The sequence below is a fragment of the Streptomyces sp. NPDC001515 genome, from assembly GCF_053597115.1.
Map to the genome: position 1 here is coordinate 57,672 of NZ_JBSFHN010000031.1, position 47,626 is coordinate 105,297.

Consider the following 47,626-nt stretch of genomic DNA (forward strand, 5'->3'; position numbering starts at 1 on the left):
GCCTGCTTGGCGGCGTTGTTCGCGGAGTCGGCCTGGACCTCGGTGAGCGAACGGGCACCGGTGATCTCGGCGACCTCCGGCTCGAAGACGCCCGCGCCCTGGACGATGTGGCGCGAGGCGTCGACGCCCGCGTCCTCCATCAGCCGGAAGATCTGGCGGCGCTGGTGCGGAAGCGCCAGCGAGACGACGACACCGGACTTGCCGGCCCGCGCGGTACGGCCCGAGCGGTGCAGGTAGTCCTTGTGGTCACCGGCCGGGTCCACGTTCAGCACCAGGTCGATGCCGTCGACGTGGATGCCGCGCGCGGCGACGTCGGTGGCGACCAGGGCGTTGACGTAGCCCTTCTTGAAGTCCTCCAGGACGCGGGTGCGCGCGCCCTGTGTCATGCCGCCGTGCAGCGCGTCGGCCTTCACGCCGGACTCGATGAGCTGCTCGGCGATGCGGTCGGCGCCCAGCTGGGTGCGGACGAAGATGATGGTGCGGCCCTTGCGGGCGGCGATGGCGGCGGTGACCGGGGCCTTGTCCTTCGGCTTCACGACCAGGACGTGGTGCGACATCGTCGACACGTTGCCCTGGGCGGAGTCGACCTCGTGGGTGACCGGGTCGGTCAGGTAGCGCTTGACCAGAGTGCTGATCTCGTTCTCCATGGTGGCGGAGAAGAGCATGCGCTGGCCGCCGCCCGGGATCTGGTCGAGCAGCTCGGTGACCTCGGGCAGGAAGCCCAGGTCCGACATCTGGTCGGCCTCGTCGAGCACCGCGACCTGGACGTCCTCCAGGGAGCAGGCGCCTCGGTTGATGATGTCGCGCAGCCGGCCCGGGGTGGCGACGAGGATGTCGACACCGCGCTCCAGGGCGTAGATCTGGTTGCCCATCGACGTACCGCCGCAGACGACCTTCATCTTCAGGCCGAGCACGTCGCCGTACGGCTGGAGCGCGTCCGCGACCTGCATCGCGAGCTCACGGGTCGGGGTGAGGATGATGGCGCGGGGCTTCTTCTTCTCGGTGCGTCCGCCCGCCAGCGCGGACAGGGTCGGCAGACCGAAGGAGAGGGTCTTGCCGGAGCCGGTGCGGCCGCGGCCCAGGATGTCCTTGCCGGACAGGGCGTCCGGGATGGTCGCCGCCTGGATCGGGAACGGGGCGGTGACCCCGTTCTGCGCGAGCTTGCGGACGATGCCCTCGGGCAGGCCCAGGTCCGCGAAGGTGATGGTCGGCTCGGCGTCCGCCGTCTCGGCGGACGCGGCCTGCTCGGCCTCGGAGGCGTCGGCCTCGATCACGTCGGACTGCTCGGCGACGACGGCCTCGGCGGCCTTCGCCACCTCGGCGAGCTCGTCGTTCTCGACGTGCTCGGGCATGACGGTGCGGTCAGAGCTGGAAATTGACATGCGAAATGCGAAACCTTCCGGAGTCTCGGCACGCGCCCGTAACTCCGTGATTCGCAATTTCGACCGCCTCAATGCGGTCCAGCCACGGCAAGGGAGAGTACGCGCCACACGGCGCTCTTCTGTGTCGGCGCCGGGCAATGGGATCAAACGATCTACCACCATACGCACTCTCACCCACATTGCGCAAACCGCCCTGGCGAGGAACCCGCTCAGACCGGCCCCACCTGCGGTGATGCCTGCGGAGTCGGCAGCGCGTAGACGCCCCCGGAGGCCCGCGAGGAGTCGGTACGCAGCTGGGCGGCGGGCGAGGCCGAGGGCGCGGGCGGCTCGGAGTGCTCCGGCTCGGGCTCCGGCGGTACGGACGGCTCGGGGCTCTCCGAGGCCCCCGGGCCGGGATTGGACGGGGCCGGCGGCTCCGAGTGCTCCGGGGCACCCGGCCCCTTTCCGGGTCCCCTCCCCGGCTCCGGGGGCGTCGGCGCCGGATGCCCGCCGGCCCGGCCCGCACCACGCGGCTCCGGTGTCGCCCCGGGGCTGTCCGAGGGGGCGGCCGAGGCGCTGGGGTCGGCGGACCGGCCGGCCTCCTGCCCGGAGTGCGCCCCCGCGCCCCCGGTGCGCGCCCGCCCCGTCCCGGCCGCGGTGGCTCCGGCGGGCTCCCCCACCGACCCCTTCGGCACGGCGGACCGCGAGGGCTCGGGGCTCCGGCCGCCGGATCCGACGCTCATGCAGCCGGTGGACGCGACGGCCGTCACCAGCGTGACGGCGGCCCAGCGGACGGGAACGGAGAACTGGCGCACGGGGGCACCTCCGGGGCGCGAAGAAGGTCGAGGCCCCGCGAGAACGAGCCGGGGAGCGCTCTGCCCAACTCCCGCCGCCCCGCCGGGGACACGCCCCGGGCGCCGACTCCCGCGTCGACGGCGCCCCTACGCCCGGCGGGACCGGCGCGCCTCACCCGTAACCGAGCGCGTGCAGCCTCTCGTCGTCGATGCCGAAGTGGTGGGCGATCTCGTGGACGACCGTGATCTCCGTCTCGGCCACCACGTCCTCACGCGTCTCGCACATGCGCAGCGTCGGCCCCCGGTAGATGGTGATGCGGTCCGGGAGCACGCCCGCGTACCACTCCCCCCGCTCGGTCAGGGGCGTGCCCTCGTACAGACCGAGCAGGTCCGGATCGTCCGCCTCCGGTTCGTCCTCGACGAACACCGCGACGTTGTCCATCAGCCGGGTGAGCTCCGGCGGGATCCGGTCCAGCGCCTCGCCGACCAGTTCCTCGAACGCTTCCCGCGTCATCTCCAGCACCCGGTCATTGTCCCGTACCTCCCCCGGACGTGTCCCCCGTGCCGCACAGGCGCATATCCCCGTCCTTCCTGGGGCATACGCGCCCAATGGCCCGCGACCCGTTCCGTGCCGCAGCAGTCCGCGTACGGCACCTCATCCGCCCCCGCCCCCGCCGCCGTCATCGGACCGGCGGCCTGCCCGGTGCCGCACCGCACCCCTTCGCCCGCGCGCTGGGGCTGGTCGCCGTCGTCCTGATCGGGGCCTGGCTCGGACTGCTCGTCGTCGGCAGCGTCCGCACCCCGGTCGGCCCGATGGACACGACCATGACGCTCCGCCCCTCCCTCAGCGGCGGTACCAAGATCAACGTGTCCCCGCTGGGCGCCCTGGAACTGGACTCGCACCACGCCCCGGTCCGGCTCGACGTCGACGTCGACCGCCTCGACCCGGTCCGCTCCGAGGCCCTGGTCGAGCACCCCGAACGGCTCGCCGGGCTGGAGGACGAGGTCACCGGCGACGTCAGCGGCGGGGCGCGGGAACTCGCCGTGCGCTCCTGCGTCGCGGTCGTGTCCGGGGCCACCGCGCTCGGCCTCGCCGTGTACCGCAGGCCCCGCCGCGCGCTCGCGGCCGGCGGGCTGGCGCTGGCCCTGCTGGCCGCCTCGGGGGCCGGCGCGTACGCCACCTGGAACCCGAAGTCCGTCCTGGAGCCGAAGTTCTCCGGGCTGCTCTCCAGCGCCCCGTCGGTCGTCGGCGACGCCCGCTCGATCGTCAGCGACTTCGACGTCTACCAGCAGGAACTGGCCCGGCTCGTCACCAATGTGACCAAGCTCTACGACACCACCTCGACCCTGCCCGTCTACCGCCCGGACCCCGCCACGCTCCGGGTCCTGCACGTCTCCGACATCCACCTCAACCCGGCCGCCTGGCACATCATCGGCTCGCTCGTCGAGCAGTACGACATCGACCTGATCATCGACTCCGGCGACACGATGGACCACGGGGCGGCCGTCGAGAACGGCTTCCTCGACCCCATCGCGGATCTCGGCGCGCCCTATGTCTGGGTCCGGGGCAACCACGACTCGGCCGTGACGCAGACCTATCTGGAGAACCGGAAGCGGTTCCCGAACGTGCGGGTGCTGGACGAGGGGCGCGCCGTGACCGTCGGCGGGGTGCGCGTCGCGGGCATCGGGGACCCGCAGTTCACCCCCGACCGCACCGGCCCCGAACAGACCGGCGAGGTCCAGCGGACGGCCGGACTCCGGCTGGCCGCCGGTCTCGGCGCCCAGCGCCGGGCGGGCACCCCGGCCGACATCGCCGTCGCCCACGAACCCGAGGCCGCCCGGCAGGCCGACGGAGAGGTCCCCCTGGTGCTGGCCGGTCATGTGCACCACCGGCAGAACGAGGTCCTCAAGGCCGGCACCAGGCTCATGGTCGAGGGGTCCACGGGCGGCGGCGGGCTGCGCGCCGTACAGAACAAGAAGCCCGAACAGGTCCTCGCCTCGGTCCTCTATCTGGACCGTTCAACCCGCACGCTCCAGGCCTGGGACGAGATCACCCTGGGCGGCCTCGGCCTCACGACAGCCGAGGTCAGCCGCCATCTGCCCGAGGACGCCCCGGCCCGGCCGACCCCGTCCGCGCCCTCCCCGTAAACCGTTTTGGCGATACCCCCCGGCATCCCATATGCTTCTCACGTCCCCGACGCGCTGGAAAGCGCGCAGGTGGGCCCTTAGCCCTCATCGTCTAGTGGCCCAGGACGCCGCCCTTTCAAGGCGGTAGCACGGGTTCGAATCCCGTTGGGGGCACGCTTTACCGTGTGCGAGACTTGTTCTCGCACATTGCTTGGTCCTGTGGAGCAGTTTGGAGTGCTCGCCACCCTGTCAAGGTGGAGGCCGCGGGTTCAAATCCCGTCAGGACCGCTGCAGCTTGTACGAGCTGCGTGGCTGGGTAGCTCAGTTGGTACGAGCGATCGCCTGAAAAGCGATAGGTCGCCGGTTCGATCCCGGCCCCAGCCACCCTCCGGAGGCCCCGTCCACAGGACGGGGCCTCCGTCGTTTCCGGCCCGACTCCCCCGAACCCCCGTGCTCCCGTACGCCCCGCGCACACGCCGTCGCACGCCCCGCGGGTGACCGGGGCCGCACGAAATACGCTCGCCGTTCCTCGGGCCCGGGTGAGATCCTGGGGTCCGTATGTCTACTTCCTTCGCCGATCTCCAGTCCCAGCTCGGACAGCTCTCGCTCCGCGACGCGCACCGGCTCGGCCGCCGCCTCGAAGGCGCCCGCCGCATCCGCAAGCCCGAGGCCCGGCAGGCCGTGCTGGACGAGATCGCCGCCCAGGCCGGCAAGGGCGCCGAACGGCTCGCGCTGCGCGCGGGACGGGTGCCCGCCGTTTCGTACCCCCCGCAGCTTCCGGTCAGCCAGAAGAAGGACGAGATCCTGGAGGCGATACGCGACCACCAGGTCGTGATCGTCGCGGGTGAGACCGGCTCCGGCAAGACCACCCAGATCCCCAAGATCTGCATGGAGCTGGGCCGGGGCGTGCGCGGCATGATCGGGCACACCCAGCCGCGCCGGATCGCCGCGCGCACGGTGGCCGAACGCGTCGCCGAGGAGCTGGACACCCCGCTGGGCGAGGCGGTCGGCTGGAAGGTGCGCTTCACCGACCAGGTCGACCAGGACGCGACCTTCGTCAAGCTGATGACCGACGGCATCCTGCTCGCCGAGATCCAGACGGACCGCGAGCTGCTCGCGTACGACACGATCATCATCGACGAGGCCCACGAGCGGTCGCTGAACATCGACTTCCTGCTCGGCTATCTGGCCCGGCTGCTGCCCAAGCGCCCCGATCTGAAGGTCGTCGTCACCTCCGCGACCATCGACCCGGAACGCTTCTCGCGCCACTTCGGCGACGCCCCGATCATCGAGGTCAGCGGGCGGACGTATCCGGTCGAGGTGCGCTACCGGCCGCTCCTGGAAGAGGACGGCGACGACGCCGACCGCGACCAGATCACCGCGATCTGCGACGCCGTCGACGAGCTGCAGTCCGAGGGCCCCGGCGACATCCTGGTCTTCCTCTCCGGCGAGCGGGAGATCCGCGACACCGCCGACGCCCTCGGCAAACGCCATCTGCGGAACACCGAGGTCCTCCCGCTCTACGCGCGCCTCTCGCACGCCGAGCAGCACCGGGTCTTCCAGCGCCACACCGGGCGCAGGATCGTTCTGGCGACCAACGTCGCCGAGACCTCGCTGACCGTCCCCGGCATCAAGTACGTGATCGACCCGGGCACCGCCCGCATCTCCCGTTACAGCCACCGCACCAAGGTCCAGCGGCTGCCGATCGAGCGGATCTCGCAGGCCAGCGCCAACCAGCGCAAGGGCCGCTGCGGCCGTACGTCGGACGGTGTCTGCATCCGGCTGTACTCCGAGGACGACTTCCTGACCCGCCCGGAGTTCACCGACGCGGAGATCCTGCGGACCAACCTCGCCTCCGTCATCCTCCAGATGACCGCGGCCGGGCTCGGCGACATCGAGAAGTTCCCCTTCATCGACCCGCCGGACCACCGCAACATCCGCGACGGCGTGCAGCTGCTCCAAGAGCTGGGCGCGCTGGACCCCGCGGAGAAGGACCCCAAGAAGAGGCTCACCCCGCTCGGCCGCAAGCTCTCCCAGCTGCCCGTCGACCCCCGGCTCGCCCGCATGGTCGTCGAAGCGGACCGGAACGGCTGCGTCCGCGAGGTCATGGTCATCGCCGCCGCGCTCTCCATCCAGGACCCGCGCGAGCGTCCGGCCGAGAAGCAGACCCAGGCCGACCAGCAGCACGCCCGGTTCAAGGACGAGACCTCGGACTTCCTGGCCTACCTCAATCTGTGGCGCTACCTCCGCGAACAGCAGAAGGAGCGCGGCTCCTCCAGCTTCCGCCGGATGTGCAAGCAGGAGTACCTGAACTTCCTGCGCATCCGCGAATGGCAGGACATCTACGCGCAGTTGCGTACGGTGGCGAAGCAGATGGGCATGGAGCTCAAGGAGTCCTCGACGGATGCTGACGCGCCCGAGCAGTCGGTGCACACCTCGCTGCTGGCCGGTCTGCTCTCGCACATCGGGCTGAAGGACACCGAGAAGAACGAGTATCTGGGCGCCCGCAGCGCCAAGTTCGCGATCTTCCCCGGCTCGGCGCTGTTCAAGAAGCAGCCCCGGTTCGTGATGTCGGCCGAGCTGGTGGAGACCTCGCGGCTCTGGGCCCGGGTCAACGCCCGGGTCGAGCCCGAGTGGATCGAGCCGCTGGCCCAGCACCTGCTGAAGCGCACCTACAGCGAACCGCACTGGGAGAAGGACCAGGCGGCGGTCATGGCGTACGAGCGGGTCACGCTCTACGGCGTACCGATCGTGGCCCAGCGCAAGATCAATTTCGGCCGGATCGACCCGGCGGCCTCGCGGGACCTCTTCATCCGCAACGCCCTGGTCGAGGGCGACTGGCGCACCCACCACCAGTTCTTCCACGACAACCGCAAGCTGCTCGGCGAGGTCGAGGAGCTGGAGCACCGCGCCCGGCGCCGCGACATCCTCGTGGACGACGAGACGCTCTTCGACTTCTACGACCAGCGCATCCCCGACCACGTCGTCTCCGGCGCGCACTTCGACTCCTGGTGGAAGCACAAGCGCCGCGAGGAGCCGGACGCCCTCGACTTCGAGCGCTCCATGCTCATCAACGAGAAGGCCGGGGAGGTCACCAAGGACGACTACCCGGACTCCTGGCGGCAGGGGAAGCTGAAGTTCCGGGTGACCTACCAGTTCGAGCCCGGCGCGGACGCGGACGGCGTCACCGTCCACATTCCGCTCCAGGTGCTCAACCAGGTCACCGCCGAGGGCTTCGACTGGCAGATCCCGGGCCTGCGCGAGGAGGTCGTCACCGAGCTGATCCGCTCGCTGCCCAAGCCGATCCGCCGGCACTACGTCCCCGCGCCGAACTACGCGGAGAAGTTCCTGGACCGGGCCGTGCCCCTCCAGGAGCCGCTGCCCGCCACCCTGGCCCGGGAGCTCCAGCGGATGGTCGGGGTGCCGGTCACCGCGGACGACTTCGATCTCAGCCGCGTCCCCGACCACCTCAAGATCACCTTCCGGATCGTCGACGAGCGGCGGCGCAAGGTCGCCGAGGACAAGGACCTGGAAGCGCTGCGGATCCGGCTGCGCCCGAAGGCCCGGCAGGCGCTCTCCAAGGCCGCCGCGGCGACCGCGGGCCCCTCGGGGACGTCCATCGAGCGTTCGGGCCTCACGGACTGGACGATCGGCACGCTGGACAAGGTCTTCGAGACCCGGCGCGCGGGCCAGCCCGTGAAGGCGTACCCGGCCCTCGTCGACCAGGGCGCGACCGTGGCCGTCCGGCTCTTCGACACCGAGGCCGAACAGCAGCAGGCCATGTGGCGGGGCACCCGGAAGCTGATCATGCTGAACATCCCGGTGAATCCGGCGAAGTTCGCCTCGGACACCCTGACGAACCAGCAGAAGCTGGCGCTCTCCCGCAATCCGCACGGCTCCGTCCAGGCGCTCTTCGAGGACTGCGCGACCGCCGCCGCCGACCGGCTCATCGCGGCCCACGGCGGGCCGGTCTGGGACGAGGCGTCGTTCCGGGCGCTGTTCGACAAGGTCCGCGCCGACCTGGTCGACCTGACCGTCCGCACGATCGGCCAGGTGCAGCAGATCCTGGCCGCCTGGCAGGCCTGCGAGCGCCGGCTGAAGTCGACCAACAGCCTGGTCCTGATCAACAACGTCACGGACGTGCGGGACCATCTGGCCCGGCTGATGCCGCCCGGCTTCGTCACCGCGACCGGCCTGCGCCGACTGCCCGACCTGATGCGCTATCTGGTCGCCGAGGACCGCCGGCTCCAGCAGATGCCGACGAACGTCCAGCGCGACACCACGCGCATGGAGAAGGTCCACGAGATGCAGGACGAGTACGCCTGGCTGCTGGAGCAGCTGCCGAAGGGCCGGCCCGTCCCGCAGGAGGTCCTGGACATCCGCTGGATGATCGAGGAGCTGCGGGTCAGCTATTTCGCCCATGCGCTGGGCACCGCGTTCCCGGTCTCCGACAAGCGGATCGTGAAGGCGATCGACGCGGCGGTGCCGTAACGGCCGTCCGGCGGGTGTGTGACGGGCTCACCACCAGGAGTGAGTTCGACCGCACCCGCCGACCTCCTGTACAGTCTGTCTTCGCAGGCAGCCGCGAGGCCGCCGCGAAAACCTGGTCCTGTGGAGCAGTTTGGAGTGCTCGCCACCCTGTCAAGGTGGAGGCCGCGGGTTCAAATCCCGTCAGGACCGCAGTAACGGAAGCCCGGATCCTCTGGATCCGGGCTTCCGTGCGTCTTGACCGCGGCGGCGGGCGACGAGTACTCAGAAACCAGGGCTGCTCCCGGTTTCCCGGGCGGGGCGGCACGCATCCACCGGGAGGTGGCGCGGATGGCGGCATCCACGGGCGCGGAGTTCCCGACGGCCGGACCGGGCACCGAGGAGCCGTCCCCGGGGCGGCGGCCCCGGCACGAGACGGGCGCCCTGCTGCGCGCCCATCTGGCGGCGGCCGCGGGCCTGCGTCATCTGACCCGGCACTGCGCGGTGTGCGCGCGGCTGCTGCGGCTGGCCATGGAGCCCGTGACGGCTGCGGACGCCCCGGGGGCCGCCCCGGGTGCGGGAACAGCCGCAGGGGCGCCCTCACGGGCCGTGGAGGCCGTCAGGGACCCGCGCGGCACGGTCGAGCCGTCCGGGACGCCGGGGCGCACGCCGGGCAGCCGCCCTCCGTCTCCGCGGACCCGGGACGAAAGTCCTCCCGCCACGTGACCAATGGCGTGGCTTTCCACGGGTACACAGTGGCAGGCTCGTAGTTGGCAAGAGCCATGCGATGTGACGGGTGTCACTCGATCAGTTTTGAGAAGGGTCGACTTTACGCCCTTCCTACAAGTGGCGAATTTAATATGTGCAATTGCACCACTCGGTGAGGGTCCGCCCGGGAAGCCCCCGAAGGCGCCCCGAAGGCCCTCGGAGCCAACCGGACGCCCGGTTTTCCCCGCCGGCCCGACCGGGCTTCCGCGGCCTCCGGACGACCGACCCGGCATACCCCCGACGCACCCCGGCAGCCCCCGCGCGCACAAAAAAGATCGCGCTGGACCCGGCGGAGTCCAGCGCGATCTGATGACGAGGCCCGTGAGACACAGGTACGGCGCCCGTTGGGGCGGGCGCCCGTCATATGGAGCTATGGGTGGGTCAATCGGGTTGGGGGACCCAAAAAGCCCAGGGGTGAAGCGGCGCGACAGGGGTGGATCAGGCCTCGCTGCGCTGCTGCGGAATACCCGCAAGCAGTGCGCGGACCTCTGCCTCGCGGTACCGGCGGTGTCCACCGAGCGTGCGGATGGACGTGAGCTTGCCTGCCTTGGCCCAACGGGTCACCGTCTTCGGGTCCACGCGGAACATCGTGGCAACCTCAGCCGGGGTCAGCAGCGGCTCGGCATCAGGGGTGCGAGCGGTCATGAGCGGCCTCCTCGGGAGAACCGAACCATCTCGGTTCTTTCCTCTAAATTCTGCACCTTGACCCGCGTTGCCCGAAATGGCGGACGCGGGCCGAGTCGGTTATAGGACGAACGGCTTGTCCTCGGCACTACAACTACACCATCCGTCCAGCCACGTCGGCCAAACCGATGGAATTGCCCTCCCAGGTGTTCATCAGCGACGGAAGCCGATGGACCATGCCATAGCGGACAGTCACACCACCGTGACGATCAGTCACAGAGCGATCAGGAGTCGTCAGACCCCCCATAGCGTGCAATGCAGAGCAATCCGCCCATACTTGGACGGATGGAGCCCTCCCCGGACTCCTTGTCCTATTTTGGCACGAGGAGTAGGGAAGGGCGCAAGGGCCCCGTAAGTGCTATCCATCACGGTTGAGGCAAAGGCCCGGTTCGGGACGTAGGTCCCGGACCACTCCCGTACGCTCCCGCACCTTCACCCACACGTGTCACACGCGTCACCGGTTCAGCGGACGTCAGTTCGCGAACTGACGGTCCCTCACGGCCCGCCAGCGCTCCGCGAGACGCGCGTACGCCTCGCCGGCCAGCTCCGCGTCCCCGGCGCCGAGCGCCGCGATGCCCTCGGCCACGTCCGCCGCGCTCCGGTCCGCCAGGAGCTCCTTCGCCGGCAGCGCGTGCACCAGCCCGCCGTAGTCCAGCTCCACCAGGGCCCGGGGATGGAACTCCTCCAGCCAGCGGCCCACGTCCACCAGCCCCTCGGTCAGCGGGCCCTCGTCCATGGACTCGCGCAGCGTCCGCAGCGCCCGCGCCAGCCGGCGCCGCGCCTGGACCATCGGCGTCCGGTAGCGCAGCACGGCCGGCTCGCCGCCCCCGTCCGCCTCCCGGTAGTCCCGCTCCTCGTCCGCGAACAGCACGAACCAGCGCACCGGCACCTGCCACACCGCGGTCCTGATCCACGGCCGGGCGTCCGGATTGCGCGCCGACCACCGCTCGTGATCGGCGGCGGCCTGCCCGCGCACCACCGGGGGCAGCACCGCGTCGAGCACCGGCCCGGGGAACAGCTCCGCCAGCCCCTCCAGCGCCAGCCAGCCCCGTAGCCGGGTCCGCCACGGGCAGACGCACACCACACCGTCCACCTCGGCGACGAACGCGTCCCCGCTCTCGTGCGCCGGCACGCCCACGGGCGGGGTCGCCGCCAAGTCCGCGAGCGACCGCCGCAGTTCGTCCTGGGCGGTGGGAATCCGCCCCCCGCTCGCGTAGCGGGTCCAGTGCGCGCGCTCGGCCTCCGGGAAGGCGGCCAGCGGCTCGTAGACCCGGAGGTAGGACGCGTACGGGACCCGCACCGAAGACACCACCGACATGCAGCGATCGTGTCACGCCCGTACTCCCGTAGGGGGTGATCCACGGCACTCGCGCCGATCCGCGCCCCGGGAGGACTTACCCTCGTGCCCATCGGACCGTCCGTGCCGGCCGGTCCGGGGCCCTCCCCACCTTCAGGAGGGCCTTCCGCCGCTTCGTACTTGGGAGTCACCACAGTGACCGATGTAACCGGCGCGCCTGTAGATGCACTGCACACCCTGTTCCACTCGGACCAGGGCGGCCACGAACAGGTCGTTCTCTGCCAGGACCGCGCCAGCGGTCTCAAGGCGGTCATCGCCATCCACTCCACCGCCCTGGGCCCGGCCCTCGGCGGCACCCGCTTCTATCCGTACGCCACCGAGCAGGAGGCCGTCGCGGACGCGCTGAACCTGGCGCGCGGCATGTCCTACAAGAACGCCATGGCCGGGCTCGGCCACGGCGGCGGCAAGGCGGTCATCATCGGTGACCCCGAGCAGATCAAGACCGAGGAACTGCTCCTGGCCTACGGCCGCTTCGTCGCCTCGCTCGGCGGGCGCTACGTGACGGCCTGTGACGTCGGCACCTACGTCGCCGACATGGACGTCGTCGCCCGCGAGTGCCGCTGGACCACCGGCCGCTCCCCCGAGAACGGCGGCGCCGGCGACTCCTCGGTGCTCACCGCGTACGGCGTCTTCCAGGGCATGCGCGCCTCGGCCCAGCACCTGTGGGGCGACCCGACGCTGCGTGGCCGGAAAGTGGGGGTCGCCGGCGTCGGCAAGGTGGGGCACCACCTCGTCGAGCACCTGCTCGCGGACGGTGCCGAGGTCGTCATCACCGATGTGCGCGAGGAGTCCGTCCGCCGGATCACCGACCGGCACCCGGAGGTGGCCGTCGCGGCGGACACCGAGGCGCTGATCCGGACCGAGGGCCTGGACGTCTACGCCCCGTGCGCGCTCGGCGGCGCGCTCAACGACGCGACCGTCCCGGTGCTCACCGCCTCCGTGGTCTGCGGCGCGGCCAACAACCAGCTGGCACACCCGGGCGTCGAGAAGGACCTGGCGGAGCGCTCGATCCTGTACGCCCCCGACTACGTGGTGAACGCCGGCGGCGTCATCCAGGTCGCCGACGAGCTGAACGGGTTCGACTTCGACCGCTGCAAGGCGAAGGCGTCGAAGATCTTCGACACCACGCTCGCGATCTTTGCGCGAGCGAAGGAAGACGGCATTCCGCCGGCCGCCGCGGCCGACCGGCTCGCCGAGCAGCGGATGGCCGAAGCCCGCCGCGGCTGATCGCACGGACGCCGCACGAGCGGCGTCGCACCCCGCGTACGGACGGCGGCCCGCTGGCCGGCGAGAGAAGACTCACGCCGGTCGGCGGGTCGCCTGCCCGGAAGAGGTTAAAATCGCAGTTGACCAGCGAGGACATAGCTCTTCGCGGGTCCTCTTCCGGGGCACGTGATGCGGGCGGCGTACCGTAGGGCCGCGGAAGCAGGTACCGTTAAAGCACTACAGGCACGGTCTCTCTGCCGAGAGTCCGTCCTGAAACATGAACGCGTGTCAAGACTCTGGGGCCGTCGAGCCCCGTCACCGAGGGGGTCGAGCCATGGGGCGCGGCCGGGCAAAGGCCAAGCAGACAAAGGTCGCCCGCCAGCTGAAGTACAGCAGCGGCGGGACGGACCTGTCGCGTCTGGCCAGTGAGCTGGGCGCATCGACTTCGAGTCAACCACCGAACGCGGAGCCGTTCGAGGATGACGACGAGGAAGATGACCCGTACGCACAGTACGCGGATCTGTACAACGACGACGATGACGAGGACCAGGACGACCAGTCCGGTCCGTCGTCCAAGCGCCGCGGCGCTTGACCTCGCGCTGACACAACGACCCGGTCCGGGCCCGTCCCGGACCGGGTTTTGTGCTGTCCCGATCCGGACGGCCACAGGGCTATCGTCGACCGTGCGCCCGGCTTGGTGATCCTGCCGCCCCGGCGTGCGGACGGACCGGTCGTCCGGCCCGTCCGCCGCCCGACGGCATCCCGCGCGCCCGTGCTCAGCGCGCGTACCCGCCCACGAGCTCCGCGCCCGTCGTACGGTCGCCGCGGTCGGTGATCTCACCGGCGACCCAGGACTCGACGCCGCGGTCGGCCAGGGTCGTCAGCGCCGCGTCCACGGACTCCTCCGGGACGATCGCGATCATGCCGACGCCCATGTTGAGCGTCTTCTCCAGCTCCAGCTGCTCGACCTGTCCGGTCTTGCCGATCAGGTCGAAGACCGCGCCGGGCGTCCAGGTGGAGCGGTCCACCGAAGCGTGCAGGTGGTCGGGGACGACCCGGGCCAGGTTGTTGGCCAGACCGCCGCCGGTGACGTGACTGAAGCCGTGCACCTCGGTCGTACGGGTCAGCGCCAGGCAGTCCAGGGAGTAGATCCTGGTCGGCTCCAGCAGCTCCTCGCCGAGCGTCCGGCCGAACTCCTCGACCTGGCGGTCCAGCGTCCAGCCGGCCCGGTCGAAGACGACGTGGCGCACGAGCGAGTACCCGTTGGAGTGAAGACCGGAGGACGCCATGGCGATGACGGCGTCGCCCTTGCGGATGCGGTCCGGGCCGAGCAGGCGGTCGGCCTCGACGACCCCCGTACCGGCACCGGCGACGTCGAAGTCGTCCGCGCCGAGCAGTCCGGGGTGCTCGGCGGTCTCGCCGCCGACCAGGGCGCAGCCGGCCAGCACACAGCCCTCGGCGATGCCCTTGACGATGGCCGCGACCCGCTCGGGGTGCACCTTGCCGACGCAGATGTAGTCGGTCATGAAGAGCGGTTCGGCACCGCAGACGACGAGGTCGTCCACGACCATGCCGACCAGGTCGTGACCGATCGTGTCGTACACGCCCATCTGGCGGGCGAGGTCGACCTTGGTGCCGACGCCGTCGGTGGCGGAGGCGAGCAGCGGACGCTCGTAGCGCTTGAGCGCCGAGGCGTCGAAGAGTCCGGCGAAGCCACCCAGGCCGCCGAGGCCGGCGACCTCGGGGCGCTGGGTCTTCTTGACCCACTCCTTCATCAGCTCTACGGCGCGGTCGCCGGCCTCGATGTCGACGCCCGCTGCCGCGTAGGAAGCACCTGTTGTCTCAGACATTGCCCGGGATCTTTCGTGTGGAAGTACGGGGCCGGTGGGAGGACTGCCGAGCGGTCCGGGTCACGGACGGCGCAGGGCGTCGGCCGCCGCGGTCGCCGCGGGGCCTGCCGCCAGCTCGGTCTCCAGCAGCTGCTTGCCGAGCAGCTCCGGGTCCGGGAGCTCCATCGGGTACTCGCCGTCGAAGCAGGCGCGGCACAGGTTCGGCTTGTCGATCGTCGTCGCCTCGATCATCGAGTCGATCGAGATGTACGCGAGCGAGTCGGCGCCCATGGACGTGCCGATCTCCTCGACGGACATGCCGTTGGCGATCAGCTCGGCGCGGGTCGCGAAGTCGATGCCGAAGAAGCAGGGCCACTTCACCGGGGGCGAGGAGATCCGGATGTGGATCTCGGCGGCGCCGGCCTCGCGGAGCATCCGGACGAGCGCGCGCTGGGTGTTGCCGCGGACGATCGAGTCGTCGACGACCACCAGGCGCTTGCCCTTGATGACTTCCTTGAGCGGGTTCAGCTTGAGGCGGATGCCCAGCTGCCGGATGGTCTGGGACGGCTGGATGAAGGTCCGGCCGACATAGGCGTTCTTGACCAGTCCGGCGCCGAACGGGATGCCGCTCGCCTCCGCGTAGCCGATGGCCGCGGGGGTGCCGGATTCCGGCGTCGCTATGACCAGATCGGCCTCGACGGGGGCCTCGGCCGCCAGCCTGCGGCCCATCTCCACGCGGGAGAGGTAGACGTTGCGTCCGGCGATGTCGGTGTCGGGGCGCGCCAGGTAGACGTACTCGAAGACACAGCCCTTGGGCTTCGCTTCCGCGAATCGAGAGGTCCGCAGACCGTTCTCGTCGATGGCGACCATCTCGCCCGGCTCGATCTCGCGGACGAAGCTGGCACCGCAGATGTCCAGGGCGGCGGACTCGGAGGCCACCACCCAGCCGCGCTCCAGCCGGCCGAGGACCAGCGGGCGGATGCCCTGCGGGTCACGGGCGGCGTAGAGGGTGTGCTCGTCCATGAAGACGAGCGAGAAGGCGCCCCGCACCTCGGGAAGCACCTTGGCGGCGGCCTCCTCGATCGTGAGCGGCTTGCCGTCGTCGTCGGTCTGGCCGGCGAGCAGCGCGGTCACCAGATCGGTGTCGTTCGTCGCGGCGACCTGGGTGGCGCGGCCGTCCTTGCGCGGAAGGTCGGCGACCATCTCCGCGAGCTGGGCCGTATTGACCAGGTTGCCGTTGTGACCCAGGGCGATCGAGCCGTGCGCGGTCGCACGGAACGTCGGCTGCGCGTTCTCCCACACCGAGGCACCGGTGGTGGAGTAGCGGGCATGACCGACCGCGATATGGCCCTGGAGCGATCCCAGAGACGTTTCGTCGAAGACCTGCGAGACCAGTCCCATGTCCTTGAAGACCAGGATCTGGGACCCGTTGCTCACTGCGATGCCCGCGGACTCCTGTCCACGGTGCTGCAGGGCATACAGTCCGAAATAGGTGAGCTTGGCGACCTCTTCGCCCGGAGCCCAGACACCGAAGACGCCGCAAGCGTCCTGGGGGCCCTTCTCTCCGGGGAGCAGGTCGTGGTTGAGTCGTCCATCACCACGAGGCACGCCACCGAGTGTAGGCGAGATCGACCACTGGTCCGAATTGGGGACACCGCGCCGGAGCACGGACGGAACGCCCCGCGACCCCCCTTTCGGGCCACATCGACCAGTGACGTTGAGTGATCATCGCTTCGGTCCGGACCAAGGCCCCCAACGGCCCCCGAGCCCGCGCCGCCCGGACGAATTCCGGGTTACCGACAGGTTCCGGCCATCGATTCCCCCGCTTCCCGGCCGCTTCCCGGCCCCCTTCGTGGCACTCCGTGAAGCCGCGGACCGCCCCGCCGCACACCCTGGCCGAACGCCTGTTTCGTGGCGAGCCTCACATCGGGGCGGGGGGCGGGGAGGGCGGTATGGGGCTTCTGGGGCGGGTGGGGAATTCCGGATGGTTCGCGGGGCTCGCGGGGGCCGGGGTGCTTCGCGGGGGCGCGTGGGGGCGCCGGGCTCCGCGTGGTCCGGGGGCGCGGTGGGGGTGCCCGAGGAGCGGACGAAGTGTCCGAAGGGCGAGACCGTCGTTGACACGGGCATGCCTCGTTGGCAGGCTCCTCCCCCATGCAGCCCCTCGGTGACCGCACGGTCACGCTCGTGGAGCGCCGCCACGTCGATCTGGGACGTGTGTCGAGCGCCCTCTGTCGCCGCGCCTGACGCGACCGGCGCGCCTGAGGGGTGTGTCGTGCGGCTCGGAGCCGCAATCGGTGGTCATTCGCAGCCCGTAACCCGCGTGGTCCGTGGGCGTCCGTGGTCGTCCGTGGTCAGCGGCCCGTGGTGGTCGGTGGTCCGTGGTCGGTGGTACTCCGGGTGCATACCCGGCCGGCCGCTCGGCTGCCGTGCTCTGCTGTCCGCGCTCGGCTGCCCGTGCTCGGCTGCCCGCCGTTCTCCCGGCAGACCGGCCCCGTGGGCCGGGCCCTCGCGGTGCGTCCTGCCGACCGGCCCCCGCACCGGCCCCGCTCTCGCCCGTCGCGTCCCTCTCTGATCTGAGCCTTTCTGCCCTGCCGTTCCGGGTGCGTACCCCGGACCGGCCCCTCCGGCCTGCGCCGCCCTCGACGGCGGCGGGCCCCGCACTGCCTCGGAGCAGACATGCCTACCTCGGAACCGGACAACGCCCCTTCCCGCCAGCCCCTGACGCGGCGCGCCTTCGGAACGGCCGTCGGCGCGACGGCCGCCACGGCGGCGGTCGGCCTCTCCGCCGCCCCCGCCACCGCCGCACCGGCCGGGCAGCACGGGCCGAACGCCCACGAGAAGCCCTTCCGCGCGGCCCGGGGCAGGCACGCCCGGCGGCCCAACATCCTGTTCATCCTCGGTGACGACCTCGGCTGGGCCGACCTCTCCTCGTACGGTGCGCCGGACATCCGCACCCCGAACCTGGACCGCCTCGGCCGTCAGGGAGTCCGGTTCACGGACGCGTACGCCGGGTCCGCCACCTGCTCGCCGACCCGGTTCAGCCTCTACACCGGCCGCTATCCGGGGCGTACGAAGGGCGGTCTCGCCGAACCCATCGCGGACCGGTCCGTCGGCCTCGAACCCACCCATCCCACGCTCGCCTCGCTGCTGCGCGGTGCCGGGTACGCGACCGCGCTGATCGGCAAGTGGCACTGCGGCTACCTGCCGGACTACAGCCCCACCAAGTCGGGCTGGGACGAGTTCTTCGGCAACTTCGGCGGGGCGCTGGAGTACTACTCGAAGCTCGGACTGGGCGGTGAGTACGACCTGTACGAGGGCGACGCCGAGTACAAGGACCTGCGGTACTACACGCGCATCCTCACCGAGCGCGCCAGCGAGTACGTCCAGCGCGACCACTCCACGCCCTGGCTCCTCAACCTCAACTTCACCACCCCGCACTGGCCCTGGATAGCCGAGGGCGACACCGCAGAGAGCGCCGAGATCGTCCGGAAGATCAAGCAGGGCGGCCTCGGCGGGCTGTTCCACGCGGACGGCGGCTCGCTCGCCAAGTACAAGGAGATGGTCGAGGACCTGGACCGGTCGGTCGGTGAGGTCCTCAAGGCGCTGAAGCGGTCCGGCCAGGAGGAGGACACCCTCGTCTTCTTCGCCAGCGACAACGGCGGCGAGCGCTTCTCGTACCAGTGGCCGCTCTCCGGCAACAAGAGCTCCCTCCAGGAGGGCGGCATCCGCGTCCCGGCCGTCCTGCGCTGGCCCGCCCGCATCGACCCGAACCAGGTGAGCGACCTGCCCCTGTTCTCGCCCGACTGGACGGCCACCCTGCTGGAACTCGGCGGAGCCCGCCCCGATCCCGCCTACCCGCTCGACGGCATCAGCCTCGCCGGCTATCTGCTGCGCGGTGAGCGCCCAAAGGAGCGCGACCTCTTCTGGCGCGTACGCGGGGAGCGCGCGCTGCGGCGCGGCGACTGGAAGTACTACCGGGGCAAGGGCGGCAGCGACCAGCTCTTCAACCTGGCCCAGGACCAGCGCGAACAGGCCGACCGCGCCGCCGCCGAACCGGAACTGCTCGCCTCCCTCCGCACCGCCTGGGAATCCACGAACGCACAACTCCTCCCGTACCCGAAGACGGCCTGATCGTCAGCGGACCTGGGGGCTGGGGAGCGCGGGGGCCGGGAAGCTCGGGATCCGGGCAGCTCGGGGCCGGGAAGCTCGGGGGACCCGGACCTTCGGGGCCCCCGAGGCGTCCGGGCCCCAGCCCTCCGGGGGCCCGGCCCTCCGGGGGCCCGGCCCTCCGGAGCCCCTGCCCCGGGCCCCCGGCCCCCGTTGTCCCCCGGGATCACCCCATCAACGGCAGCAACGCGTCCAGGTCGGCGCGCTCGCCGCTCGCGCTGACCTTGGCGGCGTCCCGTTCCGTCGCCCAGCGGGCCCGGCCGGTGGCGAGGCGGATCCAGGTGAGCGGATCGGTCTCGACCACGTTGGGTGGTGTCCCCCGCGTGTGCCGGGGGCCCTGGACGCACTGGACGACCGCGAAGGGCGGGATCCGCACCTCGACGGATGCGCCCGGCGCCTTCTCCGCCAGGGCGTCGGCCAGCAACCGGGTGCACGCGGCGAGCGCCTGGCGGTCGTAGGGGATGCCGAGCCCCGCCGCCTCGTTGAGGTCGTAGGTGTGGACGACCAGTTCCACGGTGCGGGTGACGAGGAAGTCCCCGAACCGCATGGCGCCGACCCGGGTGGCCAGCAGCCGGTCATCCGGCACTCCGGAGATCGCGGCCTCGAAGCGCCGCGCCACCTCCGCGTACAGCGCGTCCAGGTCCGGATGGTCCGCCGCGATCGCTACGGTGTCGTCGGCGATCGCGTCCGCCCGCGCCGCCGTGGAGAACGGCCACTCCACCAGGGTCACGTCCGGTTTCCCCACCGCCGGCTCCGGCAGCTCCAGGGTCCGGCAGACGTGCGAGAGGGCCATGGTCAGATGGACGGCCAGCTCACGCACCGTCCAGTCACCGAGCCCGCTCGGCCCGTCCAACTGCCGGGGCGTCAACGCCCCTACAGCGGTCCGGACATGGGCGAACTGCGCCAGAACCGCCGTGCGGGTCCTGGCAGGGTCGTAGCGGCGGGCGCGCTTCTGGGACGGCGGCATGCACCGGAGCCTACGGCCTTCCCGCCCACCGGCTCCCGCTCAGTCGGCCCCGCAGGCCGCTCCCGCTGTCACGCCCGCGCCCCGAAGTCGCCCAGGCCCCGCTCCAGCAGGTCGAATCCGCGCTCCGCGAGCGCCGTCGCGTCGGCGGCCATCGCGTCGGCCGACTCCCCCGCCAGCAGCCGCCGGTGGTTCTCGGTGATCAGCGCGTTGCGCGTGCCGATCACCTGGGTCGCCACGATCCGGGCGACGGCCGGGTCCTCCCCCTCCTCGACCAGGACCTCGGTGAGCAGCTCGAAGGTCCGCACGAACACGGCGTGTCCCCTGGCCATCAGCGACGGCGTCTGCTGGATCAGCCGGACGAGCCCCAGTGCCACCGGCGCATCGCTCATCCCCACCGCCGGATCGCGCTCCGCGATGGAGGCCATGAACTGGCGCCGGACCGCCACCACCACCGACTCACCGGGCGCCCGGCGGCGTACGACATCCGCGACGTCCCCGATGTGCGTCTCCATCGGCGCGAAGACCAAGTCCTCCTTGCTGCCGAAGTAATTGAAGACGGTCATCTTCGACACCTCGGCGGCCTCGGCGATCTCCGCGACCGAGACCTCGTCGAATCCGCGCTCACCGAACAGCCGTGTGGCCTCGGAGAGCAGGCGTCGCCGTGTCTGGATCTTCTTGCGTTCGCGCAGGCCCATCACCTCGGTCATGGCATCACTGTACCAGGATGAAATTTAATCTCAGATGAAACATTGACCCGGTATAGATTCATTGGGAGAGTGGAACCCGACCACAGCGGCACCCGCCGCCCCTGAGGGGAGCCCCGCCATGCCCGCATCCACACCCGACGCCGACGCCACCACCGCGAGCACCACCGCCAGAACCGCGCCCCCCACCCCGCCCCCGGCCCGGTCCACGTACCCGGCCTCGTCCCACGGCCCCCAAGGCCCCGGCCCCCGGACCGGTTCCGCCCGCCGGCGGACCGTCGCGCTGGTGCTCTGCGTCGTCACGATCCTGCTGGCCGTGCTGGACTCGAACATCGTGTCCTCGGCGACCGTGCCGATCGTCCACGACCTCGACCCCGTCCACGGTGTCGACCGGATCCCCTGGCTCATCGCCGCCTACCAACTCGCCGCGACCGCCGCGCTCCCCCTCTACGGAAAGCTCTGCGACACCCTCGGCTCGAAGCGCGTCCTCATCGGGGCGCTCGCCACCTTCCTGACCGGCTCCGCCCTCTGCGGGGCGGCCGGATCCATGGGCGAACTCATCGCCGCCCGCGCCTTCCAGGGCATCGGCGGCGGCGGGCTGATGAGCATCACCATGGTGGTGCTGCACCAGATCGGCACGGAGGACGCGGCGAGCGGGAAGGGCCCGGGACGGGGCGGCAACCTCGGCGGAGTCATCGCCGGCGCGGGCATGGCGATCGGCCCCTGGCTCGGCGGTGTCCTCGCCGACCACGCCGGATGGCGATGGATCTTCTTGGTCAATCTGCCGGTCGGTCTGGCGGTCCTGGTCACCGCCGCCGTGGTCCTGAATCCCCCCACCGCCACCTCCCGTCACCGGATCGACTTCCTGGGCGCCGGGCTCGCCGCCTCCTTCTCCACCGCGCTGCTCCTGGTCGCCCAGTGGGGCGGCCAGCACTACGCCTGGTCCTCGCCGCAGATCATCGGGCTGCTGGCCGCCGCCGTCGCCACCCTCGTCCTCTTCCTGCGCCGCCAGTCCACCGCGGCCGAGCCGATCCTGCCGCTCGGACTGTTCTCCATCCGCCCGGTCCGCTACGGCTTCGCCATCCAGGGGCTGGCCGGCGTCGCGATGATGGGGTCCATCGTCTACGTCATGATCTACCTCCAGGTCGTCCGCGGTGTGGCCGCGACGTCGGCCGGGCTCTTCCTCGTCCCCATGGCGATCGGCATGACCGTCATCGGCCTCGCCTCGGGACGCCTCGTCGCCATGGGCTGGTCGCAGAAGACCTTCGTCGTCAGCGGTGCCGCCTTCGCCTCGGCCGCCCTCGCCCTGCTGGCCACCCTCGGCACCGACACCGGCCCGTGGACGGTCCGCGCCACGATGCTCCTGCTGGGGCTCGGCTTCGGCCAGCTCGTCGGCCAGCTCATCCAGCTGATCCAGCACACGGTCCCCGCCGGCCGACTGGGCGTCGCCACCACGGGACTCCGCTTCTTCCAGGCCCTCGGCACCGCCCTCGGCGCCTCCGTCTTCGGCACCCTCCTCAGCAGGATGTACGCGTCCCTGGGGCCGGGCGGCACGACCAGCGACATCGTCGGACTCACCGGATCCGCCCACCGCCGGGCGCTGGAGGCGTTCACCACCTCCACCCATCTGGTCTTCGGATGCGCCGCCGCCGTGATGGCCGTGGCCTTCCTCCTGGCCGTCCGGCTCCCCGGTGCCACCCGGGGTCAGCCCGCCTGAGCCGGTCCCGCCTCCCGCGACGACTCCCCCGCCGGCTCCCGTCCGAGGGCCGGCGCAAGGGCCCCCTCGGGGTCCGTGCCCCGATCGACACCGGCGGCCTCCCGGGGGCCGGCCCCCGGGTCCCGGCCCCCGTCCACGTTCGTCGCCCTCCCGGCGGTGAACGTCCGGCCGTTGGCCGGCACGCCTATTCCGCGCCAGGTGAACGGAATTCCTATCGCCACATCGGGGTCGGGATGGTCCATCAACTGGAAATGGACATGCGGTTCGGTGGAATTCCCCGAGTTCCCGCACTCGGCCAGCTGCTGTCCCGCCCGCACGGTGTCGCCCACCCGGACCCGGAGCGAGCCGTGCCGCACATGCGCGTACAGCGCGTACGTACCGTCGCCGAGATCCAGCACCACGTGGTTCCCCACCACGGCCCCGGGTCCGACCACATCCCGTAGCGAAGCCTCGACCACCATCAGATAGAGCAGCCCCAGCAGCGAGTTCCGGCTGAGGTGGTCGCGCCGGACGTGCGAGGCGCGGACCACCGTGCCGTCCGCCACCGCGAGCAGCGGGGCGCCGAAGGCCGGGAAGTCGCGGTTGCGCTGGGCGAGGGGCCACAGCACGTGGAACTTCGGACGCGTCCCACCCGCTCCCCCGTCCGCGCTCCCCGCCTCTCGGCCGTCCTTCCGGAGCGGCAGGAGGGGCTCCTCCCGTCGCTCCGCCACGATGTCGATCGCGTAGGTCTGCCCATAGGTGTGGATGCCGTGGCTGGGCACCCGGCTCGCCGGGCTGTTCAGCGCGGTCCACAGCCCGGACACCGGAGCCTCGACCTCGACGGCCGGGGGCGGGTCCGCCTTCGCCGCCCGCGCCCCGCGGCCCGCCGCCAGGACGAGCAGCACCGAGGCGGCCATCGGCGTCCAGGTCAGCCAGGACGGATACGACGGGTGGACGATGAACCGGAGCAGCACCATGGCGAAGAAGATCAGCACGCAGGCGCGGTACAGCACCATGACGGTTTTGCGGACAGACATGACATCCCCCTGACAGTCGGTCTGGTCATCGCTCCGGTCCTCGGTCGGCCCCCGGTCGCGACCCTGATTCAGCGTGCTCGCGCGCTCCTCACGGCTTGGCCGCCGTGAGGACCACCAGCAGGGGCACCACACGGGCCCCCGGAACCTCGTACTTCCCCCGCCCCTTCGTCCGGAGCCAGCCCGCGCCCGTCAGCTGGCGCAGATGGTGGTAGATCTGGCCCGTGGTCCCGGTCTCGTCCAGCGCGGCCAGCTCCGCCGCCGTACGCCGGCCGCCGAGGATCTCCCGGAGCAGCCGCAGCCGCACCGGGTGCCCGAGCGCGGCGAACGACTCGGCCGCGTCGGCCCAGTCGGACCCCCCGCCCTCCGCCTCCCCCTCGGGCCCGGAGGCCAGCAACTGCGTGGTCAGCGCGCCGTACTGCCATTCGTAGCGCTCGCCCGTCGGCAGGCGCACCGCGCCCGTGTACAACACCCCGCCGTCCGCCGCCCCGGCCTCCGACAGCTCCTCCTTCAGCCCCTCCAGCGCCCAGAAATCGGCATCCACCGGCTTCCGGGCCGCTTCGGGCCGCTCCCCCACCAAGGCCTCAAGCCGTCGCTCCAGCTCCGAGACGCGTTCTTCCAGCTCCATTCCTCAAGAGTTACGTAATTACGTAATGTCCGTCAAGGGGTTCCGCAAAACGACATGCCGAAGCCCCCGCCGGATCGGGCCCGGCGGGGGCTTCGGTGAGGGGTGACGGGGCTCGTCCCCGTCGGCGTCCTAGGCGAGCAGTGCGGGGATCGTCCCCTCGTGCGCCGTACGCAGCTCGCTCAGCGGGATGCTGAACTCGCCCTGGATCTCGACGGCGTCACCGTCCACGACACCGATCCGGGTCACGGGCAGTCCCCGCGCCCCGCACATGTCGGTGAAGCGGAGCTCCTCGCTGCGCGGAACCGAGACGACCGCGCGCCCCGCCGACTCGGAGAACAGGAACGTGAAGGCGTCCAGTCCGTCCGGCACGACCAGCCGGGCACCCTTCCCGCCGCGCAGGCAGGACTCGGTGACCGCCTGGACCAGACCGCCGTCGGACAGGTCGTGCGCCGCGTCGATCATGCCGTCGCGGGACGCCGAGATCAGGATCTCGCCGAGCAGCTTCTCGCGGCCCAGGTCGACCTTGGGCGGCAGGCCGCCGAGGTGGTTGTGGACGACCTCGGACCAGGCCGAGCCGCCGAACTCCTCGTGCGTCTCGCCCAGCAGGTAGAGGAGCTGCCCCTCTTCCGCGAAGGCGACCGGCGTGCGCCGGGTCACATCGTCGATCACGCCGAGCACGGCCACGACCGGCGTCGGGTGGATCGCCGTCTCGCCGGTCTGGTTGTACAGCGACACATTGCCGCCGGTGACCGGGGTGCCCAGCTCCAGGCAGCCGTCCGCGAGACCACGGGTGGCCTCCGCGAACTGCCACATGACGTCCGGGTCCTCGGGCGAACCGAAGTTCAGGCAGTCCGAGATCGCCAGCGGCTTGGCACCGGAGGCCGCGACGTTGCGGTACGACTCGGCCAGCGCGAGCTGGGCGCCGGTGTACGGGTCGAGCTTCGCGTACCGGCCGTTGCCGTCGGTCGCCATGGCCACGCCGAGGTTGGACTCCTCGTCGATGCGGACCATGCCCGCGTCCTCGGGCATCGCGAGCACGGTGTTGCCCTGCACGAACCGGTCGTACTGGTCCGTGATCCAGGACTTCGAGGCCTGGTTCGGCGAACCGACCAGCTTGAGGACCTGCTCGCGCAGCTCGGCGCCGTTCGCCGGGCGGGCCAGCTTGCCGGCGTCGTCGGCCTGGAGCGCGTCCTGCCAGGACGGCCGGGCGAACGGCCGGTGGTAGGTCGGGCCCTCGTGGGCGACGGACCGCGGCGGAACGTCCACGATCTGCTCGCCGTGCCAGAAGATCTCCAGCTGGGAGCCCTCGGTCACCTCACCGATGACAGTGGCGATGACGTCCCACTTCTCGCAGATCTCCAGGAAGCGGTCCACGTGCTGCGGCTCGACGATCGCGCACATGCGCTCCTGCGACTCGCTCATGAGGATCTCCTCCGGCGAGAGGGAGGAGTCGCGCAGCGGCACGGTGTCCAGCTCGACGCGCATGCCGCCGGAGCCCGCGGAGGCCAGCTCGGACGTGGCGCAGGAGAGCCCGGCACCGCCGAGGTCCTGGATGCCCGCGACGAGCTTCTCCTTGAAGATCTCCAGGGTGCACTCGATGAGGAGCTTCTCCTGGAACGGGTCACCGACCTGGACGGCCGGGCGCTTGGCCGGACCGGTCGACTCGAAGGTCTCGGAGGCCAGCACCGAGACGCCGCCGATACCGTCGCCGCCCGTGCGGGCGCCGTACAGGATGACCTTGTTGCCCGGCCCGGATGCCTTCGCGAGGTGGATGTCCTCGTGCTTCATCACGCCGATGCAGCCGGCGTTGACCAGCGGGTTGCCCTGGTAGCAGGCGTCGAAGACGACCTCGCCGCCGATGTTCGGCAGGCCCAGGCAGTTGCCGTAGCCGCCGATGCCCGCGACGACGCCCGGCAGGACGCGCTTGGTGTCGGGGTGGTCGGCCGCGCCGAAGCGCAACGGGTCCACGACCGCGATCGGGCGGGCACCCATGGCGAGGATGTCGCGGACGATGCCGCCGACGCCGGTGGCCGCGCCCTGGTAGGGCTCGATGTACGAGGGGTGGTTGTGCGACTCGACCTTGAAGGTGACCGCGTACCCCTGGCCGACGTCGACCACACCGGCGTTCTCGCCGATGCCGACGAGCATGGCGTCGTTGGCGGGGGCCTTCTCGCCGAACTGCTTGAGGTGGACCTTGCTGCTCTTGTAGGAGCAGTGCTCGGACCACATCACCGAGTACATGGCGAGCTCGGCGCCGGTGGGACGGCGGCCCAGGATCTCGCGGATCCGGGCGTACTCGTCCTCCTTGAGGCCGAGCTCCTTCCAGGGCTGCGCGGTGTCCGGGGTTTCGGCCGCGTGCTTGACCGTGTCCAGGCTCATGCGTTGACCAGCTTCTTGATGATCGAGGTGAAGAAACCGAGACCGTCGGTACGACCGGTGCCGATCAGCGGCTCCACGGCGTGCTCCGGGTGCGGCATCAGACCGACGACGTTGCCCGCGGCATTGGTGATGCCGGCGATGTCGCGCAGCGAGCCGTTGGGGTTCACGTCCAGGTAGCGGAAGGCGACGCGGCCCTCCGCCTCCAGCTCGTCGAGCGTGCGCTCGTCGGCGGTGTACCGGCCGTCCATGTTCTTGAGCGGTACGGAGATCTCCTGGCCGGCGGCGTAGTCCGAGGTCCAGGCGGTCTCCGCGTTCTCCACGCGCAGCTTCTGGTCGCGGCAGATGAAGTGGAGGTGGTTGTTGCGCAGCATCGCGCCGGGCAGCAGGTGCGCCTCGGTGAGGACCTGGAAGCCGTTGCAGATGCCGAGGACCGGCATGCCCGCCTTCGCCTGCTCGATCACGGTCTCCATGACCGGCGAGAAGCGGGAGATCGCTCCGGCCCGCAGATAGTCGCCGTAGGAGAATCCGCCCGCCAGGATGACCGCGTCGACCTGGTGCAGGTCCTTGTCGCGGTGCCACAGCGATACGGGTTCGGCGCCGGCGACCCGTACGGCCCGGAGGCTGTCCTGGTCGTCCAGCGTGCCCGGAAAGGTGACGACTCCGATACGAGCGGTCACTTCGACTCCTCGGCGCTCTCCACCTTCACGGTGAAGTCCTCGATCACGGTGTTGGCGAGGAACGTCTCGGCCATCTCGTGAATACGGGCGAGGGCGGCGTCGTCGACCGGCCCCTCGACCTCCAGCTCGAAACGCTTTCCCTGACGTACGTCCGCGATTCCCTCGAAGCCGAGGCGCGGCAGTGCACGCTGCACAGCCTGCCCCTGCGGGTCGAGGATCTCGGGCTTGAGCATGACGTCGACTACGACGCGTGCCACTGGCACTCCCGGTGTGGTGGTGTGGTGCGGCTGTTTCTCCGGGGGGTTCCCCAGACCCCCGCGGCTCCACTCAGCGTACCTGGCCAGAAATTCTACGCGGGTAGATATCCACAGGCCAAGATCACGCGGAGATATCGGACACAACAACGGCCACGGAAAATCTTGGGAGGAAAATCCTCAGCAGCACCACACAAAGCACCTTGACACGCGCATCGAATTGCGCGGGCTTCACAATGCGGCATCCATCGCTGTACAAATGATTACCGGGGAAAGCGGCATTGCCCCTAAACGGCCGGCACCGGTCGGCCGTATCCGCGCTCACAGCCGGAAGGCCGGTATCCGCGCATGTCAGGCACGGATGCCGTAGGAAAGGACCGATATCCGTGGCTCAGCGCGTAGTGGTCACCCTCTCCGACGACATCGACGGGGGAGCAGCGGCGGAAACGGTCACCTTCGCCCTGGACGGCACGTCGTACGAGATCGACCTGAATCCGTCCAATGCGAAGAAACTGCGCAAGGCGCTCGCGCCGTACGTCGCCGCCGGCCGCAAGCAGACGAAGGCGGCCCGGCACGGCAAGGCCCCCGCCGCGTACCGGCACACCTCGCTCGCGCCCGATCCCGCGGCGGTCCGCGCCTGGGCCCGCTCGCACCGGATGGAGGTGCCGGCCCGCGGCCGGATCCCGAAGAAGGTCTACGAGGCGTTCCAGCAAGCCGGTTGAGCCGGCCGAGGCCGCGCCCGATCCGCCGGCGCGCGCGCCGGACCCTCCGTCAGCGGCCCCCGGGGCGACACCCCTCGGGGGCCGACTTGCGCGACACCCCCGCAGGTCGGCTAGAGTCTGGAGCACGCCGAAGGGCAAGGCCGAAAAGCCGAGTCCGACGCAGCGTGCGGGTGTAGTTCAGTAGCAGAACATCCCCCTTCCAGGGGGAAGGCGCAGTGTGCAATTCCTGTCACCCGCTCTGCATCGCTCTTCACGACCACTCCGGTGGATCAGGTAGAGTAGTGCTCGCTCCACCGGTGAAAGCCGAGTGGTTGCTCTGCGGACGTAGCTCAGTTGGTAGAGCGCAACCTTGCCAAGGTTGAGGTCGCCAGTTCGAACCTGGTCGTCCGCTCAGTTCAAAGGCCCCGGTCATTTCGACCGGGGCCTTTGTCGTGCCCCCGTTTTCGATCTCCGAATGCTGTGAGGGCGGCCACATGCGGGCCCGTACCGGGGAAGTGTGTTTCTCCCGCCCGCGAGAATGGGTATAGTAGGCATCGCGCTTCGGCGCTTGCGGACGTAGCTCAGTTGGTAGAGCGCAACCTTGCCAAGGTTGAGGTCGCCAGTTCGAACCTGGTCGTCCGCTCGGTTCAGCAAGAAGCCCCCGGCCTTTCGGCCGGGGGCTTCTTCGTGGTGCGGCGCCTACTTCCAGGGCGTACCGGTGAGGAGTTCGTACGCTTCCAGGTACTTGGCGCGGGTGGCGTCCACGATCTCCTGGGGCAGCGCCGGCGGCGGCTGCTCGCTCCTGCGGTCCCAGCCGGAGGCCGGCGAGGTCAGCCAGTCGCGGACGAACTGCTTGTCGTAGGACGGCTGGGCGCGGCCCGGCTCCCAGGACGCGGCCGGCCAGAAGCGGGAGGAGTCCGGGGTGAGGACCTCGTCCGCGATGATCAGCTCCTCGCCGCCGTCGGCGGTGGGCGCGAAGCCGAACTCGAACTTGGTGTCCGCGAGGACGATCCCGCGCTCGCGGGCGATGTCACGGGCCCGGCCGTACACGGCGAGCGTGGTGGCGCGCAGTGCGGCGGCGGTCTCCTCGCCGACCTGGCGGGCGACTTCCTCGTAACTGACGTTCTCGTCGTGGTCACCGACGGCCGCCTTGGTGGCCGGGGTGAAGATCGGCTCCGGCAGTTCGGAGCCGTCGGACAGCCCCTCGGGGAGGGCGAGGCCGCAAACGGTGCGGGAGACCTGGTACTCCGCCAGTCCGGAGCCCGTCAGATAGCCGCGGGCCACGCACTCGACGGGGACCATCCGCAGCGAGCGGCAGACCGTGATGCGGCCGGCCCAGTCCGCCGGGGCGCCGGGGGGCAGCTCCGTGGACAGGACGTGGTTCGGAACGAGGTCGGCGAGCTGGTCGAACCACCACAGGGAGAGCTGGGTGAGGACCCGGCCCTTGTCGGGGATCTCGGTGGGCAGGACCCAGTCGTACGCGGAGATCCGGTCGCTGGCGACCATGACGAGGTCACCCGCCTCGTTCCGGTACAGGTCGCGCACCTTGCCCGTGTGCAGGTGGGTGAGCCCCGGCACCTGCACGGGCTCGGGCTTTTCTACAAATCCGGACACGCTGCCTCCGCGTAGGTTGATCCAGGAGCTGCTCCGATTGTCCCGTATCCGGGCGGGGGCGGCTGCGGAGGGGGTACGCGTCCGGGACCGGCCGTCCGCTTCCTCAGGCGCGCTTGCAGATGCGGTCGAGGAGGTTGGCCGTGGCGCGCTGGATGCGGGGATCGACATGGCCGGGCCGGTCGAGCGCCGGGGACCAGGCGAAGGTGCCGGAGGCGAAGACCAGCGCGCCGGACGGGGCCCGGTAGAGCGAGGTCTCCTGGTGGCGGGTGACTCCCTCGCCGTCCTGGTACGGCGAGTGCGCGAGGAGGATGCGGTTGTCGTGCTCGGGGAGCGAGGTGCGCGGGAAGTAGCGGTCGGCCTCCCCGGCGACCAGGCCCTCTATCGCGTCGCCCTCCACGGCACCGGTCGCGTCCCAGAGCCAGTGCTCCGCGTTCCGCACGACGAGCGGATGGGGGTCGGGGACCCGGCCCGCGTACTGGATGCCGAGCAGTTGCTGCTCCGGGCGGTCGATCTCCCGCCAGAGCGCGGGCTTTCCGGGGCCCCGGCGCTTGCGGCAGGTGAGCAGCCGGTCGGGGACTCCGGACGCGGACGGCGCCAGACTGACCTGCCAGTACATGGTGTTGGCGGAGAGGAAGACGAGGGACGTGCCGTGGTCGCGGGCGCGTTCGGCGGTACGGCGCATGGGCACCGACCAGTACTCGTCGTGGCCGGGGAAGACCAGCCCCCGGTAGCGGGTGGGGTCGACGCGGCCGGCGTGCAGATCCCGGGTGTCGGCGTAGGCGAGGTCGTAGCCGTAGCGCTCGGCCCAGCGGATGAAGTCGTAGGCGTGGCCGACGTGGAGCGGCAGGCCGGCTCCCGCGTACGGGCGGTCGAAGGAGACGGTGACCGCCGCGTCCTCCTCGCCGAGCAGCAGGCCCTGCTCGTCCCAGGCGTGGTACAGGCTGGCACCGGTCCGGCCGTCCTCCGGGTAGAGGTTGTACGCCTGCCAGGTGATGTCCGGGAGCACCAGCAGCAGATCGGCCGGGTGGTCGTCGCGGACCGTGAACGGAATGTGGGAACGGTGCCCGTCGGCCGTGGTGAGGACCGCGACGTACGCGCCGATCGACCAGTACGAGGGGATCTGGAGGCGCCAGGACTGCCACCAGTGGTGGCAGGAGACGGTGCGGTCGGCCGTGAGCGGGGGCGGCTGGACGATGCCGGAGAGCCGCGGGCTCGTGGTGATCTTGGCGGCGCCGTCGCCGCCGTAGTGGCCGATCCGGTAGATGTCCACGGAGAACTGCTGGGGCGGGTCCACGGTGATGTGGAAGTCGATCGCCTCGCCGGGGGCCGCGGCTCCGGTCGAGATGAAGCCCTTGATCTGGCGCCGGACGTCGTCGGCGGTCCGGGTGCCGCCGCGCGGGAGCGTGGGGTCGGCGTACCAGGGGACGACCTGCCCGGTGTCGTCGAAGTAGTTCTCACTGCCGCGCAGCCAGGGGAGCGGTCCTTGGCCGAAAGGATCGCTTACGGCGTGCGCGAGGGCGCCGGATTCCCAACGGCGAATGTTCTCCGCCCCCATGACGCATCCCTCCCTGTGGCCCCCGGAACAACACTGGTGCGCCGACTGTCAGCGCCGGTCCCCAGCACATCACATAACGCACGCACTCCGTCACCGTTCGTCGCGAATTGACGTGAACGGAAGCTGTTATTCCGGATATTCGGGTCCATAGACGCCAACAACCGTCCATCCAGCGGTGTTTCAGACGAGACGCACGGGCTTGTCGGTACGCACACCGACCGAAGTCAGCCAGGACCGCAGCGGTCCCGCGTCGCCGTCCTCGACGAGGCTGAGCACCGGGCTGCCGAGATCCGACCGGCGCTCGCCGTCCACGAGCAGCGCGGGCCCGTCCAGCCAGTCCAGCCCCGGCCGCGCGCCCGCCGTGTCGACCGCCGCGCAGCAGACCATCGCCGCGACGTGGTCGGCCAGCAGCTCCGTGCCCGTACGGGGCGGCTGGAGCGGCAGAAGCGGAAGCGGATCCGGACCCCAGGGGTCCAGCGCCCCGGCGCCCCCGCCCGGTCCCGCACCGGCGGCGGGACGGGGCGCACGGGCCTCGTCCCGGGCCACGGCCGCGCTGATTCCGGCCGCGAGCTCCTCACCGCTGCCACCGCCGGACAGATGCTCCACCACGCGCGCCAGCGTCGGCACACCCGCGCAGACCGGGTCGGAACCGGAACCGGCCGCCGGAGGCACGCCCATGGCGTCCAGGACCCGGTGCAGCCGGGCGGCCTCGCTGCGCCACTTCCGGTCCACGACCTCGTCCGGATACGCCTGCCAGTCCACCGGGGACCAGTCGGGCCCGCTCTCCGCCGGGCCGCCGTGGAACAGCCGGGCGGCCAGCAGCGAGGCCGCCTCGTCGGCCGCGCCGGGCTCCTCCAGGAGGTCGCAGGCGGGGCGCTCGCCGAGCCGGGAGGCGAACCCCTCGGCCAGCCGGTCGCGCCGGGACAGCTCCGTGAGCGCCGAGACCACGCCCACGTCCAGCCGCGAGGGCCAGCGCCCCATCCGCCAGGCGGGAAGGGCGACACGGGTGAGGAGCCGGTCCCAGCCTGCGTAGGCCAGACCGACCTGCTCCTGCGCGACGATCCGCAGCCCGTAGTCCACGGCCTGGGCGCGCGTCGACGCGGCGGCGGCGACCCCGCGCTCCATCTCCGCCGCATGGCTCCGGCAGCTGCGCAGCAGCAGCCGGGCGATCCGGCCGATCAGCAGGCGCGGAAGGCGCAGAAGGGCGCCCAGCGGCCCCTGGGAGGGCATGGCGGCGTCGGCCACGGCACCGTCGAGACCGCGCACGAAGCGGCGGGCCGCGGCTATGTCGGGGTGGGCGGAGGGGCCGGTGCCCGCGACGACCGGCGCGAGCACCGCCCGCAGCTCGGCGACCCGCATCCACCACAGGAACGGCGATCCGATGACCAGCACGGGCGCGGCCTGCGTCCTGCGCCGGAGCCCCGTCCGCCGGTCCGCACCGGACGCACCGGACGCACCTGACGAGCTGGCCACACCGGACGCACCGGACGAGCTGGCCACACCGGACGAGCTGGCCGCACCGGCCCCGGAGGCTCCGGAGGCGTCCCGTACGGTCTGCCCGGCCGCCGGGTGGGTGCGGTCTTCCAGCCAACTGTCGCAGTCGGGCGTGAGGGCTATCGCCGAGGGCGCGGGCACCCCCAGCCGCTCCGCCAGATCGCGGACCAGCCGGTAGAGATCGGGGGCGGCCGCCTCGCTGAGCGGGACCGTGGGGCTGATGGCGGGTTTCGCGCGGACGACCGCGAACACGACGGCCGCGGCGACCAGCAGGACGACGACGGCGCAGGCCGCCACCGCCCAGCGGGCCGCGTCCCAGCCGCCGCCCTCCGCGAAGCCCTGCGCGCCGGCGGCGAACAGCACCACGGCGCACGCGGCCGGCAGCAGAGCCGCTGCCGTCGCCCTGCTGCGGATGCGCAGCAGGGCGAGCGCACGGGTGCGCGCTGCCTGCGCACCCAGCTCCTCACCTGTACCGGTACCGGACACGGCCGGACGTCACCCCCTCTGCCCCCACGGCGGTGTTGCTCACTCCCCCACTGTGGCACCCGTCACTGACATCGCAATGCCGGTGGGCCAAGTGCCGGAACGCTTGCGCCGCACCCTAGTTGGGGCTTCGGCGACCGTCATCCGGATGGCTCAGCCGTCACTCGATGGAATGGCTTTGGGCAAAGGTGCTGACGCGCCGCCGCCCATGGGGCAGCAGCGCGTCAGTGGTGGTCAGGGGGTCGGGAGCGGGTCCCGGCACGGAGCGGATCAGGCCTCCGCGGCCTTCTTCGCGATGTCGGTACGGAACTGGGAACCGTCGAGCCGGATCCGGGCCACGGCGGCGTACGCGCGCTCACGGGCGCCCGCCAGGTCCTTGGCGGTCGCGGTCACGGACAGCACCCGCCCGCCCGCGCTGACGACCGTCCCGCCGTCGAGCCGGGTCCCGGCGTGCAGGACGTACGCGTGCGGGGCATCCTGCGCCGCGACCTCGTCGAGCCCGTCGATCGGATCACCCGTGCGCGGCGTACCCGGGTAGTTGTGCGAGGCGATGACCACGGTGACGGCGGCCTCGTCGCGCCACTTCAGCGCGGGCAGCTCGTCCAGGGTGCCGTTCGCGGACCCCAGCAGGACAGCGGCCAGCGGAGTCTTCAGCCGGGCCAGGACCACCTGGGTCTCCGGGTCCCCGAAACGGGCGTTGAACTCGATGACCCGCACACCGCGCGAGGTGATCGCCAGACCCGCGTACAGCAGACCCGAGAACGGCGTGCCCCGGCGGCGCAGCTCGTCGACCGTGGGCTGGAGCACCGTCTCCATGACCTCGTCGACCAGCTTCGGGTCGGCCCAGGGCAGCGGGGAGTAGGCACCCATGCCGCCGGTGTTCGGACCCTCGTCGCCGTCGAGGGCGCGCTTGAAGTCCTGGGCGGGCTGGAGCGGCAGCACGGTGGTGCCGTCGGTGATCGCGAAGAGGCTCACCTCGGGGCCGTCGAGGTACTCCTCGATGACCACGCGGTCGCAGGCCAGCGCGTGGGCGCGGGCGGCCTCGATGTCGTCCGTGACGACGACGCCCTTCCCGGCGGCGAGGCCGTCGTCCTTCACCACGTACGGGGCGCCGAAGGCGTCCAGCGCGGTGTCGATCTCCGCGGGCGTCGTGCAGACGTAGCTCCGGGCGGTCGGAACGCCGGCACCGGCCATGACGTCCTTCGCGAACGCCTTGGACCCTTCCAGCCGGGCCGCCTTGCCGGACGGGCCGAAGCACGGGATGCCGGCCGCGCGCACGGCGTCGGCGACCCCGGCGACCAGCGGCGCCTCCGGGCCGACGACCACCAGTCCGGCGCCCAGCTTCATCGCGAGGCTCGCGACGGCGGCGCCGTCGAGGGCGTCGACCGGGTGCAGTTCGGCCACCTCCGCGATGCCGGCGTTGCCGGGAGCGCAGTACAGAGCGGTGACCTCGGGGTCGAGGGACAGAGAGCGGCACAGGGCGTGTTCGCGGGCGCCGCCGCCGATGACGAGGACCTTCACGGGGTGCAGCCTAGCCGCCGGGCGGCGGGGGCCTTGACGGGTGCCGGTCCGTGGACAGGGGGTGGGGGTCACGCGGCCCGCCCTGAACGGGGAGGTGGGGGGACGTGGCCACCTTGGGTAGGGGACGTGGCCACCTTGGGTAGGGGACGTGGCCACCTTGGGTAGGAGATGGGGGTCACGCGGCCCGCCCTGAATGGGAGGTGGGGGGACGGGGCCACCCTGGGTGGGGGACGTGGCCGCCTTGGGTAGGGGTGGGGGTCACGCGGCCCGCCCTGGGCAGGGACGGGGGTCACGCGGACCGCCCTGAACGGGGGGTGGGGGACGGGGCCGCCCTGGACAGGGGGTGGGGTCACATGGCCACCTGAGCGGCCGGGGGCCCGCGGCCACCCTGAACGGCGGCCGGGGTCACGGGGGCCGCCCGGGAGGTCGGGCGGTGTCCGGGGCCGGCCGGCGCCCTCTGCGGGCGCGGGGGCCGTCCGCAGGCGGCCGTAACGTCGTGCCGTGCGGCACGGCGCCCTCTGCGGGCGCGGGCGCCCTACTCGTTCGTGTACTCCTCGACGACCGTGGCGCCCAGTTCGCGGACGATCAGGTCGTGGCCGGAGAGGGCGGAGTCGACGAGGTCCGGGTCGTCGGCCTCGGGGGTGTCGTCCTCGGGGGCGACCGCGCGGGGCGGTTCGGGGGCGGAGGAGTACGCCGGAGGGCCGGGCTCCGGGGCGGGGCCGCCCGCGGTGGGCCTGGGGCCTTCGGGGGCGGACGGGCGGGGCTCGTAGGACTGCTGGGGCGGCGGGGGCGCCTGGCGCTGGGGCGCGGCGGCGGGCGGCGGCTGCGGGGGCGCGGAGGGCCGGCCGCCTCCGGTCTGCGGGGGCTGTCCGGCGCCGCCGGACGGGTCGACGATCGCCTCGATCTTCCACTGGGCGTTGAACCGCTCGGCGAGGGCCTGCTTCAGGACCTCCTCGCTGCCGCTGCTCGCGAAGTTGTCCCGGGCTCCCGCGTTGAGGAAGCCGATCTGCAGGGTGGTGCCGTCGAAGCCGGTGACCTGCGCGTTCTGGCTGAGGAGGATCCACGTGAAACGGCGGCGGCCCTTGACCGCCTCCAGGATGTCCGGCCACATGGCGCGCACCTGTCCGGCGCCCTGGGTCATCCCGGGAGCGGGCGCGGCTGCGGGAGCGGGGGCGGACGCCGTGGGCGCGGGGGCCGCCGGGGCGGGAGCGGCCTGGGGCGCGGGGGCCTGCCCCGGGGCGGCGGCGGTCGGCCAGCCTCCGGGCCTGCGGCCCTGCTCGGGTGCGGCGGCAGCGGTGGGCCAGGCCCCGGGCCGCTGCGCGGCGGGCGCCTGGGCGGGCGGCGGCTGCACGGGGGCGGTGGCCGGGGGCGGCGGGGTCGCCTGGGCCGGGGCGGCCTGTGCCGGGGCGGGGGCGTCGCCGCGGGCTGCGGCGCGTGCGGCGGCGGGGCCGGATCCGGGGTCCGGGTGCCCCATGGGGGCGGAGCCGGGGGCGGCGGCAGCGTGGTGCTGCGGTGCGGCCGGGGCGGGTGCGTGGGCCAGGGCCTCGGGTCCGGGGACGTACCCCATCGCGGGCCCGGGGCCGGTGGTGGCGAAGGAGGCACCCCGCTCCAGGCGGTCGAGCCTGGCCTGCAGGGAACGCTCGTCGTCGAAGGCGGCCGGGAGCAGCACCCGGGCGCAGATCAGCTCGACCTGGAGACGCGGCGAGGTCGCCCCGCGCATCTCCGTCAGCCCTTCGTTGACCAGGTCGGCGGCGCGGCTCAGCTCGGCGGCGCCGAAGACGGACGCCTGGGCCGTCATCCGCTCGACCACGTCGGCCGGTGCGTCGATGAGGCCCTTCTCCCCGGCGTCGGGCACGGCGGCGAGGATCACGAGGTCGCGCAGCCGCTCCAGGAGGTCGGCCACGAAGCGGCGGGGGTCGTTGCCGCCCTCGATCACCCGGTCCACGACCTCGAAGGCCGCGGCCCCGTCGCCCGCCGCGAACGCGTCCACGATCGAGTCGAGCAGGGAGCCGTCCGTATAACCGAGCAGAGACGTCGCCATGGCGTACGTCACACCCTCGTCGCCCGCGCCGGCCAGCAGCTGGTCCATGACCGACATCGAGTCACGTACGGAGCCGGCGCCGGCCCGCACGACCAGCGGGAGGACCCCGTCCTCGACGGGGCTGTTCTCCCGGTCGCAGACGTCCGCGAGGTACTCGCGCAGCGTGCCCGGAGGCACGAGGCGGAACGGGTAGTGATGGGTGCGCGACCGGATCGTGCCGATGACCTTCTCCGGCTCGGTGGTCGCGAAAATGAACTTGAGGTGCTCCGGAGGCTCCTCGACCACCTTCAGCAGGGCGTTGAACCCCGCCGACGTGACCATGTGCGCCTCGTCGATGATGTAGATCTTGTAACGACTGGAGGCGGGTCCGAAGAACGCCTTCTCCCGCAGATCACGGGCGTCGTCCACACCACCGTGCGACGCGGCGTCGATCTCGATCACATCGATCGACCCCGGCCCGTTGCGCGCGAGGTCCCGGCAGGACTGGCACTCCCCGCAGGGGGTCGGCGTCGGCCCCTGCTCGCAGTTCAGACAGCGGGCGAGGATGCGCGCACTGGTCGTCTTGCCACAGCCGCGCGGCCCGCTGAACAGGTACGCGTGATTGACCCGGTTGTTCCGCAGGGCCTGCTGGAGCGGGTCAGTGACATGCTCCTGACCGATGACCTCGGCGAACGACTCGGGGCGGTAGCGGCGGTACAGCGCAAGGGACGACACACCTACGAGGTTATCGGGACCGACTGACAACGGGCCCCGGACCGCACGCCGGGCCTCGGAGGCCGGCGCGGCACCGGGCCACGGACCCCGGGAAACACAAGGGCCCCCCACGCACCCGCCAGAGCCAACCTACCCTTGCTGCCTTCCGGCCCTGGGGGAGTTCAGTCAGATAGCGCCACGTGAGGGGCTGACGCCCACCTTAGCCGATCCCCACCCCCGCAAGTCCACCTCCCCCCACCCCCGAGACCCCCTCCCGAGGCCCACGGACCCCTCCCCCCGGGAACGGGTTCGCGAGCACTCCTCAACGTCTTGTATTGTTTGCGGCGGAGGATTCGCCTAGTGGCCTAGGGCGCACGCTTGGAAAGCGTGTTGGGGGCAACCCCTCACGAGTTCGAATCTCGTATCCTCCGCCATTGCTCTCACCGGGCAATACGTCGAAGGGCCCCACCGTTCGCGGTGGGGCCCTTCGACGTTGTCTCAGCCCTCGTTGTCCTGGTCTTTGTCCACAGTGGCGCTCGGTGCTGCCCCCCAGATGGCGTCCGCGAGCTTCTGGGCCACCTCCTTCAGCATGGCGTCGGGCACGTGCAGGTACCGCGCGCGCATCCGTGAGGACGTACCGGCCTCCCAGCCCATGATCTGGTCGATGACGCGGTCCGGGATGCTCAGCAGCATGAGAACAGTGGCAGCGGTGTGACGGGCGTCATGCAGACGTCCGTCCCTTACGCCGGCGTCACCGAGCAGCTTCTTCCAGTCGTGGTAGTCCGTGTTCGGGCTGAGCGGCCCACCGAGCGGCTTGGTGAACACGTAGTCGGACTCGGTCCACAGGTTGCCGGCGGTCTCCCTCTCGCGGGCCTGTGCCTCCCTGTGCTTCCGCAGCATCACGACCAGGGGGCCCGGCAGGGGCACTGCTCGGCGGCCGGCGCGCGACTTGGTGTTCTTCGTCTCGCGCCGTACCTGCTTGCGGTCCGGGCAGTACCCGGCCTTCCGTCCGCAGGGAACTTCCGCTTTGCACCCGTGCTCGTACTTCGGGCGCAGCCGGTTCCGGCGCAGCTTCAGGTACTCGTGGTCCAGGTCCACGTCGATCCAGCGAAGCCCCAGCGTCTCCCCCTGACGCAGGCCGAGGGCCAGTGCCAGCATCCAACGAGCGCTGTTGCGCCGCTTGTTCACCTGGATCAGTAGGCTCTGCACCTCCTCGACCGAGTAGGGCTCGATCTCATCCTCCGGCTCCTCCACCCGTGGTGGCTTGGCCAGGGCTGCGGCGTTCTTCCCGGCGTGGCCACGGCGGACAGCTTCTCCGAGTGCCGTACGGGCGGTGCGGTGGGCCTGGTGGGCGGTGGCCGCCTTGCTGCCGTTCTTCTGCATCCGGCGGTACAGGCTCTCCAGGTGCTCCGGCTCCAGGCGGTCGATGCGGTGCTTGCCGATACCGGGCACGAGGTGCACGCGAACTGCTACTTCGTACCCGTCGTAGGTGTTCTCGCTGACGGCGTCCTTGGCGATGTTCTCGACCCAGTGCCACAGCCATTTCTCGACCGTCCACAGCTTGCCGGGCTGCTGTGCAGTTCCCTGGTCGCGCTGCTTCTCCAGTCGCTTGACCTCTTCGGTCAAGGCGACCTCGGTCGGGCGGGTGATGTGCCGACGGTAGGGCTCGCCGTTGTCCTTGTAGCCCATGGGCACCCGGGCGTGCCAACGGCCGTCCTTGCCGAAGTAGACGGCTGTCTCGCCGTTGGCTCGACGGGTGCGCTTCTTCTCCGCCATGGGCGGGCTCCTTCGAGTGCAGGTGTGAGCACGGGACGCCGCCCGGCGAGGGTGGCGCCCCGTGCGTGAGGGGTGCTCAGGCGGCGTGCTGCTCCGCGCGGCGGCGGGCGAGATAGGCGGCCGGGGCGTCGGCGGGGACGCGGCGCAGGGTGCCGATCGTCAGCGACTCCAGAGCGCCCGAGCGGATCAGGGCGAAACAGGTGGTGCGGCCGATGCGGAGTCGGCGGGCGGCCTCCTCCACGGTGAGCAGGATTAGCGTCGAGTCGTCTGCCGCAGGGGACGCGGTGGCGTGGATCTGATGCACGGGCTCGCTCCTTGGCGGTGAGGTAATGCGAGATGTGTCCGAGGCTGGGATTTCTGCGTCATCGCGTCATCCGCGTCACTCTTGGCCCTTGAACTGCGGTTATGTGATGACGCAGGCCGCCGGGGGTGCGTCATCGGTGACGCAGGCGTGCGTCATGGGGTGACGCAGGTGACGCGGGGTGACGCAGGCGAAGCCGTCCTGCGTCACCTTGATCGCCGCAGCTCACGGGTGGTGCCGGGCCTTGTGGTGACGCGGGTGACGCAGCCTTCCCTTTCTTAAGAAAAGAAAGGGGGGTGTCTGTTGTGGTGTGGTGCCGCTCAGGGCGTGAATGGGGAGCCGCTGCGCGGCGCGTTCATCGGGCGGCGTTCCGCCGAACAGCAAGAGGAGCACCCGTCGCCATGGCCGGTGGTGCTCCTCTTGCTTGTCCGTGCCGGGCGCCGAGCGGGTCAGAACGTCTGCTGCTCGTGGGTCGGCAGGGCCGGGCGGCGGGTCATCTCGACGTACCGGCCTTCCTTGGTGCGGCCCCAGTCGACGAGGACGGACCGGGCGGCGAGGGTGGGCTGAAGGCGCTTGAGGCGGTCCGAGAGGACTTTCCCGGTCGTGGGCCACCCTTTAGGCAGGGGGCGGAAGTCCTCGCCGCTGTAGAGGCCGCTGAGGAGGTGCAGCCACTCCGAGGACGTCATCCGCGTCCCGGCCCCGGGGTCGAGGGTGGAGGCGTGCTTGAGGACGGTCTGCGCGAGCAGGTCCCCTTCGATGACGTCGTCGTTCAGCTCGTCCAGGCTGTTGCGGTAGGCGGGGAGCGTGCCGAAGCCGGTCGCGGCGTCGATCTGCGCGCACAGGTGCGCGAAGTCCGCCATCCGCAGATCGCTGGGGATGTCCGCCTCGGTCGCCCGGACCTTGACCGTCAGGTCCAGGAGGGAGCCGAGGATGACGGGCAGGGCTGCTTCGAACTCCCGCCACAGTTCCGCCTCGGTCCGCCGCACCGTGGGGCGTTCCAGCCGCAGCGGCAGGAGGCGTTCGGCGAGGTCGGGGCGGATGACGCCGACGTCGATCCCGGTCAGGAGCAGGGGGCGGCGGTAGCGGGAGCGGTAGACGTCGCCGTCGCTGAACAGCGCGCGCTTGATGGACTCCGCTCCGGTGACGATGCAGCACATCAGGTCGGACAGGTCCGGGGCCAGGTGGGAGAGGTTGTCCAGGGCGGTGACCCATCCGGCGGCGACGGCCGTGATCAGGCTCTCCTCGTCCTTCGGGGCCCGTCGCAGGTCCCCGGTCATGCCCTCGATGATCCGCACCAGCATCCGGCCGGCCGTCGACTTCCCCGCGCCCTGGGGGCCGGTGAGGAACGGGGCGGGGACCGGGACACCCGGCTCAAGGCAGCCGACGAGCCAGGCCAGGGCCAGCGCCTCGGTCTCGGCGTTCGCGAAGTTCGTCAGCCGCAACAGCAGGTCGATGCCCTTGCCGTTGGTGTCCCGGGCGGGCATGGGGAGTTCCCCGGTGAGCTGGGTGCGCCGCCAGCACACCTCGCGCGGGTCGGGCACCTTGATCTCCCACCCGTTGGGGTGGATGCGGACGGACTGCCCGTCGTCGCGGCCCAGGTCCAGCCATGTCGCCCCGTCGACCCCGGGGGCCACCCGGATGTGGGTGGGCTGCACGTCCTGACTCAGTGCGAGTGCTTCGATCAAGTCCAACGCCTCCTTGAGCGATGTCCCGTTGAAGACGCCGACCCCGTCGTTGAAGAGGTCGACCATGAGTTCCTGCCGGTGGCTGCCCGTGGTGCCCTGGGAGCGGATCGGGCGGGCCACGGGGTGCCCGATCCGCTGGGCGTAGACGGTGCCCTCGGTTGTGCGGAAGTACCTGAAGTGCGCCTGCGCGTACTCGGTGATGACCTCGCGCGCCGGGGTCTTCTCGTCCTCGGACATGACTCACATCCCCAATGCCGTGAGTGCGTTGGACCACGCGTCCGCGCAGTGGCGCGGGCTCTCGCCCTTGGTCTGCGCGGCGGTGAACAGCCGCTGCAAGTGGGTGTCGGTCAGGCACCCGCACCGGCCGTGCGTGGACAGCACGGCCAGGAACACCCGGTAGACCGTGGCGTGGACGGCGGCGGTGGCGGCGGTGATGCGCTGCTCGGCCATCGCGATGCCGCGCTCCAGGTAGACCGGGGTGCGGTGCGGGCACGCCCCGCCCCCGGCCGGCGCGGCCACCACAACCGGCCGAGGAACGGTCGGCTTCTGGGCGACGAGGGCCCGCACGGTGTCGGGGAGGGCGGTGGTGGTGCCGGTGCCGGGGCCGAGCCACCGGGCGTAGGACATGGAGGACTTGATGTCCACGCCGGGCCGGACCGCGTTCGCGGACTGCATCGCGCCCTGGTAGATCCAGTGCTCGCCCCGCGTGGTGGGCACCGTGCGGGTGGCGGGCAGGGCCTGTCGGGCCCATGCGATGGCGGCTTCGTTGTCGAGGTCGACGACGGTGACCCCGGCCCCGCCGGGGTGGTAGGCCACGGCACCGGCCTGCCGCCACGCCGACGCCCACCCGGGACCGGACACGGTGGCGGGGTCGGTCGTCGCGGCGGCCCAGGCGTGGCACGGACGGGCGCAGTCGCAGGGGCCGGGCGTCTTCATGCTAGGCCGGCCACCGCAGGCGTTGTCGGCGCAGCGGGGGCAGTTCCCGAACGGGACTTTCCCGACCCGCAGCGGCAGTACCGGGACGCCGCGTGCGGCCAGGTCGAGGGCGGTGGTCAGGTGGGTGCTCATGCCGCCACCTCCGGCCGTGTGGCCAGGAAAGCGGTGGCGATCCAGTGGGTGTAGGCGGGCGGGAGCGCTTCGCGCAGGTTGAAGTGATCGGTCGACCAGTCGATGTGCTTGGCCTGCTGGATCTCCTCGGTGGTGGCCTTCCCGCCGCCCTTGCCGTACGCGGCGACGTAGGGGCCGTCGAAGTACTGGCCGTGTCGCCAGCCGCGCACCCTGCCCCGGTGGGCGGGGTGCGCGGGCTGCACGGTGGTCCAGGCGCCGAGTTCGAAGTAGCGGTGCATCAGCACGCCGAGCCCGAACTGTTCCCCGCACAGCCGCAGGTCCTTGCGGAGGTCGGCCCCCGCGACGTTCTCGATCACGTAGGGGCGGCCGACGGAGTTCAGAGCGGCCCGGGTGGGGGCGATGAGTCGGGGGTGGGTGTGCCCGGTGCGGGCGTTGCGGGCCGCGTTGGTGCCCTTGGTCGGGGCGCCCTCGCCCTGGCACGGGGGCGAGGTGTGGATGAAGTCGAACTCGTGCCCGTGCTCGCGGATGAACTCGATCGCGTCGCCCTGGTGGAAGGCGTCCCCGCAGTAGTCGGGCTGCGGGCGGACGTCCACGCCGGTGACGTGGCAGCCGGCCAACTGGTAGCCGCGCGCCGCACCACCGATGCAGCAGAACGCGTCCAGAACCCGCAGGATGCGGGCTCGCCGGATAAGGGTGGGTTGGGTCATGCTGGAGGTCTCCAGTTCTCGTGAGTTGAGCGGGAGACCAGGGCGGCCCGCTCTCGCCAAAGTCCGGGCCGCCCTAGCCGTGTCTAGAAGGGCGGTTCGTTGCTGGCCCACGGGTCCGCGACGTCGCGTCGGCGGTGCAGCCACCGGGGCCGGGTCGGGAGCGGTAGCAGGGTCCAGCGCTGGTTCTCGTCCCAGCACGTGCAGGGCTCCCACTCGGTGCCGGCGTACTCGCCTTCGTGGTCGCCGTAGTCGCGGTTCCAGCCGCCCTCGCCGTCGCATTCGGGGCAGCCGGGGCGGGGGGTGTCGGTCACGACCAGGGCCCGGCGGGGCCAGGTCGAGACCTGTAAGCGGAGTCGGATCATGGGTTTCCTTCCCATGGGGCAGGGAGGCAGAAGCACCCCCTGCGGTGAGCGTGCGGAGCGGGTTTTCGGGCTTCTGACCTGGGGTGCCTCCCTGACTCCCTGAACATCGTTTTCGCAGGTCAGGTCAGGGAGGTGGGGGCAGGGAGGGGGTGAGGGAGTTCTCCCTGCCTCCCTGCCGGTCCGGGGTCCGCCTCCCTGTCACTGGGCGGTGGAAGCGGAATCGTCCTCGGGGCGGTTGGCGAGGGCGCGGATGAGGCGGTCGCGGCCGATGACCATGACGCCGTCGGACTTGTAGGGCTCGGCCCCGGTGCCGCCGAGGACGCGCTTGAGGTCGAGGAACGACCAGCCGCCGTACCGCTTGTCGTCGAGGGTCGCGAGGCCCTTGAGGACGTCCTGCGTCCGCACCCGCGCCCGGTCGCCGAGCACGGCGAGAATGTCGTCGAGCGGGTCTCGTTCCTCGTCGTGCTCGATGACGGTCAGGGTGGTGATCCCGTCGCGGAGGGCCTTGGCCCGGTCGGTGATCGCGGTGGCCGCGTCGTCGTCGATGTGGTGGGTGCGCACGGTGATGGAGGACTGGCCGGCCGGGACGGTGATCCCGTCCGAGGCAACGACAAGGGTCCCCCGGTCCAGTCCGGGGCGCAGGAGGTTGGGGGCGGCGCCGCCGTCGACGGCCTTGTCACCGAGGGCCATGCGGGCCTGGGACTCGGTTCCCAGGGCGAGGGAGGCGCGGGTGTGGGCGCCTTCGCGGACCAGCTTGGGAAGGTTCTGGTCGGTGGGGTCCTGGGTGCCCTGCCACATCAGGACGTTGACGGCCCTGCCCTGGTTGTGGATCTTGCGGACGGCCATGAAGTACCGGGAGTTGGCCTTGGAGCCGCCGTAGGGGCGCTTCTCGTCGTCCTTGACCGGGCACATGAACGCCACCTGCGCCTCGTCGACCAGGACGATCAGGGGCGGGAACGTGGTGCCGGGCGGTGCCTGGATACGGCGGTTCATCTCGGTCACCGCGCCCTCGACCATTTCCGTGACCTGGATGACGTGTTCGTCGGTCGGGCCCTGGATGAGGGTGGTGGCCAGGCCGTCGAACATGTTCCAGTCCCCGACGCCCTTGAGGTCGCCCATGAGGAACTGCACGGACTTGTCCAGGGACAGCCACAGCGCGAGGGACCGCAGCGCGACGGTCTTGCCCTGGTTGGACAGGCCGGTGACCAGGAGGTGGCGCTGATACAGGCTCAGCGCGGCGGCGTCCCCGCGCAGGTCCTGACCCCAGGGCGCTTTCCCTTTGGCGTAGTCGGCGGTCATGGTGTCGTCGGTGACCAGCGGGGACGGCCCGATCGGCTCGTCCAGCGCCCCGGAGTCCGCGATCCACAGCCGGACCGTGCGGGCGGCCTGGGGGATGGTGATGAATACCTCGTGCTCATGCCGGGCCAGGTTCTCGGCGAGCTTGCGGCGCCGTCCCTGGACCTCGTTCGTGGCCACGCCGGAGGGCAGGGTGACGTCGACTTCGACACCGCATCCGGCGATGCGGATCGGGCCGAGCATCGCGGCCCCGGCATCGCCCATGTCCTTGATGGCCTTGCGCAGCGGGGCGACGCCGAGGTCGCGCAGGGCGGTGACGACGACGGACGGGGTGATCGGTGCGCCGGCGTCCTCGCCCCGGGTGCCCGTGGGCATGGCCCACGCGGGTGCGGCGCCCCGGCGGCGCCCGACGGCCCACACCCCGGCCAGGGCGACCAGGGGGCGGCGGCGACCAGCGGCCCCCACACCACCGTGGTGATGACGACGAGCAACCTGATGAGGTCGATGAACGCCATCAGCGGCGTGATGACGTCGGACGGGTTCTTGTTCGCGACGGCGAGCGCGATCCCGATGAGGATGAGTGTGCCGACGCTGCCGCCGGTGGCGAGGGCGGCGCCCTTGACGGCCTTCTCCGGGGCGGTGAGCAGGTCCATGCGGCGGCGGTGGCGCTCGGCGCGGAAGCGGTGCAGGCGCTCCTCCCATTCGGTGGCGAGGTCGAGGTTCCCCGCGGCTTCCGCCGCCCGCAGCATCCGTTCGTAGCGGGCACCGGTCCGCCCGTCCCACGCCCGACGAGCCACGATCCTGGTGCCCCCGACGACGTAGGAGCCGTGACGCACCGCGACCCGGGCCGCCGTCGCCGTCCGCTCGTGCCGCACCACACCCACCACCGCACGCCCCGTACGCCGCCACACCCGCACCGGCTCAACCGTCCCGGCGGGGCCAGACGGGGCCTCGGCGGCGGTGGCGGGCTCGGGGATCTCGGTGGGCTGCGGGGTGTCGGTGGTGGGTTCGGGGGTCTTGAACAGGTGGATCACGTTCTCGGACATGCCTGATCTCTCCTGATACTCGGCAGGGGAAAAGGGGGATTCAGCTCTCGGCCCGCAGCACGGCGCGCTCGGCACGGCGCACCGCGTCCTCGGCGGCCTTGCGGGCCTGTTTCGCGGCGGGGCGGTCGGTGCGGGGGGCGGTGCGTTCGGCGGCCTTGGCGTTGGCGAGGGCCTGCCTCGCGTCGGCCTGGACCTGGTGCAGGGCCCGCAGTTCCTGCGCGCCGCGCTCGGCGGCCCGCTGGTCGATCCGCTCGATCCGGGACTCCAGGACCGGGTCGACGCAGTCGGCCATCGCCTGGCGGAAGCCCTTGCGGAACAGACGTGCGCGCTCGCGCTTCTCGGCCGGGGTGTAGCTGAGCATGGGTTCCTCCCAGATGAGGGCAGGGCCGGGCTGTCCGGTCCTCCGCCCGCCCGGCATGGGTGTCCGGGCGGACAGGGGACCGTCAGGCGGGCCGCAGTTCGTCGGGGTGGCACAGGACCGGTCCGATCAGCAGGCCGATCCTGTGGACGGTGTACCGGCCGTCCGTGAGCGGGCCGGGCGGTACCTCGTCGATGATTTGGCCGGTGCGTCCGACGGCGCGCGGGTCATCCGCACACGCCACGATCCGCACCCGTTCACCTGCCTTGAACATGGCGAACTCCCTTTCTGGTCAGTGGCGGCCGGTCTTGCGCACGGCCTTGGAGGCGGCCTTGCCGCCGGTGCTGAGGGACTTCACGACGGTGACGACGCCCCAGGCCATGACGGCCGCGAGGAACGCCAGCAACGCCAAGTTCGCGGCGATGGCGGTGAGGACGCCGACCAGGAGCGGGCCGAAGTAGACGCCGGCGGCGACGGCCCCGGCGCCGACGCCGGAGCCCAGCGCGAGGCGCTGCACGGTGCGGTCTGGCGGGGCGTGGTGGACGTGGATGACCTGCGGTGCCGTGGTGGTGGGCTGGTAGGTGGGGAGGTGGTTGGTGTAGGCGGGGGTTCCGTCCGGCAGGGTGACGACGGCCGGGGTGCGGGGGGTGGGCAGGTGGGAGTCCATGAGGGGTCCTCTCAGGCGCCGGAGTGGAAGTCGGCGGCCGTGCGGGCGGTGTCCGCGATACCGGTGATCAGCTCGTCGACGCGGTCGAGGGTGACGTAGAGCATGCAGCTCCGGCCCCCGCTGCGGATTCGTACGGCGACGACGGTCTGAGCACGGTCGGTACCGGGGTACAGGACGACCGGCTCAGCGGTCAGGTGGGCACGGTCGCCCGATGCGTCGGTGAAGCGGTAGGGCATCGGCATGGGCGGGGTCCTTCCGGGCGGGGCGCCGAGAATCGACGCGCCGAGCGCCCCGGGCCGGATTCGATCCGGCGCCCTCGCGGCTGCTGCCGGGGCGGTGGTGGGGGTGCGGCTCAGCGGCCGGTGACGGGCTTGCCGGACTTCAGGTACGCCTGGGCGCGGCGCATCTCGTCGCGGGTGAGGGTGACGTTCAGGGCGGTCTTGGTGCCGCGCATGTTCTGGCCGACGATCGCGGCGGCGATGGCGGCCTGGGCGCACTGCTTGTCGGTCTTGCGGGCCATGTCCAACTCCTCAGAAGGCGGGTTGGAGTTCCCCGGGCCGGGGCCTCCCCGCCACCCCCGCACCGGGCCGGTGCGGGGGTGACAGGCAGACCCCGGGATCAGGCGGCCAGGGCGAGCGCGGCCAGCACCAGGGCCAGGACGTGGGCGGTCTGGTCGACGTGCGCGGCCCCGCCGTGCTGGGCCCAGGACGTCTGGCCGGTGCGGGTCATCCACCACTGAACGGGCCAGCGCCGGTCGATGAACGCGTGCGTGGAGCCGATCCAGAGCAGAGCGGCGACGACGACGGGGACGGACAGGGCCACCCCGTCCAGGACCGCAGCACCGAGGGCGAGCGCGGCACCGCAGGTGAGGACGTGGGTTCCGGCGTGGCGGAGGTTCGCGGCCCATCCGGCCGCGCACCGGTCGGCCTTGTGCGCCGCCTGGTGGTCGGTCTGGAACGGGTAGTCGGCCAGGAGGTGGCCGAGGTAGAGCAGGACGAAGAGGGAAGCGAACACGATGGGTCCTTCCAGGTCAGGAAGTCAGCGAAGGGGAGTCGGCGCAGGGCACGCACATGCCGAGCGAGGACGGGATGCAGTACCCGGCGTCGCGGTGGCAGGCGGGGCAGGTGCGGCGGGCGAGCATGGCCTTGGCGAGCGCGGC

At 71.5% G+C, this 47,626-nt stretch carries 40 protein-coding genes, 8 tRNA genes, 1 other RNA gene and 2 pseudogenes (1 of these 51 running past the window's edge); 17 read left to right on the forward strand and 34 right to left on the reverse strand.

Translation table 11 applies throughout. The features are described from left to right. From ACWCXC_RS28270 to ACWCXC_RS28280, 3 genes are all read right to left on the reverse strand, one after another. A protein-coding gene (locus ACWCXC_RS28270; RefSeq protein ID WP_450890903.1) for a DEAD/DEAH box helicase crosses the window boundary here: on the reverse strand, nt 1–1,382 show its 5' portion. The gene continues 811 nt to the left of window position 1, outside the view; only the first 1,382 of its 2,193 coding nucleotides appear in the window; its start codon is at nt 1,380–1,382; the stop codon falls past the left edge of the window. Nucleotides 1,383–1,591: 209 nt separating this feature from the next. Further along, entirely contained in the window at nt 1,592–2,176 is a 585-nt protein-coding gene (locus ACWCXC_RS28275; protein WP_450890904.1) for a hypothetical protein, read from the reverse strand. A 151-nt stretch (nt 2,177–2,327) separates the two neighbouring features. Then, nucleotides 2,328–2,678 (reverse strand): metallopeptidase family protein, encoded by a 351-nt coding sequence (locus ACWCXC_RS28280; protein ID WP_450681797.1) that lies wholly within the window; start codon nt 2,676–2,678, stop codon nt 2,328–2,330. An 86-nt stretch (nt 2,679–2,764) separates the two neighbouring features. On the opposite strand from ACWCXC_RS28280, the gene ACWCXC_RS28285 reads away from it, so the two are divergent. From ACWCXC_RS28285 to ACWCXC_RS28315, 7 genes are all read left to right on the forward strand, one after another. Further along, nucleotides 2,765–4,303, forward strand: a complete 1,539-nt coding sequence (locus tag ACWCXC_RS28285; protein ID WP_450890905.1) for a metallophosphoesterase family protein — start codon at nt 2,765–2,767, stop codon at nt 4,301–4,303. Nucleotides 4,304–4,383: 80 nt separating this feature from the next. After that, nucleotides 4,384–4,456, forward strand: a tRNA-Glu gene (locus ACWCXC_RS28290). Nucleotides 4,457–4,495: 39 nt separating this feature from the next. Then, a tRNA-Asp gene (locus ACWCXC_RS28295) sits at nt 4,496–4,570 on the forward strand. Nucleotides 4,571–4,592: 22 nt separating this feature from the next. Continuing rightward, a tRNA-Phe gene (locus tag ACWCXC_RS28300) sits at nt 4,593–4,666 on the forward strand. A 174-nt stretch (nt 4,667–4,840) separates the two neighbouring features. Continuing rightward, nucleotides 4,841–8,773: an ATP-dependent RNA helicase HrpA gene (gene hrpA / locus ACWCXC_RS28305; protein WP_450681795.1), complete on the forward strand. Its 3,933-nt coding sequence runs from the start codon at nt 4,841–4,843 to the stop codon at nt 8,771–8,773. A gap of 114 nt (nt 8,774–8,887) precedes the next feature. Then, a tRNA-Asp gene (locus tag ACWCXC_RS28310) sits at nt 8,888–8,962 on the forward strand. A 138-nt stretch (nt 8,963–9,100) separates the two neighbouring features. After that, the gene (locus ACWCXC_RS28315; protein ID WP_450681794.1) at nt 9,101–9,475 is read left to right on the forward strand and encodes a DUF6274 family protein; all 375 of its coding nucleotides are present in this window, start codon (nt 9,101–9,103) and stop codon (nt 9,473–9,475) included. A gap of 480 nt (nt 9,476–9,955) precedes the next feature. Here ACWCXC_RS28315 and bldC read toward each other — a convergent pair whose 3' ends face one another. Then, nucleotides 9,956–10,162, reverse strand: a complete 207-nt coding sequence (gene bldC / locus ACWCXC_RS28320) for a developmental transcriptional regulator BldC (protein WP_003949541.1) — start codon at nt 10,160–10,162, stop codon at nt 9,956–9,958. A gap of 511 nt (nt 10,163–10,673) precedes the next feature. Further along, nucleotides 10,674–11,519: a hypothetical protein gene (locus ACWCXC_RS28325; RefSeq protein ID WP_450681793.1), complete on the reverse strand. Its 846-nt coding sequence runs from the start codon at nt 11,517–11,519 to the stop codon at nt 10,674–10,676. 174 nt (nt 11,520–11,693) lie between these two features. On the opposite strand from ACWCXC_RS28325, the gene ACWCXC_RS28330 reads away from it, so the two are divergent. Further along, nucleotides 11,694–12,785, forward strand: coding sequence for a Leu/Phe/Val dehydrogenase (locus tag ACWCXC_RS28330; RefSeq protein ID WP_450681792.1), 1,092 nt, complete (start codon nt 11,694–11,696; stop codon nt 12,783–12,785). A gap of 313 nt (nt 12,786–13,098) precedes the next feature. Beyond that, nucleotides 13,099–13,356, forward strand: coding sequence for a DUF3073 domain-containing protein (locus ACWCXC_RS28335; RefSeq protein ID WP_450681791.1), 258 nt, complete (start codon nt 13,099–13,101; stop codon nt 13,354–13,356). Between the two features lie 184 nt (nt 13,357–13,540). Here the strand turns inward: ACWCXC_RS28335 and purM are convergent, their stop codons facing one another. Both purM and purF read right to left on the reverse strand, forming a co-directional pair. Then, complete coding sequence (gene purM, locus ACWCXC_RS28340) at nt 13,541–14,614, reverse strand: phosphoribosylformylglycinamidine cyclo-ligase (RefSeq protein WP_450890906.1); 1,074 nt, start codon at nt 14,612–14,614, stop codon at nt 13,541–13,543. 60 nt (nt 14,615–14,674) lie between these two features. Further along, on the reverse strand, nt 14,675–16,201 hold the full coding sequence (gene purF, locus ACWCXC_RS28345; RefSeq protein ID WP_161211569.1) for an amidophosphoribosyltransferase: 1,527 nt from the start codon (nt 16,199–16,201) through the stop codon (nt 14,675–14,677). 543 nt (nt 16,202–16,744) lie between these two features. On the opposite strand from purF, the gene ACWCXC_RS28350 reads away from it, so the two are divergent. Next, nucleotides 16,745–16,837, forward strand: a complete 93-nt coding sequence (locus ACWCXC_RS28350; RefSeq protein ID WP_365397685.1) for a putative leader peptide — start codon at nt 16,745–16,747, stop codon at nt 16,835–16,837. A gap of 432 nt (nt 16,838–17,269) precedes the next feature. Further along, nucleotides 17,270–18,724: a sulfatase family protein gene (locus tag ACWCXC_RS28355; RefSeq protein ID WP_450681789.1), complete on the forward strand. Its 1,455-nt coding sequence runs from the start codon at nt 17,270–17,272 to the stop codon at nt 18,722–18,724. A 202-nt stretch (nt 18,725–18,926) separates the two neighbouring features. Here ACWCXC_RS28355 and ACWCXC_RS28360 read toward each other — a convergent pair whose 3' ends face one another. Continuing rightward, on the reverse strand, nt 18,927–19,727 hold the full coding sequence (locus tag ACWCXC_RS28360; RefSeq protein ID WP_450890907.1) for a sterol carrier family protein: 801 nt from the start codon (nt 19,725–19,727) through the stop codon (nt 18,927–18,929). Between the two features lie 68 nt (nt 19,728–19,795). Continuing rightward, complete coding sequence (locus ACWCXC_RS28365; RefSeq protein WP_450681787.1) at nt 19,796–20,434, reverse strand: TetR/AcrR family transcriptional regulator; 639 nt, start codon at nt 20,432–20,434, stop codon at nt 19,796–19,798. A gap of 118 nt (nt 20,435–20,552) precedes the next feature. Here ACWCXC_RS28365 and ACWCXC_RS28370 point away from each other — a divergent pair, with 118 nt between their 5' ends. After that, a complete protein-coding gene (locus tag ACWCXC_RS28370) occupies nt 20,553–22,148 on the forward strand; it encodes an MFS transporter (RefSeq protein WP_450681786.1) in 1,596 nt (531 codons plus the stop codon). On the opposite strand, the gene ACWCXC_RS28375 is transcribed toward ACWCXC_RS28370, so the two are convergent. The 5 genes from ACWCXC_RS28375 to purS all read right to left on the reverse strand — a co-directional run bounded on the left by ACWCXC_RS28375 (nt 22,136) and on the right by purS (nt 27,102). After that, on the reverse strand, nt 22,136–23,164 hold the full coding sequence (locus ACWCXC_RS28375; RefSeq protein ID WP_450890908.1) for a M23 family metallopeptidase: 1,029 nt from the start codon (nt 23,162–23,164) through the stop codon (nt 22,136–22,138). The genes ACWCXC_RS28370 and ACWCXC_RS28375 overlap by 13 nt on opposite strands. Before the next feature lie 88 nt (nt 23,165–23,252). After that, nucleotides 23,253–23,789, reverse strand: a complete 537-nt coding sequence (locus tag ACWCXC_RS28380; RefSeq protein WP_450890909.1) for a helix-turn-helix domain-containing protein — start codon at nt 23,787–23,789, stop codon at nt 23,253–23,255. 129 nt (nt 23,790–23,918) lie between these two features. Continuing rightward, on the reverse strand, nt 23,919–26,168 hold the full coding sequence (purL, locus tag ACWCXC_RS28385) for a phosphoribosylformylglycinamidine synthase subunit PurL (protein WP_450681783.1): 2,250 nt from the start codon (nt 26,166–26,168) through the stop codon (nt 23,919–23,921). After that, nucleotides 26,165–26,845: a phosphoribosylformylglycinamidine synthase subunit PurQ gene (gene purQ, locus ACWCXC_RS28390; RefSeq protein ID WP_450681782.1), complete on the reverse strand. Its 681-nt coding sequence runs from the start codon at nt 26,843–26,845 to the stop codon at nt 26,165–26,167. The genes purL and purQ overlap by 4 nt, the downstream gene beginning before the upstream one ends. Next, a complete protein-coding gene (gene purS / locus ACWCXC_RS28395) occupies nt 26,842–27,102 on the reverse strand; it encodes a phosphoribosylformylglycinamidine synthase subunit PurS (RefSeq protein ID WP_383631957.1) in 261 nt (86 codons plus the stop codon). The genes purQ and purS overlap by 4 nt, the downstream gene beginning before the upstream one ends. Before the next feature lie 383 nt (nt 27,103–27,485). On the opposite strand from purS, the gene ACWCXC_RS28400 reads away from it, so the two are divergent. From ACWCXC_RS28400 to ACWCXC_RS28415, 4 genes are all read left to right on the forward strand, one after another. Next, nucleotides 27,486–27,821 carry a histone-like nucleoid-structuring protein Lsr2 gene (locus tag ACWCXC_RS28400; RefSeq protein WP_450681781.1) on the forward strand — a complete coding sequence of 112 codons (336 nt, stop codon included), beginning with the start codon at nt 27,486–27,488 and terminating at the stop codon, nt 27,819–27,821. Nucleotides 27,822–27,987: 166 nt separating this feature from the next. Beyond that, a tRNA-Gly gene (locus tag ACWCXC_RS28405) sits at nt 27,988–28,059 on the forward strand. Nucleotides 28,060–28,139: 80 nt separating this feature from the next. After that, nucleotides 28,140–28,212: transfer RNA gene (locus ACWCXC_RS28410), tRNA-Gly, on the forward strand. A 158-nt stretch (nt 28,213–28,370) separates the two neighbouring features. Further along, nucleotides 28,371–28,443 (forward strand) — tRNA-Gly (locus ACWCXC_RS28415). Nucleotides 28,444–28,499: 56 nt separating this feature from the next. Here ACWCXC_RS28415 and ACWCXC_RS28420 read toward each other — a convergent pair. The 6 genes from ACWCXC_RS28420 to ffs all read right to left on the reverse strand — a co-directional run bounded on the left by ACWCXC_RS28420 (nt 28,500) and on the right by ffs (nt 37,413). After that, a complete protein-coding gene (locus ACWCXC_RS28420; protein WP_450890910.1) occupies nt 28,500–29,414 on the reverse strand; it encodes a phosphoribosylaminoimidazolesuccinocarboxamide synthase in 915 nt (304 codons plus the stop codon). Between the two features lie 103 nt (nt 29,415–29,517). Beyond that, nucleotides 29,518–30,969: a N,N-dimethylformamidase beta subunit family domain-containing protein gene (locus ACWCXC_RS28425; protein WP_450681779.1), complete on the reverse strand. Its 1,452-nt coding sequence runs from the start codon at nt 30,967–30,969 to the stop codon at nt 29,518–29,520. A gap of 180 nt (nt 30,970–31,149) precedes the next feature. Continuing rightward, nucleotides 31,150–32,949 (reverse strand): hypothetical protein, encoded by a 1,800-nt coding sequence (locus tag ACWCXC_RS28430; protein ID WP_450890911.1) that lies wholly within the window; start codon nt 32,947–32,949, stop codon nt 31,150–31,152. A 267-nt stretch (nt 32,950–33,216) separates the two neighbouring features. After that, nucleotides 33,217–34,467 (reverse strand): phosphoribosylamine--glycine ligase, encoded by a 1,251-nt coding sequence (gene purD / locus ACWCXC_RS28435; protein ID WP_450681777.1) that lies wholly within the window; start codon nt 34,465–34,467, stop codon nt 33,217–33,219. Nucleotides 34,468–35,002: 535 nt separating this feature from the next. Then, nucleotides 35,003–37,222: a DNA polymerase III subunit gamma and tau gene (locus tag ACWCXC_RS28440; RefSeq protein ID WP_450681776.1), complete on the reverse strand. Its 2,220-nt coding sequence runs from the start codon at nt 37,220–37,222 to the stop codon at nt 35,003–35,005. A 96-nt stretch (nt 37,223–37,318) separates the two neighbouring features. Further along, nucleotides 37,319–37,413: signal recognition particle sRNA small type (gene ffs, locus ACWCXC_RS28445), an RNA gene on the reverse strand. A gap of 134 nt (nt 37,414–37,547) precedes the next feature. Here ffs and ACWCXC_RS28450 point away from each other — a divergent pair. Next, nucleotides 37,548–37,635, forward strand: a tRNA-Ser gene (locus tag ACWCXC_RS28450). 64 nt (nt 37,636–37,699) lie between these two features. Here the strand turns inward: ACWCXC_RS28450 and ACWCXC_RS28455 are convergent. From ACWCXC_RS28455 to ACWCXC_RS28520, 14 genes and pseudogenes are all read right to left on the reverse strand, one after another. Continuing rightward, nucleotides 37,700–38,977: a tyrosine-type recombinase/integrase gene (locus ACWCXC_RS28455; RefSeq protein WP_450890912.1), complete on the reverse strand. Its 1,278-nt coding sequence runs from the start codon at nt 38,975–38,977 to the stop codon at nt 37,700–37,702. A gap of 76 nt (nt 38,978–39,053) precedes the next feature. Next, nucleotides 39,054–39,281, reverse strand: a complete 228-nt coding sequence (locus tag ACWCXC_RS28460; protein WP_450890913.1) for a helix-turn-helix domain-containing protein — start codon at nt 39,279–39,281, stop codon at nt 39,054–39,056. A gap of 446 nt (nt 39,282–39,727) precedes the next feature. Further along, the gene (locus ACWCXC_RS28465) at nt 39,728–41,200 is read right to left on the reverse strand and encodes an ATP-binding protein (RefSeq protein ID WP_450890914.1); all 1,473 of its coding nucleotides are present in this window, start codon (nt 41,198–41,200) and stop codon (nt 39,728–39,730) included. 3 nt (nt 41,201–41,203) lie between these two features. Further along, nucleotides 41,204–42,031 (reverse strand): bifunctional DNA primase/polymerase, encoded by an 828-nt coding sequence (locus tag ACWCXC_RS28470; RefSeq protein ID WP_450890915.1) that lies wholly within the window; start codon nt 42,029–42,031, stop codon nt 41,204–41,206. Then, nucleotides 42,028–42,738 (reverse strand): class I SAM-dependent methyltransferase, encoded by a 711-nt coding sequence (locus tag ACWCXC_RS28475; protein WP_450890916.1) that lies wholly within the window; start codon nt 42,736–42,738, stop codon nt 42,028–42,030. The genes ACWCXC_RS28470 and ACWCXC_RS28475 overlap by 4 nt, the downstream gene beginning before the upstream one ends. A gap of 83 nt (nt 42,739–42,821) precedes the next feature. After that, nucleotides 42,822–43,100 carry a hypothetical protein gene (locus ACWCXC_RS28480; RefSeq protein WP_450890917.1) on the reverse strand — a complete coding sequence of 93 codons (279 nt, stop codon included), beginning with the start codon at nt 43,098–43,100 and terminating at the stop codon, nt 42,822–42,824. Nucleotides 43,101–43,298: 198 nt separating this feature from the next. Continuing rightward, nucleotides 43,299–45,442 (reverse strand): annotated as a pseudogene (locus ACWCXC_RS28485) (FtsK/SpoIIIE domain-containing protein). A gap of 40 nt (nt 45,443–45,482) precedes the next feature. Next, entirely contained in the window at nt 45,483–45,803 is a 321-nt protein-coding gene (locus ACWCXC_RS28490; protein ID WP_450890918.1) for a hypothetical protein, read from the reverse strand. A gap of 82 nt (nt 45,804–45,885) precedes the next feature. Further along, nucleotides 45,886–46,074, reverse strand: coding sequence for a hypothetical protein (locus ACWCXC_RS28495; protein ID WP_450890919.1), 189 nt, complete (start codon nt 46,072–46,074; stop codon nt 45,886–45,888). An 18-nt stretch (nt 46,075–46,092) separates the two neighbouring features. After that, on the reverse strand, nt 46,093–46,467 hold the full coding sequence (locus ACWCXC_RS28500; protein ID WP_450890920.1) for a DUF6251 family protein: 375 nt from the start codon (nt 46,465–46,467) through the stop codon (nt 46,093–46,095). An 11-nt stretch (nt 46,468–46,478) separates the two neighbouring features. Continuing rightward, the gene (locus tag ACWCXC_RS28505; RefSeq protein WP_450890921.1) at nt 46,479–46,709 is read right to left on the reverse strand and encodes a hypothetical protein; all 231 of its coding nucleotides are present in this window, start codon (nt 46,707–46,709) and stop codon (nt 46,479–46,481) included. Nucleotides 46,710–46,819: 110 nt separating this feature from the next. Then, nucleotides 46,820–46,987: a hypothetical protein gene (locus ACWCXC_RS28510; protein ID WP_450682382.1), complete on the reverse strand. Its 168-nt coding sequence runs from the start codon at nt 46,985–46,987 to the stop codon at nt 46,820–46,822. 98 nt (nt 46,988–47,085) lie between these two features. Beyond that, the gene (locus tag ACWCXC_RS28515) at nt 47,086–47,481 is read right to left on the reverse strand and encodes a DUF3307 domain-containing protein (RefSeq protein ID WP_450682381.1); all 396 of its coding nucleotides are present in this window, start codon (nt 47,479–47,481) and stop codon (nt 47,086–47,088) included. A gap of 16 nt (nt 47,482–47,497) precedes the next feature. Continuing rightward, a pseudogene (locus ACWCXC_RS28520) lies at nt 47,498–47,626 on the reverse strand (RRQRL motif-containing zinc-binding protein); the annotation flags it as partial.

What these genes read in the sequence shown, in the direction of transcription:
- ACWCXC_RS28455 (WP_450890912.1), bottom strand. Translation starts at nt 38,977, where the DNA reads ATGGCGGAGAAGAAGCGCACCCGTCGAGCCAACGGCGAGACAGCCGTC.
- ACWCXC_RS28490 (WP_450890918.1), bottom strand. Translation starts at nt 45,803, where the DNA reads ATGCTCAGCTACACCCCGGCCGAGAAGCGCGAGCGCGCACGTCTGTTC.
- bldC (WP_003949541.1), bottom strand. Translation starts at nt 10,162, where the DNA reads ATGACCGCTCGCACCCCTGATGCCGAGCCGCTGCTGACCCCGGCTGAG.
- purM (WP_450890906.1), bottom strand. Translation starts at nt 14,614, where the DNA reads ATGTCTGAGACAACAGGTGCTTCCTACGCGGCAGCGGGCGTCGACATC.
- ACWCXC_RS28365 (WP_450681787.1), bottom strand. Translation starts at nt 20,434, where the DNA reads ATGACCGAGGTGATGGGCCTGCGCGAACGCAAGAAGATCCAGACACGG.
- ACWCXC_RS28470 (WP_450890915.1), bottom strand. Translation starts at nt 42,031, where the DNA reads ATGAGCACCCACCTGACCACCGCCCTCGACCTGGCCGCACGCGGCGTC.
- ACWCXC_RS28350 (WP_365397685.1), top strand. Translation starts at nt 16,745, where the DNA reads ATGCAGCCCCTCGGTGACCGCACGGTCACGCTCGTGGAGCGCCGCCAC.
- ACWCXC_RS28505 (WP_450890921.1), bottom strand. Translation starts at nt 46,709, where the DNA reads ATGCCGATGCCCTACCGCTTCACCGACGCATCGGGCGACCGTGCCCAC.
- ACWCXC_RS28495 (WP_450890919.1), bottom strand. Translation starts at nt 46,074, where the DNA reads ATGTTCAAGGCAGGTGAACGGGTGCGGATCGTGGCGTGTGCGGATGAC.
- ACWCXC_RS28510 (WP_450682382.1), bottom strand. Translation starts at nt 46,987, where the DNA reads ATGGCCCGCAAGACCGACAAGCAGTGCGCCCAGGCCGCCATCGCCGCC.
- ACWCXC_RS28285 (WP_450890905.1), top strand. Translation starts at nt 2,765, where the DNA reads ATGGCCCGCGACCCGTTCCGTGCCGCAGCAGTCCGCGTACGGCACCTC.
- ACWCXC_RS28380 (WP_450890909.1), bottom strand. Translation starts at nt 23,789, where the DNA reads ATGGAGCTGGAAGAACGCGTCTCGGAGCTGGAGCGACGGCTTGAGGCC.
- ACWCXC_RS28375 (WP_450890908.1), bottom strand. Translation starts at nt 23,164, where the DNA reads ATGTCTGTCCGCAAAACCGTCATGGTGCTGTACCGCGCCTGCGTGCTG.
- ACWCXC_RS28475 (WP_450890916.1), bottom strand. Translation starts at nt 42,738, where the DNA reads ATGACCCAACCCACCCTTATCCGGCGAGCCCGCATCCTGCGGGTTCTG.
- ACWCXC_RS28355 (WP_450681789.1), top strand. Translation starts at nt 17,270, where the DNA reads ATGCCTACCTCGGAACCGGACAACGCCCCTTCCCGCCAGCCCCTGACG.
- ACWCXC_RS28370 (WP_450681786.1), top strand. Translation starts at nt 20,553, where the DNA reads ATGCCCGCATCCACACCCGACGCCGACGCCACCACCGCGAGCACCACC.
- ACWCXC_RS28465 (WP_450890914.1), bottom strand. Translation starts at nt 41,200, where the DNA reads ATGTCCGAGGACGAGAAGACCCCGGCGCGCGAGGTCATCACCGAGTAC.
- purL (WP_450681783.1), bottom strand. Translation starts at nt 26,168, where the DNA reads ATGAGCCTGGACACGGTCAAGCACGCGGCCGAAACCCCGGACACCGCG.
- hrpA (WP_450681795.1), top strand. Translation starts at nt 4,841, where the DNA reads ATGTCTACTTCCTTCGCCGATCTCCAGTCCCAGCTCGGACAGCTCTCG.
- ACWCXC_RS28425 (WP_450681779.1), bottom strand. Translation starts at nt 30,969, where the DNA reads ATGGGGGCGGAGAACATTCGCCGTTGGGAATCCGGCGCCCTCGCGCAC.
- ACWCXC_RS28500 (WP_450890920.1), bottom strand. Translation starts at nt 46,467, where the DNA reads ATGGACTCCCACCTGCCCACCCCCCGCACCCCGGCCGTCGTCACCCTG.
- ACWCXC_RS28360 (WP_450890907.1), bottom strand. Translation starts at nt 19,727, where the DNA reads ATGCCGCCGTCCCAGAAGCGCGCCCGCCGCTACGACCCTGCCAGGACC.
- ACWCXC_RS28325 (WP_450681793.1), bottom strand. Translation starts at nt 11,519, where the DNA reads ATGTCGGTGGTGTCTTCGGTGCGGGTCCCGTACGCGTCCTACCTCCGG.
- ACWCXC_RS28335 (WP_450681791.1), top strand. Translation starts at nt 13,099, where the DNA reads ATGGGGCGCGGCCGGGCAAAGGCCAAGCAGACAAAGGTCGCCCGCCAG.
- ACWCXC_RS28315 (WP_450681794.1), top strand. Translation starts at nt 9,101, where the DNA reads ATGGCGGCATCCACGGGCGCGGAGTTCCCGACGGCCGGACCGGGCACC.
- ACWCXC_RS28480 (WP_450890917.1), bottom strand. Translation starts at nt 43,100, where the DNA reads ATGATCCGACTCCGCTTACAGGTCTCGACCTGGCCCCGCCGGGCCCTG.